The organism is Alistipes sp. ZOR0009 (assembly GCF_000798815.1).
Lineage (GTDB): Bacteria > Bacteroidota > Bacteroidia > Bacteroidales > ZOR0009 > Acetobacteroides.
Genome location: NZ_JTLD01000019.1, coordinates 1 through 54849, shown reverse-complemented (window position 1 = coordinate 54849; position 54849 = coordinate 1). Strand labels below are relative to the sequence as shown.

The 54849-nt window shown below is 42.2% G+C and carries 48 protein-coding genes and 3 tRNA genes; 31 read left to right on the top strand and 20 right to left on the bottom strand.

From position 1 onward, the window contains the following. Positions 1–488 precede the first annotated feature (488 nt). The 3 genes from L990_RS06645 to L990_RS06635 all read left to right on the top strand — a co-directional run bounded on the left by L990_RS06645 (position 489) and on the right by L990_RS06635 (position 3929). Positions 489–1151 carry a hypothetical protein gene (locus tag L990_RS06645; protein WP_231562256.1) on the top strand — a complete coding sequence of 221 codons (663 nt, stop codon included), beginning with the start codon at positions 489–491 and terminating at the stop codon, positions 1149–1151. 131 nt (positions 1152–1282) lie between these two features. Next, positions 1283–2179: an SH3 domain-containing protein gene (locus tag L990_RS20600; RefSeq protein WP_047446737.1), complete on the top strand. Its 897-nt coding sequence runs from the start codon at positions 1283–1285 to the stop codon at positions 2177–2179. Between the two features lie 331 nt (positions 2180–2510). Next, complete coding sequence (locus L990_RS06635) at positions 2511–3929, top strand: sulfatase (RefSeq protein ID WP_047446735.1); 1419 nt, start codon at positions 2511–2513, stop codon at positions 3927–3929. A 163-nt stretch (positions 3930–4092) separates the two neighbouring features. On the opposite strand, the gene L990_RS06630 is transcribed toward L990_RS06635, so the two are convergent. The 5 genes from L990_RS06630 to rpsA all read right to left on the bottom strand — a co-directional run bounded on the left by L990_RS06630 (position 4093) and on the right by rpsA (position 10464). Next, the gene (locus L990_RS06630; protein ID WP_047446733.1) at positions 4093–5508 is read right to left on the bottom strand and encodes an inorganic phosphate transporter; all 1416 of its coding nucleotides are present in this window, start codon (positions 5506–5508) and stop codon (positions 4093–4095) included. Between the two features lie 269 nt (positions 5509–5777). Next, positions 5778–7307, bottom strand: a complete 1530-nt coding sequence (gene guaA / locus L990_RS06625; protein WP_047446732.1) for a glutamine-hydrolyzing GMP synthase — start codon at positions 7305–7307, stop codon at positions 5778–5780. A 15-nt stretch (positions 7308–7322) separates the two neighbouring features. Beyond that, positions 7323–8255: a ribonuclease Z gene (locus tag L990_RS06620; RefSeq protein ID WP_047446758.1), complete on the bottom strand. Its 933-nt coding sequence runs from the start codon at positions 8253–8255 to the stop codon at positions 7323–7325. A gap of 4 nt (positions 8256–8259) precedes the next feature. Beyond that, complete coding sequence (locus L990_RS06615; protein ID WP_047446730.1) at positions 8260–8604, bottom strand: STAS domain-containing protein; 345 nt, start codon at positions 8602–8604, stop codon at positions 8260–8262. Positions 8605–8622: 18 nt separating this feature from the next. Beyond that, a complete protein-coding gene (gene rpsA, locus L990_RS06610) occupies positions 8623–10464 on the bottom strand; it encodes a 30S ribosomal protein S1 (protein WP_052180803.1) in 1842 nt (613 codons plus the stop codon). A 369-nt stretch (positions 10465–10833) separates the two neighbouring features. Here rpsA and L990_RS06605 point away from each other — a divergent pair, with 369 nt between their 5' ends. The 4 genes from L990_RS06605 (at position 10834) to L990_RS06590 (ending at position 15805) form a co-directional block, all read left to right on the top strand. Then, a complete protein-coding gene (locus tag L990_RS06605) occupies positions 10834–12159 on the top strand; it encodes a UDP-glucose dehydrogenase family protein (protein WP_047446728.1) in 1326 nt (441 codons plus the stop codon). A gap of 16 nt (positions 12160–12175) precedes the next feature. Further along, entirely contained in the window at positions 12176–13123 is a 948-nt protein-coding gene (locus L990_RS06600; RefSeq protein WP_047446725.1) for a UDP-glucuronic acid decarboxylase family protein, read from the top strand. Positions 13124–13193: 70 nt separating this feature from the next. Continuing rightward, the gene (rfbD, locus tag L990_RS06595; RefSeq protein ID WP_047446723.1) at positions 13194–14066 is read left to right on the top strand and encodes a dTDP-4-dehydrorhamnose reductase; all 873 of its coding nucleotides are present in this window, start codon (positions 13194–13196) and stop codon (positions 14064–14066) included. A gap of 2 nt (positions 14067–14068) precedes the next feature. Continuing rightward, on the top strand, positions 14069–15805 hold the full coding sequence (locus tag L990_RS06590; protein WP_047446722.1) for a phospho-sugar mutase: 1737 nt from the start codon (positions 14069–14071) through the stop codon (positions 15803–15805). A 153-nt stretch (positions 15806–15958) separates the two neighbouring features. On the opposite strand, the gene L990_RS06585 is transcribed toward L990_RS06590, so the two are convergent. After that, a tRNA-Leu gene (locus L990_RS06585) sits at positions 15959–16042 on the bottom strand. A 21-nt stretch (positions 16043–16063) separates the two neighbouring features. After that, positions 16064–16147 (bottom strand) — tRNA-Leu (locus tag L990_RS06580). A 299-nt stretch (positions 16148–16446) separates the two neighbouring features. Here L990_RS06580 and L990_RS06575 point away from each other — a divergent pair. The 4 genes from L990_RS06575 (at position 16447) to L990_RS06560 (ending at position 18623) form a co-directional block, all read left to right on the top strand. Next, a complete protein-coding gene (locus L990_RS06575; RefSeq protein ID WP_047446720.1) occupies positions 16447–17049 on the top strand; it encodes a hypothetical protein in 603 nt (200 codons plus the stop codon). 4 nt (positions 17050–17053) lie between these two features. Next, positions 17054–17431 carry a hypothetical protein gene (locus tag L990_RS06570; RefSeq protein WP_156121403.1) on the top strand — a complete coding sequence of 126 codons (378 nt, stop codon included), beginning with the start codon at positions 17054–17056 and terminating at the stop codon, positions 17429–17431. 219 nt (positions 17432–17650) lie between these two features. Continuing rightward, on the top strand, positions 17651–18043 hold the full coding sequence (locus L990_RS06565) for a 6-pyruvoyl trahydropterin synthase family protein (RefSeq protein WP_231562255.1): 393 nt from the start codon (positions 17651–17653) through the stop codon (positions 18041–18043). Continuing rightward, the gene (locus L990_RS06560) at positions 18030–18623 is read left to right on the top strand and encodes a 7-carboxy-7-deazaguanine synthase QueE (protein ID WP_047446716.1); all 594 of its coding nucleotides are present in this window, start codon (positions 18030–18032) and stop codon (positions 18621–18623) included. The genes L990_RS06565 and L990_RS06560 overlap by 14 nt, the downstream gene beginning before the upstream one ends. Positions 18624–18681: 58 nt before the next feature. On the opposite strand, the gene L990_RS06555 is transcribed toward L990_RS06560, so the two are convergent. Both L990_RS06555 and uvrA read right to left on the bottom strand, forming a co-directional pair. Beyond that, positions 18682–19227, bottom strand: coding sequence for a hypothetical protein (locus L990_RS06555; protein ID WP_047446714.1), 546 nt, complete (start codon positions 19225–19227; stop codon positions 18682–18684). Positions 19228–19254: 27 nt separating this feature from the next. Continuing rightward, positions 19255–22059 (bottom strand): excinuclease ABC subunit UvrA, encoded by a 2805-nt coding sequence (uvrA, locus tag L990_RS06550; protein WP_047446712.1) that lies wholly within the window; start codon positions 22057–22059, stop codon positions 19255–19257. Between the two features lie 188 nt (positions 22060–22247). On the opposite strand from uvrA, the gene L990_RS06545 reads away from it, so the two are divergent. Next, positions 22248–24749 (top strand): outer membrane beta-barrel family protein, encoded by a 2502-nt coding sequence (locus L990_RS06545; RefSeq protein ID WP_047446710.1) that lies wholly within the window; start codon positions 22248–22250, stop codon positions 24747–24749. A gap of 354 nt (positions 24750–25103) precedes the next feature. Here L990_RS06545 and L990_RS06540 read toward each other — a convergent pair whose 3' ends face one another. Then, positions 25104–25832 (bottom strand): DNA alkylation repair protein, encoded by a 729-nt coding sequence (locus L990_RS06540; protein WP_047446708.1) that lies wholly within the window; start codon positions 25830–25832, stop codon positions 25104–25106. A 131-nt stretch (positions 25833–25963) separates the two neighbouring features. Here L990_RS06540 and L990_RS06535 point away from each other — a divergent pair, with 131 nt between their 5' ends. Then, a complete protein-coding gene (locus L990_RS06535; protein WP_081981629.1) occupies positions 25964–28135 on the top strand; it encodes a S9 family peptidase in 2172 nt (723 codons plus the stop codon). Positions 28136–28664: 529 nt separating this feature from the next. Further along, entirely contained in the window at positions 28665–28916 is a 252-nt protein-coding gene (locus L990_RS19915; protein ID WP_156121401.1) for a hypothetical protein, read from the top strand. A 65-nt stretch (positions 28917–28981) separates the two neighbouring features. Here the strand turns inward: L990_RS19915 and L990_RS06525 are convergent, their stop codons facing one another. Next, positions 28982–29197: an RNA-binding S4 domain-containing protein gene (locus L990_RS06525; protein WP_047446703.1), complete on the bottom strand. Its 216-nt coding sequence runs from the start codon at positions 29195–29197 to the stop codon at positions 28982–28984. Positions 29198–29264: 67 nt separating this feature from the next. Further along, complete coding sequence (locus L990_RS06520) at positions 29265–30839, bottom strand: peptide MFS transporter (protein ID WP_047446701.1); 1575 nt, start codon at positions 30837–30839, stop codon at positions 29265–29267. A 220-nt stretch (positions 30840–31059) separates the two neighbouring features. Here L990_RS06520 and L990_RS06515 point away from each other — a divergent pair, with 220 nt between their 5' ends. Further along, positions 31060–32589, top strand: a complete 1530-nt coding sequence (locus L990_RS06515; protein ID WP_047446699.1) for a bifunctional ADP-dependent NAD(P)H-hydrate dehydratase/NAD(P)H-hydrate epimerase — start codon at positions 31060–31062, stop codon at positions 32587–32589. A gap of 79 nt (positions 32590–32668) precedes the next feature. Then, on the top strand, positions 32669–33763 hold the full coding sequence (locus L990_RS06510; protein WP_197057251.1) for a DUF4831 family protein: 1095 nt from the start codon (positions 32669–32671) through the stop codon (positions 33761–33763). 43 nt (positions 33764–33806) lie between these two features. Here the strand turns inward: L990_RS06510 and L990_RS06505 are convergent, their stop codons facing one another. Both L990_RS06505 and L990_RS06500 read right to left on the bottom strand, forming a co-directional pair. Next, complete coding sequence (locus L990_RS06505) at positions 33807–34139, bottom strand: DUF202 domain-containing protein (RefSeq protein WP_197057250.1); 333 nt, start codon at positions 34137–34139, stop codon at positions 33807–33809. A gap of 120 nt (positions 34140–34259) precedes the next feature. After that, on the bottom strand, positions 34260–35258 hold the full coding sequence (locus L990_RS06500; protein ID WP_081981627.1) for a glucosaminidase domain-containing protein: 999 nt from the start codon (positions 35256–35258) through the stop codon (positions 34260–34262). A 29-nt stretch (positions 35259–35287) separates the two neighbouring features. Between L990_RS06500 and cdd the strand changes: the two genes are divergently transcribed. Beyond that, positions 35288–35821, top strand: a complete 534-nt coding sequence (gene cdd, locus L990_RS06495; protein ID WP_410488762.1) for a cytidine deaminase — start codon at positions 35288–35290, stop codon at positions 35819–35821. Between the two features lie 142 nt (positions 35822–35963). On the opposite strand, the gene L990_RS06490 is transcribed toward cdd, so the two are convergent. Next, a complete protein-coding gene (locus L990_RS06490) occupies positions 35964–37409 on the bottom strand; it encodes a sodium:solute symporter (RefSeq protein ID WP_047446693.1) in 1446 nt (481 codons plus the stop codon). Between the two features lie 181 nt (positions 37410–37590). On the opposite strand from L990_RS06490, the gene L990_RS06485 reads away from it, so the two are divergent. The 6 genes from L990_RS06485 (at position 37591) to L990_RS06460 (ending at position 43925) form a co-directional block, all read left to right on the top strand. Beyond that, complete coding sequence (locus tag L990_RS06485; RefSeq protein ID WP_047446691.1) at positions 37591–38658, top strand: SEL1-like repeat protein; 1068 nt, start codon at positions 37591–37593, stop codon at positions 38656–38658. Positions 38659–38778: 120 nt separating this feature from the next. Next, positions 38779–39411, top strand: coding sequence for a recombination mediator RecR (gene recR / locus L990_RS06480; RefSeq protein WP_047446689.1), 633 nt, complete (start codon positions 38779–38781; stop codon positions 39409–39411). A 109-nt stretch (positions 39412–39520) separates the two neighbouring features. Continuing rightward, on the top strand, positions 39521–40243 hold the full coding sequence (locus L990_RS06475; protein WP_156121398.1) for a tetratricopeptide repeat protein: 723 nt from the start codon (positions 39521–39523) through the stop codon (positions 40241–40243). 324 nt (positions 40244–40567) lie between these two features. Then, positions 40568–41788: a PLP-dependent aminotransferase family protein gene (locus L990_RS06470; protein ID WP_047446685.1), complete on the top strand. Its 1221-nt coding sequence runs from the start codon at positions 40568–40570 to the stop codon at positions 41786–41788. A 181-nt stretch (positions 41789–41969) separates the two neighbouring features. Next, a complete protein-coding gene (locus L990_RS06465) occupies positions 41970–43256 on the top strand; it encodes a dihydrolipoamide acetyltransferase family protein (protein ID WP_047446744.1) in 1287 nt (428 codons plus the stop codon). Positions 43257–43364: 108 nt separating this feature from the next. Then, positions 43365–43925, top strand: coding sequence for a GNAT family N-acetyltransferase (locus L990_RS06460; RefSeq protein WP_047446683.1), 561 nt, complete (start codon positions 43365–43367; stop codon positions 43923–43925). On the opposite strand, the gene L990_RS06455 is transcribed toward L990_RS06460, so the two are convergent. Then, complete coding sequence (locus tag L990_RS06455) at positions 43922–44371, bottom strand: type I restriction enzyme HsdR N-terminal domain-containing protein (RefSeq protein WP_047446681.1); 450 nt, start codon at positions 44369–44371, stop codon at positions 43922–43924. The genes L990_RS06460 and L990_RS06455 overlap by 4 nt on opposite strands. Before the next feature lie 162 nt (positions 44372–44533). Here L990_RS06455 and L990_RS06450 point away from each other — a divergent pair, with 162 nt between their 5' ends. The 4 genes from L990_RS06450 to L990_RS06435 are packed head-to-tail and all read left to right on the top strand — an operon-like array spanning position 44534 to position 47859. Further along, positions 44534–45304, top strand: a complete 771-nt coding sequence (locus L990_RS06450; RefSeq protein WP_047446742.1) for an AMP nucleosidase — start codon at positions 44534–44536, stop codon at positions 45302–45304. 1 nt (position 45305) lies between these two features. Then, positions 45306–46370, top strand: a complete 1065-nt coding sequence (gene holA / locus L990_RS06445) for a DNA polymerase III subunit delta (RefSeq protein ID WP_052180801.1) — start codon at positions 45306–45308, stop codon at positions 46368–46370. Positions 46371–46380: 10 nt separating this feature from the next. Further along, positions 46381–47007, top strand: a complete 627-nt coding sequence (locus L990_RS06440; protein WP_047446679.1) for a rhomboid family intramembrane serine protease — start codon at positions 46381–46383, stop codon at positions 47005–47007. Between the two features lie 6 nt (positions 47008–47013). Then, the gene (locus tag L990_RS06435; protein WP_047446677.1) at positions 47014–47859 is read left to right on the top strand and encodes an aminotransferase class IV; all 846 of its coding nucleotides are present in this window, start codon (positions 47014–47016) and stop codon (positions 47857–47859) included. A gap of 145 nt (positions 47860–48004) precedes the next feature. On the opposite strand, the gene L990_RS06430 is transcribed toward L990_RS06435, so the two are convergent. From L990_RS06430 to folP, 3 genes are all read right to left on the bottom strand, one after another. Further along, positions 48005–48448 (bottom strand): hypothetical protein, encoded by a 444-nt coding sequence (locus tag L990_RS06430; protein ID WP_156121396.1) that lies wholly within the window; start codon positions 48446–48448, stop codon positions 48005–48007. Positions 48449–48576: 128 nt separating this feature from the next. Next, entirely contained in the window at positions 48577–49356 is a 780-nt protein-coding gene (gene cdaA / locus L990_RS06425) for a diadenylate cyclase CdaA (RefSeq protein ID WP_047446674.1), read from the bottom strand. A gap of 3 nt (positions 49357–49359) precedes the next feature. Further along, entirely contained in the window at positions 49360–50232 is an 873-nt protein-coding gene (folP, locus tag L990_RS06420) for a dihydropteroate synthase (protein ID WP_047446672.1), read from the bottom strand. A 94-nt stretch (positions 50233–50326) separates the two neighbouring features. On the opposite strand from folP, the gene tmk reads away from it, so the two are divergent. Then, entirely contained in the window at positions 50327–51007 is a 681-nt protein-coding gene (gene tmk / locus L990_RS06415; protein WP_047446670.1) for a dTMP kinase, read from the top strand. Positions 51008–51009: 2 nt separating this feature from the next. Next, positions 51010–52236, top strand: coding sequence for a BT_3928 family protein (locus L990_RS06410; protein WP_047446668.1), 1227 nt, complete (start codon positions 51010–51012; stop codon positions 52234–52236). Between the two features lie 57 nt (positions 52237–52293). Here the strand turns inward: L990_RS06410 and trxB are convergent, their stop codons facing one another. Continuing rightward, positions 52294–53238: a thioredoxin-disulfide reductase gene (trxB, locus tag L990_RS06405; RefSeq protein WP_047446666.1), complete on the bottom strand. Its 945-nt coding sequence runs from the start codon at positions 53236–53238 to the stop codon at positions 52294–52296. 173 nt (positions 53239–53411) lie between these two features. Here trxB and L990_RS06400 point away from each other — a divergent pair. Together L990_RS06400 and L990_RS06395 are read left to right on the top strand one after the other, a co-directional pair. Next, a tRNA-Pro gene (locus tag L990_RS06400) sits at positions 53412–53485 on the top strand. 427 nt (positions 53486–53912) lie between these two features. After that, a complete protein-coding gene (locus tag L990_RS06395) occupies positions 53913–54731 on the top strand; it encodes a PstS family phosphate ABC transporter substrate-binding protein (RefSeq protein ID WP_047446664.1) in 819 nt (272 codons plus the stop codon). Positions 54732–54849 lie beyond the last annotated feature (118 nt).

Here is a 54849-nt window from a genome sequence, read left to right as displayed (position 1 = left end):
GACCGACCACCTCAGAACCCCTCCGACCCGGTTCCGAACCACCCCAGATACGTTGCATAACCCCAACGGATACGTTGTACAACCCCGTCGGATACGTCCCGGACCACCCCGGACACGTTGTACAACCCCAACGGATACGTCCAACGACGCGTCGACCCGGTTCCGAACCCCGACCGACCACCTCAAAACCCCTCCGACCCGGTTCCGAACCACCCCAGATACGTTCTATAACCCCAACGGATACGTCCAACGGCGCGTCGACCCGGTTCTGGACCCCGATAATGCATCATTGAACCGTTACAAACCTTTGTATATGGCCATTTTTTCTACAGACAAAAAGTTCAACAACACTAAATAATGCCTATTTTAGCAAGCAATATTTATAATTGGAAACCTTAGGAACAGATTTGGTTCATCTCCAGTTTGGGAGTAGGTTTGCAAGAATAACAATTAAAAAATCTATCAATAACACAAATAATTTTGTCACCGTGAAAAGAATCTTTTACCTCCTTATTGCTATTTCATTATTTGCTTGCAATCAACCAAATAAATCAAAGAGTGAGAATGTAGAACAAACAAGTATTCCAAGTGATGTTAAGTATGAAATTATTTCAGAAGAGCCAAACGAAGCACTTAGCAAAGACAATGTTTCTATTCGGATTAACAAAACTGTTGATGAATCTGCATTAACCGAAATCGCGTACGAATTGAAATCCTCTAGAAGCCAATATGACAAACTATGGATTTTCTACTATTTACCTGAAATGGATGCAAACTCTTATGCTTGGGCAACCACTCATTTTAAGCCAGAACTCCAAGTAGAAATCAACAACCCTCCCATTAGTAAAGACAGTATCTCTAACCAAGCATCAAATACTAATGGAGAAGTAATAGGAAAATGGAGATGCGACAAAAGCCTCATGGGAGCTTCGCTTATTCTTTATAAAAACATAAAAGGAACTCTGTTAATGAAAACAACATTCACAGATGGTTCTGCTTCTGAAGAAAAAATCAAAGAGAAGAAAAAAAGTGGTATAACTAAGTATGAGTATAATAATGCTCATGGGGAATACTACATTCTTGAGAGTAACGGAAACCTAGGCTTATATGGAAAAAATGGAAAATTCGATGAAGCCGTAAAAGTAGATTAAACACACCATTACCTTAGTGTAAAACCAAACAGGAGATCATATCTTTTGTCTCCTGTTTGGATAGGTTGTATTATGTACAAAAGAACAAATTAAATCAAAATATTTTTTTAACAATATACTGAACAACTTCAATGAAAGCATATCTAATTACATTATTTCTCATAATTAGTAATATATCACAATCACAAGATCTTATTACATCAACAAATAACATTAATTTCAGAAAGGATAGTTCGACTAAATCTGAAGTAATTCAAACATTTAATAAAAACACGAGAGTAAAACTTCTAGAAAAAGGCAAGACATGGAGTAAAGTCATATATTTAAATAATACAGGATACATACATAACAAATATTTAACAACAGAAAACAAAATAATCGCTTCTAAAAATAATAAAACACCAGACTACACACTTTTATTTTTACTCTTATTTATTGCGACACTATTTCTTCCTAGATTTTTACTTCAACTCACTACTTATATTGAGAACAAGTATTCCATCCTAACACACAAGAGATTTTACGCTAAATATTTATGTCAAAAAATAACATTACCAAATAAAATAGAAAATATTATTACTTTTTTTATTGGAAAACATTTTTCTTCATATAACTCATGGGTTGTTAGATTAGTTTTTATTTCTATATTTCCACTAATTACATCAATATTAATTTACATATACAATCAAGAGCAATTTCGCCATAACGGTATGGAATTTAATAATATGTTTGACTCAACATCATTAACAATAAGTATAACAATAACGTCACTTATATATTTATTGATATTCGTAGGTATTATCATAGAATCATTAATTTATTACAAACATATTTCGATATATAGAATTCCATTGCTAATAATAGTATCAATATTATCCTTTAACATTTCAATATTAAGTTTGATTATAATTAGTTTTTACATTGTTATAAAAATCGGAATAATGATTTTGCCAATTTTACTATTTATATTATCCATCCTGAGTGCATTTAAAATAAAAATAAGAATTAATGACAATTTTGATTTATGATAATAAAAAGTAAGTTCAGTTAGTAAGTAATTACAGTTTTGAAGTAACCTTTCTAATCAAACTACACCAAAGCAAGTTCACTAACTCACCATAATCTTAATAGAGACGAGAGGCTCAATATTATGTCGAATATAAATAGCGGGCATCCCAAAAATAACCCCTATCTTGCCTGCCGAAACACCAGATTGAAGTGCGACCACCCAAATTGCGTAAAAGGCTAGACAACAACCTCCCCCTGCGAGATATTGCATCCGCAGGCGACAGGCGTACGGTAAAAGCGGGGCTACAGGCAGCGTGGTAGGCCGTTCTCGATCTTTATCCTCTAACACCAATGAAGAAAACCATTACACATTCGGCCGCAATTGCCGCGCTGATGGCCGCGGTGCCGGCACAAAGCGCCAAGGTGGCTAAGCCCACCAACTTTATCGTCATCCACCTCGACGATATGGGCTATGGCGACCTTACGCTAACGGGGGCTACGGGCTACAGCACCCCCAACCTAGACCAAATGGCCCAAAAGGGGATGTTCTTTTCCCACTACTACTCGGCACAGGCGGTATCTAGCGCCTCCCGAGCCGGATTGCTCACGGGCTGCTACCCCAACCGAGTTGGCTTTAGCGGAGCCATCGACCATACCGCCAAGATGGGAATCAGCGACCAGGAGGAGACTATTGCGCAGGTGCTAAAAAAGAGGGGCTACTCCACCGCCGCATTCGGCAAGTGGCACGTAGGCTGCCAGACGCAATTTATGCCCCTGCATAAGGGGTTCGACGAGTTCTCGGGCATCCCCTACTCGCACGACATGTGCCCATTCCACCCGGTAACGAAAAACTACTACCCGGCCCTTCCGCTATACGAGGGCGATAGCGTGGTGGCCACCAACCCCGATATCAACCAGTTTACCACCCAATTTACCGAGCGAACGGTGTCGTACATCCGCAAGCATCGATCTAAGCCGTTCTTCGTCTACCTGGCCCATCCGCTTCCGCACGTTCCGTTGGCTGTATCGGATAAGTTTAGGGGAAAATCGAAGCAGGGGCTTTACGGCGATGTGATGATGGAGATTGACTGGAGCATCGGCCAGATAATGCAAACGCTACGGGAGCTTAAGATGGAGGAAAACACGCTGGTGGTATTTACCTCAGACAACGGCCCGTGGTTTAACTACGGCAACCACGCCGGCAGCGCTGGCGGTCTGCGCGAAGGTAAGGGCACCACCTTCGAAGGCGGGCAGCGCGTTCCGTGCCTCATGTACTGGAAGGGGGTAATCCCCGAAGGACGGGTTTGCAGCAAGCTGGTTTCGGGTATCGATATCCTTCCCACCTTGGCCGCAATTGCCCAAGCGCCGCTTCCTAAGAATAAGATTGATGGGGTTAACCTCATCGAGCTCATGAAGGGCGATATGGATGCCAATCCGCGCAAAAGCTTCCTCTACTACTACCGCCGAAATAGCCTCGAAGCCGTTAGCAATGGCGATTGGAAGCTGGTATTTAAGCATCCGGGGCGTACCTACGAAGGGTTTGCACCCGGCAAGGACGGACAACCCGGCGGGGCCAATGAGAACTTTATGTTTGAAGGTGCGCTGTACGACCTGCGCCGCGATCCGGGCGAACGGTACGATGTAAAGGACGCCTACCCCGAGATTGTACGCGAGCTGGAGAAAATTGCGGCCGATGCCCGCGAGGACTTGGGCGACGACCTAACCGGAAATCCCGGGAAAAACAGAAGAGAACCGGGCAGGGTTAAGTAGCCACTCCTGCTGGTACTGTAAGCATAAATATTGGGTAGAGCGGTTATAGCGCAACGGCTCTACTCACCGATAAAATAAAAGGTCGCCCCGAAACCGAGGCGACCTTTCTATTTCTTCAGCGCGAAAGCCTAACGTTTAGCTTCCTGCTTCTAGTATCGTTTTTCTAGCCCAGCAGGTAGTATAGCCCCAAGAAGATTCCGCACGAAAGGGCTACCGTAACTGGTATGGTTACCACCCAAGCAATTAGGATGTTCTTAATAGTTTTAGCTTGCAGGTTCTTTAATCCTCCCTGCGAAACCATCGTACCCGCAATACCCGACGAAAGAACGTGGGTGGTACTTACCGGAAGCCCTAATACAGACGATAACCCAATGGTGCTCGATGCCACAATCTCGGCGCTAGCACCCTGCGCATAGGAAAGATGCGATTTGCCAATCTTCTCGCCAATAGTTACCACAATGCGCTTCCATCCGATCATGGTTCCCAAACCTAGCGCCATAGAAACCATCAGTATTACCTGCCATGGTGCATACTCGGTAAACGTCTTAAGCTCCTTTATATTCTTGCTTAACCCCTTATACTCCTTTTCGGTTAGCCCAATGGCGGCATAATCCTTATTGGCCTTAAGAATCGACTCGTACGACTTGCTCATCAGCACGATGTCCTTGCGCACGTTAAACCTTTTTTCGGCCTTAATCTCATCCTTCACCTCCGACTTCTCAATCTCGCTTCTAATATCTGCCACCTCCAGCTTAATGGCAGCTAGCTCCTTCTGGTGCTCAGGGCTAAGGGCGCTGGCATTTACCTTGGTAGTGTACAGCTCGATGGAGCGGATGTTTCCGTACATATTACTTACGCTCTTGGAGTTGTCGAGGGCAAAATAGGCAGGCGCTAGGCTGATAAGGATTATCATGATAAGCCCTACTCCCTTTTGTCCGTCGTTAGAGCCGTGGAAGTAGCTCACGCTGGTACAAGTAAGCACCAGAATGCTACGAATCCAGAACGGAGGTTTCTTATTGGGATCGGGTTCGGTAAAAAACTTCTTCTTCTTAACTACCTTTTTAAAGATAAGCATCATAAGCATGGCCAACCCAAAACCCAGCAAGGGGGAAATCAGCAATGCAAGACCGGCATCAACCACCTTCTTCCAGTTTAGGGCCACGCTACCATCCACGTTGATGAACATGAAGGCGATACCCACCCCAAATATTGATCCGAGCAGCGTATGCGAGCTCGAGCAGGGAATGCCAAAATACCAAGTCCCCAGATTCCAGAATATGGCAGTCAGTATCAGCGCAAAGACCATCGCCATATTGTGCGCTACGTTTTGATCCACGAGTATCTCGAGGGGGAGCAGGTTAATGATAGCCATAGCCACCGCCAAGCCACCAAAATATACGCCTAGGAAATTCCATATCCCCGACCAGACAACGGCCGTACGAGGCTTCAGCGATCGGGTATAAATAACCGTTGCTACCGCATTGGCGGTATCGTGAAAGCCATTGATGAACTCAAAGGCCAATGCTGCTATAATACTTACAATAAGCAGTAAGGTCATGCCATCACTCAGTCCAAACATAAATTAAAATTTTAGGATGCAAAGGTACCAAATCGGGTATGGCAAAGGTTAAGGCAGCTTTTTTAATATATTAAGATAACGTTAAGCCGAATAGACGATTAGAAAGCTTAGGGTTAACAAATCGGCTATGAAACATTAAAAGAGATGGTAGGAATCTGCTATTCTCCGCCTACAATACAATCCTAAGTAAATAAAACGGTCGCCCCGAAACCGAGGCGACCGCTTTATTTTGTTATAGAGAGGCAATTAATCGCGTCTCTCCTATCATTCTATTCCCACTCGATAGTTGCTGGTGGCTTAGAGCTGATATCGTACACTACGCGGTTAATTCCGCGCACCTTGTTGATGATATCGTTAGAGATCTTAGCCAAGAACTCGTATGGAAGGTGCGCCCAATCGGCGGTCATACCGTCGGTTGATGTTACCGCACGTAGCGCCACAACAAACTCGTAGGTACGCTCGTCGCCCATCACCCCTACCGATTGTACGGGAAGCAGCATAACGCCTGCCTGCCAAACATCCTTGTAAAGATCGGCATCGCGCAATCCTTGGATAAAGATATGGTCGGCTTCCTGAAGTAGGGCAACCTTCTCTTCGGTAACCTCGCCAAGGATACGAATCCCAAGACCTGGACCTGGGAAAGGATGGCGATCAAGGAACATTGCTGGGATTTCGAGCTGACGGCCTACACGGCGAACCTCGTCCTTAAATAGCAGGCGAAGCGGTTCCACCACCTTCATATTCATCTTCTCGGGTAGCCCTCCAACGTTGTGGTGCGACTTAATGGTAGCCGATGGGCCATTTACCGATACCGACTCAATTACATCGGGGTAGATGGTTCCCTGAGCCAGCCACTTCACGTCCTGAATCTTGTGCGCCTCCACATCGAACACCTCGATGAAGTCGCGACCAATGATCTTACGTTTTCCTTCTGGATCGGTTTCTCCCTTAAGGTCGTTCCAGAACTTATGGCGAGCATCAACTCCAATAACGTTTAGGCCAAGAATTTTGTAGGCCTCCATAACGTTCTTGAACTCGTCCTTACGGAGCAGCCCGTTATCAACAAAGATACAGGTAAGATTATCGCCTATGGCACGCTGCAGAAGTACTCCGGCTACGGTAGAGTCTACCCCACCCGAAAGCGCAAGGATAACCTTATCGTTACCCAACTTCTCGCGAAGCTCCTTAACGGTAGTTTCCACGTACGAGGCAGGCGTCCAGTCTTGGGTACATCCACAGATATTTACCACAAAGTTCTTTAGCAGCTGCGACCCTTCGGTGCTGTGATACACTTCTGGGTGAAACTGAATCCCCCAAGTTTGCTCCTCGCCTACGCGGTACCCTGCCACCTTTACATCGTTGGTGCTAGCCACAATGGTGTAGGTGTCCGGAATCGAAACGATGGTATCGCCATGCGACATCCATACCTGCGAGTGCTGGCTAATGGCGCTGAATAAAGGATCCTGATCGTCTACATGCGCTAGGTTGGCACGGCCATACTCGCGGGTGTTGGAGGCTTTTACCTCGCCACCGTAGTAGTGCGAAAGGAACTGAGCTCCGTAGCAAACACCCAAAAGAGGTACCTGTCCTTTAATGGTTGTCAAATCCGGAACTGGAGCTTTCTCATCGCGAACCGAGAATGGGCTACCCGATAAAATCACCCCCTTTACCGATGCATCGAGCGCCGGAAAATGGTTGAACGGATGGATCTCACAATACACGTTAAGCTCACGTACTCGTCGAGCAATAAGCTGGGTATACTGCGATCCAAAATCAAGAATTAAAATTTTCTCTTGCATATTGTTGTTGGATGCTTAATCCTTAAATCGTTTCAAATCAATTGAAATGGTTAGCCCTTCCTTGGCTAGCTCCGTATTAGGAAACTCCTCTTTTGCCTCGTGCAAAAATACCGAAATATCCTTATATCTGGAAGAGAAATGGCCAATTATCAGCTTTTTGACATTAGCTAACCGAGCCACCTTCCCCGCCTGCAGCGCGGTAGAGTGCCCTGTTTGTGCCGCCATCTTCTTCAGATCGTTGGTAAACGTCGCCTCGTGGTAGAGCAAATCCACATCCTTAACATATTCGGCAACCTTGTTGGAAAATGCCGTATCGGAACAGAATGCGTACGAACGGGGCTCGTACGGTAAGTAGGTTAGCTTGTCGTTGGGAATAACCTCCCCATCATCGAGTACCAAATCGGCGCCATTACGGATTTTCACCACCTGTGCCAGCGATATTCTGTACTTCTCAATCATCCACTTGTGGATGTTACGATGCGGTTCCTTTTCCCTAAAAAGATATCCAAAACACGAGATGCGGTGCTTTAACGGAAACGCTTCAACCTGCAGCCCATCATCCTCATAAATCACCTCCTTGCTTTTAACAGCCACCTCGTTAAATACAACTTTGTAGCCAAATTCGGCTCCAAAGACCTTCAGATGGTCATCCAGCACCTCCTTCAACAACCGATGTCCGTAAACATACAGGTCGTTTTTTCTACCTAAAAGATTCATGGTGGAGAGCAGTCCAAAAAGTCCAAAAAAGTGGTCGCCGTGCAGGTGGGTAATAAAAATATGGTTGATACGAATCAGCTTAAAGCGGTTTCGTCGAAGCTGCATTTGAGTTCCCTCTCCGCAGTCGATTAAAAAAAACCGCTCATGCACATTGAGCGCATGAGCGGTTGGATATCGGTCTATAGTCGGCAGAGCCGAACTTGTGCCTAAAATAGTAACGCTAAAATTCACTAACCTAGCTGTTTTGGAAGAACGATTGAACATCCTCCGGAGTTGTGGCAATGTTTAGCACCGTATCAAGCTGTGAAAGCTTAACAAGCTGCTCCACCATTTCCGTCAATCCTGTCAAAACAAAGATACCTTCCGCATTTTTGCTTAGGCGGTTAGCTACCAAAATAGCGCTCAACCCCGACGAATCGCAATACTGGCAATTGCTTAGATCAAGAACCAAGTTCTTTTCGCCGTTGCCCGCTATTACAACCAGCTCCGACTTCAATTCGGGAGCAATAGTCGTGTCCAGCTTAGAATCTAGCACCTTTATCAAGGTATATTCCGGCAACTTTTCAATATTCACATTCATCGCAATGGTGTGAGAAGATTATTCTTCGGTATTTGCTTTACCTTCCATTTCAGACTTAAGAGCAGCAAGAGCATCGATATCGCCAAGGGTGGTCTTTTCGATGTTAGTCTTCACCTTCTTTACAGCCTTGTTAGTAGCTGCAGCCTTAGCTTTCTTCTCTGCCTTTTCTTCGGTCTTCTTAGCATCTTCGAAGGTACGGCTGTGAGAAACGATGATTCTCTTAGCACCCTTGTTGAATTCGATAACCTTAAACTCAAGCTTTTCTTCAAGCTTAGCAGGTGTACCGTCTTCCTTGGTTAGATGCTTTGGAGTAGCGAAACCATCAACACCGTAAGGAAGCGCAATACGAGCACCCTTATCTTCTAGCTCAACGATTGTTCCTTCGTGAATAGAATCGGTAGTAAATACAGTTTCGAATACATCCCATGGATTTTCTTCAAGCTGCTTGTGACCTAAGCTTAAGCGGCGGTTTTCCTTGTCGATTTCAAGAACAACAACCTCGATTTCAGCACCAATTGAAGTGAATTCTGATGGATGCTTAACCTTCTTAGTCCAAGATAGGTCTGAAATGTGAATAAGTCCGTCAACACCTTCTTCGATCTCAACAAATACACCAAAGTTGGTGAAGTTGCGAACGCGAGCGGTATGCTTAGAGTTAACAGCATACTTTTCTTCGATGTTTTCCCATGGATCTTGACGTAGCTGCTTAATGCCAAGAGACATCTTACGCTCGTCGCGATCTAGAGTAAGGATAACAGCTTCTACTTCGTCGCCAACCTTTAGGAACTCCTGAGCGCTACGTAGGTGTTGCGACCAAGACATTTCAGAAACGTGGATTAGACCTTCAACGCCAGTTGCAATCTCAACGAAAGCACCGTAGTCAGCCATAACCACAACTTTTCCTTTAACCTTGTCGCCAACCTTAAGGTTAGAATCAAGAGAATCCCATGGGTGAGCAGTAAGCTGCTTAAGACCTAGAGCGATACGCTTCTTAGCGTCATCAAAGTCTAGGATAACAACGTTAAGCTTCTGATCTAGCTCAACAATTTCTTCTGGGTGGTTAACACGTCCCCAAGATAGGTCGGTGATATGGATAAGACCATCTACGCCACCAAGGTCGATGAATACACCGTAAGAAGTGATGTTCTTAACGGTTCCTTCAAGAACTTGACCCTTTTCAAGCTTAGCGATGATGTCTTTCTTTTGTTGCTCAAGTTCCTCTTCGATAAGAGCCTTGTGCGATACAACTACGTTCTTGAACTCGTGGTTGATCTTAACAACCTTGAATTCCATAGTTTTACCTACGTATACATCGTAGTCGCGAATTGGCTTAACATCGATTTGAGATCCTGGAAGGAATGCCTCAATACCGAATACATCAACGATCATACCACCACGGGTACGGCACTTGATGTAACCCTTAATAACTTCGTCCTTGTCAAGGGCTTCGTTAACACGATCCCAAGAGCGAAGTACGCGTGCTTTTTTGTGTGAAAGGTTAAGCTGACCTTTTTTGTCTTCTTGGCTTTCTACGTAAACTTCTACTACGTCGCCAACTTTAAGCTCTGGATTGTAGCGGAACTCGTTCATTGATACAACGCCATCCGACTTGTAGCCAATGTTTACCACTACTTCACGCTTGTTCATCGAAATAACGGTACCGTCAACAACTTCGTTTACAGCAACGTTAGACAATGTTTGGTCGTACTTGCTAAGGATGCTATCCTTAGAATCGTCGTACAATCCTTGTTCTGATTCGAACGCATCCCAATCAAATTGATCTACAGGAATTGAAGCGTTCTTTGATGCAAATTGCTTTGCAGTTCCTTCTTCGCGAAGGATTTCTTCGTTGTTTGTCATTTTATTCAGTTTAACAACTAATGGGTTAGACATTATGTATAGAAAACTCTTAGGGCGCGAAGTTAGGAATTCTTTCGATACAAGAGATAAATCGAGGACGTTTTTTTGCCTGTTTTGTTATTTTATTTTGAATTTATAATAAAATGACGCACCAACATTGCCCTTTGTCTTCTAAACAGATAGCCAACGCCCCTTGTATGGGAAATAGGAAAATCCAAAAGAAATTATGCTACTAGCAGCCCCCAAATGTGAGCAATGTTTTGAGATTATGCTAGGGTTACATCAAAAACAGCCATCCTTTTTTATATTTTTGAAAACTTATTTTGCAGTTGACTATTGCACTTTACTAATTCGAAAAACTACAAAACCATGAAAATATCAGTTGTTGGTACAGGCTACGTGGGACTCGTAAGTGGTACCTGCTTTGCAGAAACAGGGGTAACCGTTACCTGCGTAGATGTAAACCAAGAAAAAATCAGCCAGCTCAACAAGGGCATTATCCCTATTTACGAGCCAGGTTTGGAGGATATGGTAAAGCGTAACGTCGAAAAAGAAAGGCTGTTTTTTTCGACAAACCTTAAAGAGTCGATGGTAGGTGCCGAAGTTGTATTCATTGCGGTAGGCACTCCGCCTGATGAGGATGGCAGCGCTGATTTAAAGCACGTTTTGGCCGTTGCATCAGAGATTGGAAAGCACATAACCTCGTACATGGTTATTGTAAATAAAAGTACCGTTCCCGTAGGCACTGGCTTAAAGGTTAAGGCCGCAATCCAACAAGAACTAGACAAGAGAGGAGCTAACATCCCTTTTGATGTAGCATCCAACCCCGAATTCCTAAAAGAAGGAAACGCAATAGAAGACTTCCTAAAGCCAGACAGAATTGTCGTTGGGGTAGAAACGGAAGAGGCTCAAAAGATCATGAGCAAGCTCTATAAGCCGTTTGTGCTAAATGGGCATCCAATAATATTCATGGATTTGTTTTCGTCGGAGCTAACAAAGTATGCCGCTAACGCCATGCTTGCAACCAAGATTAGCTTTATGAACGACATCGCCAACCTTTGCGAAATAGTTGGGGCCGATGTTAACTTGGTTAGAAAAGGAGTCGGCTCCGACTCCCGAATTGGAAACAAGTTCATCTATCCTGGTGCCGGATACGGAGGAAGCTGCTTCCCAAAAGACGTTAAAGCACTAATAAAGACCGCTCAAGACAACAATCACTCGCTTGAGATTCTAAAATCGGTTGAAAATGTGAACGAAAAACAAAAGTTAGTTGTTTACAATAAAGTTCGAAGCTTCTTTAATGGTAATCTAAAAGGAAAAAAGATTGCGGTTTGGGGGCTTTCGTTTAAACCTAACACCGACGACATGCGCGAAGCTCCATCAGTAGTAATCATTGAAAGCTTACTAAAAGACGGGGCTACGGTTTCTGCTTACGATCCTGTTGCGATGAATGAGGCAAAGCATATTTTAGGAGATAAAATAGAGTACGCCACCTCGCAATACGAAGCAACAAGAAACGCTGATGCGCTAATACTAATCACTGAATGGACTGAATTCAGAATTCTTAACTATGCAGAATTAGAAAAGACAATGAATCAAAAGGTGATTTTCGATGGCCGAAATATCTACGAGCCAGAAGAGTTAAAAGAACAAGGGTATGTCTATTTCAGCATCGGAAGAAAGCCTATGAAGTAACATAAAACCTATTAGGATGAGCAGGAAAAGGATTTTAGTGACAGGTGGTGCAGGCTTTTTAGGCTCCCACCTTTGTGAGCGTTTGCTAAACGACGGTCACGATGTCATTTGCTTAGATAACTTCTTCACAGGATCAAAGGAAAATGTGGTTCACTTAATCAACAACCCCTACTTTGAGCTTGTAAGGCACGACGTCATATCTCCATTCTTTGCAGAGGTTGACGAAATATACAACCTTGCATGTCCTGCTTCTCCTATTCACTACCAATACAATCCCATTAAAACGGTTAAAACCTCTGTAATGGGAGCCATCAATATGTTAGGTTTAGCCAAACGGGTTAAAGCAAAAATACTACAAGCATCTACAAGCGAAGTGTACGGAGACCCTCAAGTTCATCCTCAGACAGAGGAGTATTGGGGCCATGTAAATCCCATTGGTCTCCGCTCCTGCTACGACGAAGGCAAGCGCTGCGCCGAAACTCTATTCGTAAACTACCGCTATCAGAATAACGTACGTATCAAAATCATACGTATATTTAACACCTATGGCCCAAGAATGAGTATTAATGACGGTCGAGTTGTCTCCAACTTTATCATGCAGGCGTTAAACAACGAGGATATCACTGTTTATGGAGATGGATCACAGACCCGCAGCTTCCAATACGTTGATGACTTAGTGGAAGGAATGATTCGAATGATGGGAACTAACGATGACATAACAGGCCCATTTAATCTTGGAAACCCTAAGGAGTTTACAATTCTTGATCTTGCGGAAAAAGTAATAAGGCTCACCGGATCCAAATCAAAAATCGTATTTAAAGAGCTCCCTTCCGATGATCCGATTCAACGACAACCTCGAATCGATCTTGCAAAACAGCACCTCAATAATTGGGAGCCAACGGTTCAACTTGAAGAAGGTTTAACTAAGACTATCGAGTATTTCACCAAGTTTAAAAACAAGTAGGCCACAACAGACCAGTCTTATTGTATAGTTAGCTTTTAATAATCAAATTTGTTCGCATAATTTTTGAGATATGAGTAAACGTATCTACGTAGTTATTGGTAGCAATGGACAGCTAGGAAGCGAAATCAAGGAGATTTCTCAAAATTTGGAAGTAGATTTCAAATTTTACGATTTCCCTAAAATAGACATAACCGATTTAGCAAAACTATCTGCCATCATAAAAAGAGATAAGCCCTCTGTAATTATAAACTGCGCTGCTTATACAGCTGTAGATAAGGCTGAATCTGAACCTGCATTAGCAGAATTAGTAAATGCAACAGGCGTTAAGAATATCGTCGAAGCAGCCAAGCTGGTCGATGCATGGCTAATTCAGGTTTCGACGGATTATGTCTTTGACGGAATGGGATATAAGCCATACAACGAAAAAGATGCAACAAATCCACAATCGGTTTATGGAGCGACTAAGCTCCAGGGAGAAATGCAAGCATGCGCCTATAGTAAAGGCATTGTCGTAAGAACAGCTTGGCTCTACTCCACATTCGGAAATAACTTTGTAAAAACGATGCTTCGCTTAGGGAAAGAACGCGAAACTCTAAATGTTGTTTTCGATCAAGTAGGAAGTCCAACATACGCTCACGATTTAGCCTCTGCCCTACTAACAATTGCAGATAAGATCACAAGCGTTAACGACACCTTTTTCTCTGGCATATATCACTACACCAATGAAGGCGTATGCAGCTGGTACGATTTTACCCGCGAAATATTCGACATGGAAAACATTGGATGTAATCTGTTTCCAATAGAATCAGCGAGCTATCCAACACCTGCCAAACGACCACACTATAGCGTTTTAAACAAAAATAAAATAAAGGCAACATTCGAAATCGCAATTCCACATTGGAAGCACAGCCTTGCAACCTGCTTAAGTAAATTAAACAAATAGATATGAATACAGTAGAGCCTCAGATTACAGAAAAGGCAACCATTTGGCTAAATGGGAACTATGACGAAGCCACCAAGCGTGAAGTAAAAAGATTGATGAGTGAAGATCCTCAAGAGTTAAAGGAATCATTCTATCAAAGTCTTGAATTTGGCACAGGTGGTCTTCGTGGAATAATGGGAGTAGGAACCAACCGTATGAATATTTATACGGTAGGTATGGCAACTCAAGGTTTAGCAAACTACATCCTAAAAACCTTCCCCAACGAACCTGTTAGCGTTGCAATTGCACACGACAGCAGAAACAACAGCCGCCTATTTGCCGAAACAACCGCTAAAATTTTTGCAGCCAACGGATTTACAGCATATCTATTCGATAGCTTACGACCAACGCCTGAACTTAGCTTTACGATTAGAGAGTTAGGATGTAAAGCAGGAGTAGTTGTAACAGCATCCCACAATCCCAAAGAATACAACGGATATAAGGTATATTGGGGTGATGGAGCCCAAATAATAGCGCCTCATGACAAAAACATCATTAACGAGGTGAATAACATCACCACAATTGATGAAATTAAGTTCAACGGAGGCAACGGAAAGGTAGAAGTTATCGGAGAACAAATTGACAGTTTGTACATTGACCGTCTCGTTGGGCTATCTCTATCGCCAGAAATTATTAAAAAGCATGCCGATTTAAAAATTGTATATACTCCAATTCATGGAACAGGAGTAAAATTAGTTCCTAAAACGCTTGAACGCTTCGGTTTTAAAAATGTAATTCACATTCCGGAACAAGACGTTGTGGACGGCAACTTCCCTACTGTAAAATCTCCAAATCCAGAAGAGACCAGCACCTTAGAAATGGCTATCGAAAAGGCCAAAATCGAGAATGCGGATTTGGTTTTGGCAACAGACCCTGACGCCGACCGTGTTGGAGTTGCAGTTAAGGTTGCAGATGGCAAATATGAACTTTTAAATGGAAATCAGACGGCTTCGCTACTTTGCTTCTACATGATTAATAAGTGGAAAGAAAAAGATCTTTTAAAAGGGAAAGAGTACATTGTAAAAACCATTGTAACAACCGACTTGCTAAAAGATATTGCTAAGGACTACAACGTCGAAGTTTTCAACGTGCTTACAGGCTTCAAATACATTGCTGATATTATAGGCAAAAATGAAGGCTCAAAGAACTTCATTATGGGTGGAGAAGAGAGTTACGGCTACTTAGCAGGCGAATTTGTCCGCGACAAGGATGCAGTTATCTCATGCGCCTTAATAGCAGAAACAGCAGCTTGGGCTAAAGAGCAAGGAAAAACCCTTTTAGAGCTACTAAAAGAAATTTACGTACGTTACGGGATTTACAAGGAGAAACTTCTATCCGTTACCAAAAAAGGGATTAGCGGACAAGAAGAGATCAAAAAAATGATGGATAACTTCCGCAGCACACCTCCTCAAACAATTGCAGGTGCTAAAGTTATGCTAGTGCACGACTACAAGGCGGGTGAAACCTACGATACCATAAGCGAACTCCGTTACACAATTGAGCTACCTAAATCGGATGTACTTCAATTTGTAACACAAGATGGAACTATTATTTCAGTTCGTCCTTCAGGTACCGAACCGAAGATCAAGTTTTACTTTGGAGTAAAAGAAGCACTCAACAATGCCGAGGATTACGAAATGGTAGACAACTTACTAAATCGTAAAATAGATAGAGTTATTGAAGACCTTGGCTTAAAATAAGCCTGCCAATATAAAAAGCGGTTCTTTAGTAGAACCGCTTTTTTATGCATCAAACTCAATATTTCTTTCTAAGAAGTTACTTATGAATAGGGCGAAAAATTTCACAAAAAAAAGAGGTTGCAAACAATTTTATATTGTTAACAACCTCTTCTGTGATCAGGATGAGACTCGAACTCACACGACCCAACGGCCACTACCCCCTCAAAGTAGCGTGTCTACCAATTCCACCACCTGACCAATTTAAACAAACATCTGTCGTACCCAGAACAGGACTCGAACCTGCACGCTATTGCTAACACTAGTCCCTGAAACTAGCGCGTCTACCAATTCCGCCATCTGGGCGTATTATCGTGAAGCGCACTGATGTTTGACGTTGCAAAAGTAGATATTTTTCGGGCATCTGCAAGAGTATTTATTAACTTTTTATTCATTTTCCAGCAAATCCTTCACAGCTAAAAAGCAGTCATCCCCCATTCTTTAATCCGACAGCAGCTTTATTTAAGATGAATATAAAATAGTTACAATTATTTTTCATGAAGTGGAAACATCCTACTATATTTGCATCTATTAACTATCCGCACAGATAATAGATCTAACCATATAGATACAACAATAAAAGGACCACAATAAAAAATCATTTTATGAAATACATTTTACTTAGCGCCACATTTGCGCTTTTAATTTTAGGGGGATGCTCAAAAGAAGCTGTTGAACCCAAAGAAGTTTTATACGACACTTTTTCCGAATGGGGAACATCCACACTTCCATCTGATTGGCAAATAATTGGAGGAGGGAGTGCTTCTCCCAAGATATCTTTTGGCAAAGCGGATATCGGAAAGGGGCTAACACTGACGTTAAACAGCAGTGCTCAGAAAGACAGTATTCGTTTTTTGCGTAATATCCCATTAGCTGCGGGAGAGCATCGAGTAACCTTCCAAATTGAAGCAGATACTCTAAAAGATGTCGTTTTTTTGCATTTTGCCAGAAGATACTACCAAATTCCAAACATGCCATATAGAACATATGAGGATAAAGGCACAAATGTTGGTATTCAATCTTTCATTATGTACGATGGCAAATTCGTAAACATACGGCACTTTAAGCAGGATAATAGAAATCTATACAATTTTACATTCCGCATAACAGGAACAACCTCTACAATGCTTGGGTTTTTGCTTAAATTCCCGTCGTCGGGTTCGACAAAGTACACCATCGATTTTATGCGAATCGAAAAAATGCCTTAGCACTTTGAAAACAGCAAATAATAAGGAGATGAGCAAGTTGAAGAGTGGCCTGCAAAATAAAATCAAGCCAGCAGCAACTATTACTATTTTATTTGCGTCTATTATCCTCCTATCATCTTGCAATAGAGAGCTAAAGCAAAGGGGAGTTCACTTTCAAGAGCATCGAGATTATGCTAGCTTAAAAAGAGTCGTAGAGCTAATTCCTATTCCAACAGATACATCTACCCTAAAAAAAATTTTAGGTAACCCCATCGATATGACAATTGACTACCGCTATATTATCGACTCCATAGGGCCAAACGGGTGCCCTGTTGGAGCGGTATTTTTGGTAGATGCCAATGGTTACGTCACCAATAAATGGCTTGACGAAATTTGCGAATAGCCCATTGTTCTAAACAACGATGAAACGAGCTTCCTCTTTAATATAAGTTCAAGAGAACAGACTTCTCCTTCTGCTTTATACTAGGAGCAACTTGAATACAGCCATTTCCTAATTATAGTTTTCAGGTCTCCAGATTTCTTGCCAAAACTCCTTTTAACTAAATAATATTCAAAAGAAATAGTATGTTTGCAGGCGTTTTTGCAAGATAAGCAACTTATCTTGTTCCTTTTAAATTACAATCCCGATTTAACGGAAGAGATGTACAGCATTTACAAAGAGTTTAATTTTTCAGCAAGTCACACGCTTAATGGGCTAGAAGAAGGCCATCCGTGCATGCGCCTACATGGACATAACTACAAAGTTTTCTTCCATTTTAAAGGCGAGCTAAATGCCAATGGCTTTATAATTGATTACCGCCAACTTCAACCAATAAAAGAATATCTTGACACCGTGTTAGACCATAGCCATCTTAACGATATTCTTAAAATACAACCTAGCGCTGAAAATATTGCCTTTTTCCTATATAGCAAATTCAAAAAACAGTTTGAGCAGCTTTACAGGGTAGATGTAAAGGAAACGGAGAAAACCATGGCGAGCTATGTTGAAGACTAAGCTCAAAATCGTTGAGATTTTCTATTCTCTCCAAGGCGAAGGTGCTAATACCGGAAAACCTTTTGTATTTATACGCCTATCGAACTGCAATCTGAATTGCTGGTTCTGCGATACAGATTGGAATAAAGGCCAAGAGTACACGCTAGAGCAACTTCTGAATGAAGTGAATCAGTATTCGTGCAAAAATATACTGTGGACTGGAGGTGAGCCAACTCTACAGCTAACAGATGAAATATTACGCTATTTTGAAGGCTACTACCATGCTATAGAAACGAACGGAACCAATGAAGTTCCATCTCTAATAGACTACATTACCGTAAGCCCCAAAGTAAAGCCCAGCGAAATAAAACCGACTCGCATCAACGAGATTAGGTACCCTATTGAATTGAATACACCTATTCCTTCTATTAAAGAACTTCCACATGCCGAAAACTACTTTTTAAGCCCTATGTTTATGGGAGCCCCACGACAACGTTTCGACATGGTGAAAGCCAATGTAGACTACTGCATCCACTATATTAAAAATCACCCAGAGTGGCGATTAAGCCTTCAAACACACAAGATTTTAAACATTCTATAATTGCATGCTACGTTACCAAATATAAAAGGAGAGGGACTTCCCTCTCCTTTTCGTATAACTAAAGCGATTCAAACTCTTTTAATACCTTTATTAACTCCATAACCATGGGCTTTTTACTCTCATCTTGAGTATCTAATCCCTTTGTTAAAGTCCCAATTGCAGACGCGATCGCTTTTGGGCTAGCATCTCCTGCCGAATTTTCGATAATGGTAAATGCGTCATAAGCTGTTAAGTAATCTGCTGTAAGTACAAGCTCCACATACAACTCTAAATCATCTGCAAAAGACAACGAGTTTTGCCATAAGGCAGCAAGGTAAGACTGTAGTTCTGCCGTTCCTCGCAAATATTTTACGCCTTGAGTTAGTAGCTTTGCTGCTTCAGGATGCTTAATATCCATAACCAACTCTAAAATAGCCTTCTTTTTTTCCTCCTCAATCTTCTCCTCTGCTAATAACTCTACAAGGTAAGGTATGATTTGGATATCACTAGAGTTACGAACCTGTTCTAGGTGATCTTTAAACTCATCACTATCAATCTTCCGTAGCTGCTGAACTAGCTCTATAATCTTCTTAATCTGCGCATCTAGCTGGATATTCTTATCCATAAATATGAATTTTTCTTTGTTTATTCTCTACTTTACATGGAGGGCAAGGAAACGTCCAGTATGCAAATCACTGCGTTTGGCAAGTTCCTCTGGCGTTCCTTCAAAAGATAAATTGCCGCCTTTTTCGCCTCCGTCAGGCCCCAGATCCACCACCCAATCAGCGCACTTAATTACATCCATATTGTGCTCGACGATGATGATGGTATGCCCATTAGATAGCAAAGCCTGAAAAGCATCCATAAGCTTACGAATATCGTGAAAATGCAGGCCTGTTGTGGGTTCATCAAATATGAACAAAAGAGGGCCACTGGTATTATCCTTCGATAGGAAAGAGGCTAACTTGATACGCTGCGCCTCTCCTCCCGAGAGCGTACTGGATGACTGTCCTAAACGGACATACCCTAACCCAACATCCTTCAAAGGCTTCAACTTTTCGGCGACCTTTTTGGTCAAATTATTCCCTTGTGCTACAAAAAAGTCAATAGCCTCGTCAACTGTCATTTCCAGTATATCGTAGATAGATTTTTCTTTATAGCGAACCTCCAATATTTCCGACTTAAAACGCTTTCCTCCGCAGCTTTCACAAACAAGGGTAACATCAGCCATAAACTGCATTTCAACCTTTATAATCCCTTCGCCTTGACATTCCTCGCAACGACCTCCATCTATATTAAACGAGAAGTGCGATGGAGTAAAGCCATTCTGCTTAGCGTACTGCTGCTCCGAAAATAGCTTGCGTATTTCGTCGTATGCTTTTATGTAGGTAACGGGATTAGAACGCGACGATTTTCCAATGGGATTTTGGTCCACCATCTCGATTCCTTTTATCGATTTGATATCTCCTGATACGCCTTGATGCTTACCAGGCTTATCGCCTGTTCCTAAAATAGCACGATTTAAGGCTGGAAATAAAATCCGACGAACCAATGTTGATTTCCCAGAACCGCTAACACCTGTTACAGCCGTCATAATGCCTAAAGGAAACTTCACCGAAATATCTTTCAGATTATTTTCTGCCGCACGCTGCACCTCGATAAAGCTGCTCGACTTACGATGAATTTTCGGTGCCTCTATTTTTTCGACACCAAGTAAGTACTTTGCCGTAAGCGACCTATCCGACTGAGAAAGGTTGGTGTGCGGGCCCTGAAAAACAACCTCACCTCCATGCTGTCCAGCCATTGGTCCAATATCTATAATCTCATCGGCAGCACGTATAATTTCCTCTTCGTGCTCTACAACCACGACAGAATTTCCCTGATCACGTAGCTGCTTTAAAACCTTAATTAAACGATGTGTATCACGAGGGTGAAGCCCAATACTAGGTTCATCCAGAATATATAGCGAGCCAACAAGACTACTTCCTAAAGAGGTTGCTAGATTGATGCGCTGCGATTCTCCTCCTGACAATGTAGAGGACAACCTATTTAAAGTCAAATAGCCCAACCCCACATCTGTCATGAACTGCAGCCGGTTGCGGATCTCTACCATAATACGTTTTGACACCTTCGTGTCGTGCTCATCCAACTCCAATGTTTGAAAGAACAAATGAAGATCTTCGATAGGCATCAACACCAAATCGCTGATGGTAACACCTCCTATCTTAACATAAGAAGCCTCGGGCTTCAGCCTAGCCCCGTTGCAAACAGGGCAAATGGTTTTGCCCATATACCTTGAGAGCATCACCCGATACTGTATTTTGTACTTTTTTTCTTCCAGATACTCAAAAAATCGGTCAATCCCAGAGAAATGGCTGTTGCCTTTCCAAAGTAATTTTTGCTGTTGAGGTGTCAAATCTTGGTAGGCTCGATGAATTGGAAAGTCAAAGTTTGCCGCATTATATACTAGCTCATCCTTCCAAACTTTCATCCCCTCCCCACGCCATGGAGCCACAGCATCCTCATAAACAGAAAGCGACTTATCTGGTATAACAAGATCCGCATCAATGCCTATGACCTTTCCATATCCTTCACACTTAGGGCATGCACCTAGGGGACTATTGAAACTAAAAAGATGAACGTTAGGCTCTTCAAATTGAATACCATCCAACTCAAAAAGGTTAGAAAAATGTTCAACAAAAGGTTCACCATCAGTTGGAAAAACTTTAAGAGCAACAATCCCACTCCCTTCGCCAAAAGCAGTTTGCACCGAATCGCCAAAACGGCTAATAGAATCTTCATCGGAGTTCGCTGCAACACGGTCGATAATCACAAATATCTCTGAAGCATCAATGCTATCAATAGCCTTGATAACATCCTCAACTCGCATGGCTTCGCCCTTAACCTCTAAACGCTGAAAGCCCTCTTTCATCAAGAGGGTAAGCTTGGCAATAACACCAGTTTGTGGGTCGAAAGTTAATGGAGCCATAATCTGCAGGCGCGTACCCTCGGGCTGGCGCAGTATAAAGTCCACCACATCGGTCACCGAGTGCGATTTTACCTCTAAACCACTTACTGGTGAGTACGTTTTTCCAATACGCGCGTACAGCAGCTTAATGTAGTCGTATATTTCGGTTGATGTTCCGACAGTAGAACGAGGATTACGCGTATTAACCTTCTGCTCGATGGCAATAGCAGGAGGAATTCCCGATATATCATCGACATCAGGCTTGTTGACACGCCCCAAAAACTGACGAGCATATGCCGACAAACTTTCTACATAACGACGCTGCCCCTCGGCAAATATCGTATCGAAAGCTAAAGTCGACTTTCCCGAGCCCGACAACCCAGTTATGACAACCAGCTTATTGCGTGGAATATCCACATCAATATTCTTAAGATTATGAACCCGAGCACCCCTTACTGAAATGCACTTTGGCTGTTTTTTATCCGACATTTTACTCCTTTAGAAGAACTTTCAAAGTTAACCAACTTTGCGGATAACCCGAAAAGCCCCCAGATGTTTACGACGTTAAATGAAGCTGCACGCCCCCTTAAACACGCCTCACAAATAAAGCTAACTTTGTAATCTTTTTTAAAAATCTGCGTCTATTAAGCATGTTAAGAATTAATCCGCTTTTATGTATGAATAAATTATTACTAGTTACATTCCTGTCTGTACTTTTTCCATTCCTTGCGAGTGCAGATTTGGGCTCTTACATCGTAGTTGGTAAGGCCATCGACTCAACTTCTAAAAAGGGAGTTCCCTTTGTTACCGTTACCGTTCAAGACGGGCACAACAAGGTTATCAAACGGGTAGCTTCCGATGGAGACGGGACCTTCGAATTTACGGTTAAAGAGCCTACCGCAGGACAGGTTATTGTTAGCGCCATCGGTTACGGCACCTCTAAAGCAAATTTTAGCATTAAAGCCAACACAAAAAAAACTAACATCGGCAATGTGCTAATGTCCGAAACGCTTGCCCAGATTGGACAGGTGGTTGTACAGGCTCAGCGCCAGCTGATAAAGGTTGAACCCGATAAAATAAGCTACAACCCCGAGGCAGATCCAGAAGCACAAACGATTAATGCACTGGACATGATGCGTAAAGTTCCTCTACTCACCGTTGATGGAGACGATAACATTAAGCTCAAAGGGGCAGGAAACTACAAAATCCTCATCAACGGGAAGGAATCGCCGCTGATGAACAACAATGCCAAAGATGTGCTTAAAGGGATGCCTGCAAGCAGCATCAAAAACATTGAGGTTATCACCAACCCCTCCTCTAAATATAGTGCTGAAGGTGTAGGTGGAATTATTAACATTGTAACCAACAAAACCAATATTTCAGGTTTTTCGGGTAACGCATCGCTCAGAGTAGACCACTTTGGCAGCGTCGGTGGCAACATTTATACAACCGCCAAAGTTGGGAAGTTGGCTTTCTCGCTTAACTACGGCTACGGTCAATGGAAACGCCCCAAGGGAACACAATACTCGAGCATCGAAAACCTTCTTGGCACCGAATTTAAATCATCGATTGCCGAAGGAGCTAGCAAAAACAACAGCAACAACCATTTTGCTAGCGGCGAATTAAGCTACGAAATAGACTCGCTAAACCTGATTAGCGGATCTTTTATGGGCTTCTTTGGCTCCAATACTGGCAACAACGACCTACTCACCTCGATGTATCTTCCCGACAATAACTCGGTAAATCAGCTGGTAACACAATACCGAAATATCAACAAAAGTAAGGGAACCTACGGCTCTATGAGCGGAAATATTGACTACCAACGCTCGTACAAAAAACCAGATAAGCTGCTAACCTTCTCCTACAAACTAGATGTTAACCCAACATCGAGCAAGTACGACAGAGAAATTGTTGGTATAAAAAATTATCTCCCCTCCAAAAACAGGTCGGAAAATACAGCAGGAACCTACGAAAACACCTTCCAAGCAGATTTTGTGAACCCCATTACCCCAAAGCATCAGTACGAAGTTGGAGTAAAGTACATTCTTCGTACCAACCCCAGCAATATCGACTACTACAACTACAACGAACAGTCTAATAGTTGGATTCCGGACAATAGCCGAAACAATGACCTAGACTACACCCAAAATATTGTTGCAGCTTATGTAGGCTACCTCCTCAAGCTAAACCAAACATCGTTCAAAGTAGGTGCCCGCTTAGAAGATTGCTATACCGACGGCTCTTACAACCAAAAAGGGAAGGACATGTCGTTTACCAACAGCCTAACGGATGTAGTTCCCTATGCAACCATTTCGTACAACATGGGCGATGCAAGCAGCCTTAAACTATCCTACACACAGCGCCTACAGCGCCCTAGTATCTGGTACCTAAACCCCTATATCGATGATGTAAATCCAATCATGATTTCTTACGGAAATCCAAACCTTAAGACCGAAAAAGTTAACTCATTCGACTTGGGATACAACTTCTTTGCCTCAAAGTATAGCTTCGACATCAGCATGTATGCTAGGCTAAACAATAATGCAATCCAAACGGTATACAAGCCACAATCATCGGGTGCCTACGAAAAGACATTCGATAATCTGGGTAAAAACAACCAGTATGGGCTCTCACTATACGGCTCAGTTAACCCACTTCCCACCTTCTCTATTAGCGCTTATGGCGATGTGGAATATGGTATGTTTGATGGATACACCCAAGACTTTACGAATGGGGTGTTAGCTCCAAAATTTGTGGAAAAAGAGGGATGGAATTACAACTTCGGGGGAAATCTTCGCTGGACCTTCCTCAAGTCATTTACCCTATCGAGTTACGGAGGATATCATTCGAAAAGAATTGAGCTATTTGAGAAAACACAACCCTTTTCCTACCATGGAATCAGCCTCCGCAAAGATTTCATGAATAAGAAGATGGCCCTAACGATATCAGCAAACAATCCGTTTAAGAAGATGCAGGTATGGGAAACAAGCTCTGTCTCTCCTACGCTAGTTACCTACAACAGAAACGAATCGGAAATGCGCACCTTCCGCCTTTCGGTAACCTACCGATTTGGGAAGATGGGACAAACCGTAAAGAAGGCTGCTCGCAGCATTAACAACGACGATGTGAAAGGCGGCGGAAACAAAGGTGGTACAACAGGCGGTGGTGGTGGAAACTAACCCAGAAGTAAATCAGATAAAGAAAAAGGCTGTACTTACGTACAGCCTTAATTTTTTTATTGCTCAACTAGTAGGTTATTTCACAAAAACCACACGCAATCCTCACTCAGCAATTGGAAATACGTTAGCCAGCTGCATTAGCCGAAATTAAGTCAAACAATTAAACAGAACTTTCGCTCTGTCTCAACCAAACCCAAATCAACAGACTTAAGAATCCAACCTGTTTCAATTGAACCCATTAAGTTGCTAGATGCTGAGAAATATTTTGTGTTTAATAACATTCAATTTCCAGTGCAAGTGTACTCTTTTTTTTCAGACCCAACAAGTCGATTCCGTGATTTTTTCTCTTAAAAATCAACTTTTATGTTTTAACGCCCTCTCCTTTGCATCTAAGTAGTATTTTCGCTCCTCATCATCCATTTTTTCAATGCTATAGCGCAACATTGTACGCGGCATAATGGCCGCATGCTGGTCTAAGAAAGCAACCAGAGCCGCTTTATTCCTTTTCCCAATCTCACGCAAGCACCAACCTGATGCCTTGTGCATTAAATCGTGCCGATGAGAAAGGAAGTGCTCGCACAGCAGCAGCGCTGTATCGTGCTCGTTTTTTCGGATAAACGCAAGCGTGGTTACCATCGCAATTCTCTGCTCCCATAGGCTTTCTGAGAGAGATAATTTAAAGAGCAAATCCTTAGGCCTGCCCTGCAGGTATCCCCCAAGTATCTCAACGCAGCTCAGATCTACTAAATCCCAGTTGTTGACATGCTTGGTGTTCTTTAGGTACAAATCTACAATGGCCTTTCGTTGCTGGGAATCCTTCGCCTTTTTGAACTGCGCCACCCAAATCAGCAAACCAGCCAAGCGGATCTCGTGAAACGGCGATTGAACAAGCAACTCCGCATCCAACGGAGAGAGCTGATGCTGGTAGGGCTTTATCGTTTGGCGTATGGTGGGCACCTTTAATCCAATAAACTGATCGCCCTCGCCATACTGCCCCTTACCCGTCTTAAAGAAGTACTCCACCTTAACTTTTACCTCCGCACTTCCTAAAGCCATAAGCATTTCTACCAATTCCTTACACATAGGAGTAACTTATTAATGTTTATGCATAAATGTAGCACAATTTTGGGGATAAAACGCGGTCTAATAGCTTGGTGCATTAGCACCATTTCCATACTTTTAGCGAAAAGAACTAACATCAAAAAACGTAACAAATGACAAAACTTAGAGCTGCAGCCGTCCTTGCCGCTGCGATGTTTTTAGGAATGTCTGGTTTTGCGCAAAAGAAGAGCGTAACGGTTGCCGACTTCACCGAGAAGGGAACCTTTAGGGCTAAATCCGTTTATGGGCTATCCTCCATGAAGGACGGAATGCACTATACCGCTCGCGAAGGCGCCAACATCCTAATGTATAGCTACCAAACTGGAAAAGTAGCCGACACCATTCTAACAGGGAAACAGCTGGCCAGCAAAAAAATTGCCATGGTTGTAGACTACTCCTTTAGCAACGACGAAAAGGAGATGCTGCTACTAACGAACTACGAGGATATCTACCGCCGCTCGTTTACGGCAGATTACTTCGTGTACAACCGAGCAACCAAGGAAATCAGCCCTCTATCAACTAACGGCAAGCAGAGCTACGCCACCTTCTCTCCCGACGGATCAAAGGTTGCCTTTGCTAGAAATAACAACGTTTACATAAAAGATTTAGCCTCTGGCGTAGAAACGCAGGTTACCGTCGACGGAAAATTCAACGAAATCATCAACGGATCGACCGACTGGGTATACGAAGAGGAGTTTGGCTTCGCCAAAGCTTTTGCCTGGTCGCCAGACAGCAAGAAGCTAGCCTACTACCGTTTCGACGAATCGAGGGTAAAGCTTTTCAACATGAATAAGTTTGAAAACCAGCTCTACCCAAGCAACTATACCTATAAGTATCCAAAGGCTGGCGAGCAAAACTCGGTAGTATCAATCTACTGCTACGATCTTGCGGCTGCCAAATCAACCAAAATGAACGTTGGCGACGAGGATAACCAGTACATTGCCCGCATAAAGTGGACTACGGACCCCAACAAGCTGGCCATGATACGCCTTAACCGCCTACAAAACCAGCTAGACATTCTGGTTGCCAACGCCGGCACAGGCGAATCATACGCCCTATACACCGAAAAAAACGACCGCTACATTGCTGAGGTTACTGACGAGTACCTCACCTTCCTTGCCAACGGCAAGCAATTTATCATAACCAGCGAAAAGGACGGATACAACCACCTGTACCTTTACGATATGAACGGTAAGCAGGTTCGCCAGCTCACCAAAGGCAGCTGGGATGTTACCGAGATAGCCGGGATAGACGAAGTGAAGGGGCTGGTGTACTACCAAGCCGCTGCCATATCGCCCATGCAGCGCGAGCTGTACGTTACCTCGCTAAACGGGAAGATTAACAAGAAGCTATCTACCCTTGCCGGCACCAACCATGCCACCTTTAGCGCAGGCTGCAAGTACTACATCAACTTCTTTAGCAGCACCTCCACTCCCACCTTCATAACCCTACACGAGGCCAGCGGCAAGCAAATACGCCTGCTCGAAGACAACTCGGCTTTGCAGGAAAAAGTCAAGGAGTACAACCTTAACCCAAAGGAATTTTTCAGCTTTACCACCCCCGAAGGCGTAGTACTTAACGGCTGGATGATTAAGCCAGTTGGCTTTAACGAGGGCACCAAGTACCCCGTATTTATGACCCAGTACAGCGGTCCCGGATCGCAGCAGGTGCTCGATTCGTGGGGATTGGGCTGGGAAAACGTGCTTGCTCAGAAAGGCTACCTGGTGGTATGTGTAGATGGCCGTGGCACCGGCGCCCGTGGCGAAGCGTTTAAGAAGCAAACCTACGGCCAGCTTGGAAAGCTGGAGGTTATAGACCAAATTAACGCCGCTAAGTATCTAGGTACCCTTCCCTACGTAGATAAAAGCCGCATCGGTATATGGGGATGGAGCTACGGCGGATTCATGTCGCTTAATGCCATTTTCCAAGGCGCCGACGTATTTAAGATGGCCATCGCCATTGCCCCAGTAACCAACTGGAGGTACTATGATAGCATCTACACCGAACGCTTTAACGGTCTACCTCAAGACAATCCTAAGGGATACGACGACAACTCGCCCATCAACCATGTTGCCGGACTTAAGGGTAAGGTGCTTATCGTACACGGCACCGCCGACGATAACGTGCACATCCAAAACAGCTACGAGCTGGTGTCGAAGCTAATCCAAGCCAACAAGCAGTACGATATGATGGTTTACCCCGACAAGAACCACAGCATTTACGGAGGAAAAACCAGAACACAGCTACACACCAAATTTGTAGAATACGTTGAGGCCAACCTGTAGTACCTCACCCAACGAGCTTTCGAGGGCTTCCTTTTAAGGAGGCCCTCTTTTTTTATCCCTACGATTTCGCCGATAAACCGAACTCATAGCCATACAGGAAGCTCCAGAAGTAAAACGAAACCTCGGTTTCGAGGCCACCTCAAAGACGACGTACAATATACCCGTTGGGGTTATATAACGTATCTGGGGTGGTCCGGGACGTATCCGTTGGGGTTGCACAACGTATCTGGGGTGGTCCGGAACGTATCCGACGGGGTTCGGAACCGGGTCAGAGGGGTTCGGAGGTGGTCGGTCGGGGTTCAGAACCGGGTCGATGCGTCGTTGGACGTATCCGTTGGGGTTGCACAACGTACCTGGGGTGGTCCGGAACGTATCCGTTGGGGTTGCACAACGTATCCGTTGGGGTTATGCAACGTATCCGACGGGGTTCAAGACCAGATCAGAGGGGTTCGGAGGTGGTCGGTCGGGGTTCGGAACCGGGTCGATGCGTCGTTGGACGTATCCGGCGGGGTTGTACAACGTATCCGGGGTGGTCCGGGACGTATCCGACGGGGTTGCACAACGTATCCGTTGGGGTTATGCAACGTATCCGACGGGGTTCGGAACCGGGTCAGAGGGGGTCGGAGGTGGTACGGAGCACCTACAAGGGTGGTCGGGAATACCTATCAGGGTGGTTCGATACACCTTCGAGGTGGTTGCTACCACCTGTATAGGTGGTCGGTTGGACCTCCGAGGTGGTACGGAGCACCTACAAGGGGACACTATCCCCCAAAGTATGTAAACTAAAAAAACCGCATGCAATGCGGCTTAGGCTTAAAACAGCGATCCAATCAAGTATCAGCACACCTACAGCACATGAATTTCGTGCTCGAGTACCTCCACCACATCGCCCACGCGTATCTTGGCGCGCTTACGGCTTTCGACGTTACCGTTCAGCTTCACAATGCCGTCTTCCACCATCACGCCTGCTTCGGCGCCATTGCTCGATATATTTACCGCCTTAATAAGCTGGGTAAGCTGTATAAAATCGCCCTTGGTGAGCTTAAATTCAATCTTCTTCATGTGTATCCTATAAAAAAATGGCCACCGTAAAGGTAGCCATTTTTATGTATTATAATCGAGTATTTTACTACGCTTGAGATGAGCTCAAGGTTACCTTTTCGAGCCACTTAACCATCGATAGCATAACCAACATCGATGCTGCTGTTGCTCCCACAAACACCAACCAGCAAGCCCAGATAGGTACTGAAGTGTAAAGGATACCACCAACAAATAGAAGCGAGTTACCTACAGCCGTTGCAGCCAACCAAGCACCTTGCATCAAACCTTGTAGGTGTGGAGGTGCAACCTTAGATACGAATGATAGTCCAAGTGGAGAGATGAACAGCTCGGCTACGGTTAGGATAAAGTAAAGGATAACCATAATCCAAGGAGTAACACGAATTGCGCTAATTTGAGCTTCCGACATAGAACCTAGCGCTTCCTTTCCAGGAAGAACGAAAGAGAAGATCATTAGGAAGATGTAGGCCATAGAGGCAATCCCCATACCGATAGCAATCTTCATTGGAGTTGACGTTTCTTTACCTCTGCTCTTCATGAAGCTAAATAGCCACATGATAAGTGGAGTAAGGGTAACAACGAAGAATGGATTAACGCTTTGGAAGATTTCCGCTCCCTTTATGCTTGTAAACCCAAGGTCGATGTTAATAACGCTCAAGTCTACATAGTCGCGCGCAAAGTAGGTTAGCGAGTAGCCATTTTGGTGGAACGAAAGCCAGAAGAAAATAACCACACCGAAAACTGCGAAAAGCGCATAGATACGTTGCTTAATTTCGTGGGCGCTCATCTGTACCTCTTCTCTCGAAATCTTGTGAGCAGCATCTTTAGCAACCGCCTTTTTAGCAGGATCTGGGAATTTGTTCTTGTTAAGCAAGAAAACAACCAACGAGATCACCATAGCAACGATAGCAGCCATGAAGGCGTACTGGAATCCGCGGTTGAAAACATCAAGGTAGCTGTTTACGAAAGCGGTAAGATCGGTTACTGGAGTCTTATCTAGAATAGCCGCGTTGGCATAGTCTTGAAGGCGAGATAGCGACTCAGGATTCATATTATTGCCATCAGCAAGGTACTTGTGGCAAAGTTCAGGAAGGCTTGCGTTGTAGTCGAAGTTGTTCACCTTCAACCACCAGTTTCTTACACCAATAGCAATCCAAGGTGCGAAGAAACCTCCAATGTTGATAAACATATAGAAGATCTGGAATCCAGAGTCTCTCTTATCGCTAAACTCCTTGTTGTCGTACATCTGACCAACAAGCGCCTGTAGGTTTCCTTTGAAAAGACCATTACCGAAAGCGATAACCAAAAGACCCAAGCAGGTCATGGTTAGGTAAAGGGCCAAACTTGGTACTGGAGTAGGCGTTGGAATCGAAATCAGGAGGTAACCAACGGCCATTAAAATAAGACCGAATAGGATTGTCCCCTTGTAGTTCTTGGTTTTGTCGGCAATAACACCACCAACAAGTGCTAGCAAGTAAATTGATGCATAAAAAGCCGAATAAATATATCCGGTAGTGGTTTCAGATAGGCCAAACTTAGCAGATATAAACAGCGTTAATATCGCCATCATAATGTAGAAGCCGAAGCGCTCCCCCATGTTCGCTAAGGCAGCAGCTATTAAACCTTTGGGCTGTCCTTTAAACATATCTATTGTTGTTTTAAATTAGTGTTAATTGTGTTTGATTGCTGGCAAAGATATTAATTCCGAAACGTTCTGCAACTTTTTATCTTCCATTTATAAAGAACTTCGAAGGATTTAATTACAGTTGTTAGCTTAAATAAATATCAGCGTTATTTTGGCAAGAATGGTCGATGGTGTGCTTTGCTTCGCTATATTTGTTAAACACAACAGTCAACCCACAGCCATGAAAATATTCCCCGCAGAGCTCATCAAGGCAATAGACCAGTACACTATTGACAACGAACCCATTTCGGCAATCGAACTAATGGAGCGCGCAGCTATAGCCATTACTAACCGCATAATGACGCTCTACCCTGACACCGCGACCGAGTTCGCCATATTTGCAGGATCGGGGAATAATGGTGGGGATGGGCTGGCAACCGCCCGCCTGCTGGCCGAATCGGGCTACAAGGTTCAGGTTTACGCCATCCAGACAACGGCCAATGAAACTGCCGAACGCAACGCCAACCTCGGACGGCTTGTTCCTTCCGACAGCCTATCGATTGAGGCATTAAGGGAAAACGAGGTGGTTCCCTACCTAAACCCCGACGTAGTGGTTGTAGATGCCCTCTTCGGATCGGGACTCAACCGCCCGCTAGATGGCTTTAACAAGCAAATTGTGGAGTACATTAACGATAGCGGATGCGTAACCATTGCCATAGACATGCCCTCGGGGCTAATGTCGGAGGATAATGCGGAGAACGATACCGACGCAACCATCAGAGCCTCGTACACCGTCACCCTACAAATGCCCAAGCTATCGCTACTCCTACCCGAGAACGATGCATTTGTGGGCGAACTGAGCATCGTTCCAATAGGACTTAGCGCAAAGGCGTTGGAGGGCTTCCCCAGCAACATGTTCTACGTAACAAGCAGCATGGCTGCCAAAATGCTCTACAAGCGCAGGCGCTTTGCCCACAAGGGAACCTTTGGGCACTGCTACCTAATTGCCGGATCGCAGCAAATGCTCGGAGCCGCCATCCTAGCCTCTAAAGCCTGCATGCGAACTGGCTCCGGATTGCTTACGACCCACATCCCCCATGGCTGCCAAACACCTATTAATATATCCATCCCCGAGGTAATCATAGAGCTCGACTCCGATAGCGAGCGATTTACCAAGCACAGCAGCGTCATGGCATTCGATGCCATTGGCGTAGGACCAGGAATCGGGGTTAACCAAACCACCATTGCTGCGCTTGCCAACCTACTTGTAGATGCCAAGCGCATGCCGCTGGTTATAGATGCTGATGGGCTAAACATCATCTCCTACAACAAGGAGCTGCTACGTGCTATTCCGAAATTTGCCATACTTACGCCTCATCCTAAAGAATTCGAAAGGCTTGCTGGGGGCTGGAATAACGACTTGGAAAAAATACAGCTGCTGCTACGCTTTGCCAAAGAGCTAAGCGTGTATGTGGTACTTAAAGGTGCCAACACCGTCATAGCTTCGCCTGACGGAAAGCTTTGGTTCGCATCTGTTGGCAATCCAGGCATGGCTACCGCAGGCAGCGGCGATGTGCTTACAGGGATAATTCTTAGCCTACTTGGACAGGGATACTCCCCTGAAGAAGCATCAATTTTGGGTGTATACCTACATGGTTCTGCTGGTGATATAGCAGCAGGCGAGATGGGACAAGAATCGCTTATCGCCTCAGACATTATCTCCAATATTGGCAATGCATTTAAATCCCTCTGGTCTATCAGAAATTCGTAACTTTGCGCTAAATCCAAACTCTAAGGCCTGCTCCTCGTTTGAGATGCAGGTTCTACGACTTTTAAATAACTTTTATCGTATGAAGAGATACATACTTATTAGCACGTTGATTTTGGGTACAAGTTGTGCCATGGCACAGAAGATGGTGAATACCACACCTGCCCAAAATCCGGAGAGCGTAAAACCTGGTGCCTACATCTACTCGCTACCACAAACAACGCTAACATTCAAGGTTAAGGTTGCACGTCTTATTTATAAAAGCGGCCCCTATGCCCAGTACGCGCAAAAGTATCTTGGTATTACAGATGTAGAACAAGGGAACAAAGATTACTATAAGATACTAAGCATTACAGGAAGCACCTACGAGGAAGCAGACGGAAGTAACGTGTACGCAGCCGATGCTCCATACGGAACAGACATGAGCTTTTTGGAGATGGCGAAACAGGGATTAATCGTTCCTACAGGCTTTGTAGTCCCTAATGTTGAAGCAACCACTCCTTCTAAAGAAGTAAACATTGCGCCTCCATTTACCGATTTAGGTGCCGATCCGAACATCTACAAGGAGAACGCCACCTTCTTCTCTGGAGTAAAAATGGACACCTCGTTCGTAAAGATTCCCGTTCAAAAGAACATGCTGGTTGAAAAAAGCGCAGAATCAAAAGCTGCCGACGCCGCCAACTTCATATTCAATCTCAGAAAACGCAGGGTCGACCTCATATCTGGTGAAATTGACAACGTATTTAATAATGGCGAGGCACTAAAGGTTGCATTAAACGAGATTGCTCGCCTCGAGAAGGAGTACCTGTCGCTATTTATCGGTAAAACCTACGTTGATACCATGAGCTACCAGCAGGAAGTTACCCCAAAGGCAGAAAATGGCAAATCAAATAGCATCCTTTGCAGATACTCTGAAAACAAAGGTATTGTTGGTGAAGGAGACCTCTCTGGTCGTCCATTAACCGTTGAAGTTGTTGCCAATAACGCAGCAAGCCAAGCGCCTCAAAACATTGCAGAGAAGGGCAAAGAGGCCGTTATTTATGCAAGATATCCCGATATCTGCACCGTAAGAATAATTGACGGAAAAGACATTCTATATACTGCAAAGATGCCTGTATCCCAATTTGGAAAGATTGTTCGTCTCCCTCTTTCATTCCCCAATACAGGAAAAAGGTAGTAGCAATAAGATTATCGTTAAAAAAGCCCCAATGGGGCTTTTTTTATGCTTTACTTTCAGTAAAATGCTTAACGAATCGTCTGTAATGCTGCTTCACCTTTTTATAGGCAATAACAAACCTCCAAATCCCAACAAAAAGAATAATAGGAGACATTGCTAACAGGATTATCCCTAGCTCCATTATCTGTGTATGCAAAGAGGTAACCTTAAGTATCGTAAAACCTGCGCTGGCAAACACTACTGCCGTACGGAAGTAAGATAAAAAAGTCCGCTCTATCGCCAAGTGCGTACGCTCTACTGCTAACACATCGGTTAAGCTTAGTTCCTCTAAAATAGCTTCCTCTACACTTCGGCTCATAAACTTAAAAGGTATCATACCAATATTTTGAAAGTAAATATATGAATTTTAGCAGCCAGAAAAAAGCCTACAGTAAAGCCGTAGCCAAAAGACTACGGCCAACCTGATGATGCTGTTTTCCATCACCTTTAATCTTGCCTACTCGCCGCTAAACAGCCGTTGCAGCCAGTTTTTCCCAGATTTATAGCTGCGGAGATATATCTTTTGTCCTGAAGTTGGCTCATCTCCCGGCTTCATCTCGTTCATCTTGTAAAGTTTCTTCAACTTTACCCCATAGTTTTGAGCAATCTGATACATCTTATCACCATCAACAGCCGTATAGAAATCGTTACCCTTAGACGCCTTGCTCCTCTTTGGTTGGATATAAATACGCTGCCCAGGTCGTATAATGGAATCGGAATTGAGCTCGTTATACTTGTAAAGCTGCCAGCGCATAATATCGTACTGTTCGGCCAGCTTATCAAATGTATCTCCCTCCTTAACTATAATAAATTTAGCTCCATTACACTCCGATACATTCCGCTGATCATAAATATCAACCACAAAAACCTCATCATCCTTACTCTTAGAACCTCGCTTTTTGCTTTTAACCGTAGTAGATGGCTTTGTTGCAAAAGAAATATCTACACCCTGATCTAAAAGGTAAAGCTGATTATCCTCAATTTGCTTAATTAGAATTTCGGCATAGCGAGGGTTGGTAGCATATCCCGCCTTCTTTAATCCGTATGCCCAGCCCTTATAATCGGTAACCTGCAAATCGAAAAGGAAAGCGTAACGCTTATTTGCTCGGAGATAGGCAGAGTGATCTTCGAACGAACCTCGAGGACTATCGTACTTTCTGAAGCACTCCTGAGGTGCATCATCATCCTGCCTAACGGAAGGACCAGTCCAATCTTTATGGCATTTAATTCCAAAGTGGTTGTTTGCCTCAATTGCCAAACGACCATTACCGTTGCCAGACTCTATCAGAGCCTGCCCCATAATAATTGATGCTGGGACTCCATTTTTTTTCATCTGCTCAATGGCAAGCCCCTTATACTTCTCAATGTACTGTTCCTTTGTCATTTTCTGTCCAAAGCCAAACGTTGCAGCGCACACCAAGAAAGTGAGTAAAGCGAGTGGTCGTAGGGTAATCATTATAAAAAATCGATTTAATAGGTGCTAAAATAGTTTCAAACACCTATTTTTACAAATCAAAACAGGAAATAACCCTACTTTTAATTCTAGCCATGGAAAAAACATTTACTGTTCACTATAAAGAACATCAAAATCAGGAGAACTTATCAGCTTCGGAAAGGGAGTTAATAAAGGAGGCGCTAGAAGCACAGCAAAAAGCGTATGCCCCGTACTCCAACTTTCAGGTAGGAGCCGCGCTACTACTTGAAGACGGAACTATTGTTACTGGAAACAACCAGGAAAATGCGGCCTACCCCTCGGGAATTTGCGCTGAACGCACAGCAATATTCTACGCACAAGCGCAGTATCCAGACAAAAAGATCAAAGCGCTAGCAGTTACCGCATCTGCAAATAGAGAGCAAACCAAGCAAGCGGTCTACCCCTGTGGATCGTGTAGACAGGTCCTCTTAGAAAGTGAAATGCGCAACGGAGAACCGTTTAAGGTAATTTGCTACGGAACGGAACAAATCGTAGAGCTTCCATCTGCAACAAGCCTTGTTCCGCTACATTTTGTGTTTAAATAGTAAAAGACGACATAAAGTAAAGCCGCTCAGCATTAATGTTGAGCGGCTTTATTTCTACTATATTATCTAAGTTTCTTTTTCGTTCTCAAATAACAGAATTGCTTACTAGCATAAATCCGAATATCCTCTGCAAATAAAAAAGTTATTTTCGCTTACTGAAGGCTAACATCCCCAAGAACATGAAAAGCCCATTAATCATTAGCAGCTCAAAGCCTATTTCGTAGCCTCCAAACCAACTTTTAGAATTAATGCTAAGAACGTAGCTGAAGGCTGGTGCTGCCAAAGCCAAAAAAGGAACCACCCTATCTCTAACTCCCAACTTAGTAAACAAACCAAAGGCATACAAACCTAACAGAGGTCCATAAGTATAGCCTGCAATGGTATAAAGCGCGCTAATGACCGCATCATTATTTATCAACCTAAAAGCTAAAATCACCAAGATCATAACCAACGAGAGTCCAAGGTGTACCTTAAAACGCATACGTTTAGTTTTGGCTGCTTCGTATTTATCAGCCTCCAAAATATCGATGGTGAAAGAGGTTGTGAGCGCAGCCAATGCCGAATCGGCACTTGAGTAGGCAGCCGCAATTATGCCAACAATAAATATTACCCCAAGCGCAGGATGAAAGTAACCTCCCGTTGCCAGCATTGGGAAAAACTTATCCGTATGCTCCGGTATGGCAATTCCATTTTTTACAGCAAACAGCGCCAGGAGTGCCCCTAGCGATAGAAACATGAGGTTGATGGGCAAAAACATGAACCCGTAGGTATACATATTCTTTTTGGCTTCCTTGAGGTTTCGGCATGCTAGGTTTTTCTGCATCATATCCTGGTCGAGCCCTGTCATTACAATGGTAGTAAATGCCCCTGCCAAAAACTGCTTCCAAAAGTAGCTGCTGCTACGCACATCGTCAAAAAACCAGACCTTAGAATAGGCACTACTACGAATTGCATCTACCATCTCTCCAAAAGAAAAATGGAGCGCATCCTTTATTAAAAACAACGACAGCACCACCGTTGTAAGCATGGCCAGAGTTTGTATCAAGTCTGTCCAAATGATTGTTTTAATACCTCCTTTAAATGTGTATAGCCAAATCAATCCGATAGTTCCGGTTACCGTAGCCCAAAAAGGGACACCCAACGGCTCAAAAACAAGCGTCTGAAGTACCATAGATACGAGGTAAAGCCTAAATGCAGCACCAATGGTGCGACTGATCAAAAAAAACGAAGCCCCCGTTTTATACGACCAGTAACCCAATCGATCGCGAAGATAGGTGTAGATTGATGTCAGATTCAGCCTGTAGTATAAAGGCAACAGCACGTTAGCTATAACAAAATAGCCTAAAAGAAAGCCTAAAACCATCTGCAGGTAGCCAAACTGCTTGGTTAACACCCAACCAGGAACAGATATAAAAGTCACACCTGAAATGGAAGTACCAATCATCCCAATGGCAATTACATACCAGGGAGATTTTTTAGTACCCCTATAAAAACTTTGACTATCAAGCTTACGGGTAGTTAGATACGAAATCAAGATCAAACCCGAAAAGTATAGGACAATAATTAGCGAAATAAAGAGTGGAGACATGTGCTAAATTTTTCGGCTACAAGCTTAGCAAAAGATACATCAACAGCCAAATTGGAAGAAAGAACAGTGAAGAAGTAGAATGCTATTTTTAAAGAACTTAAAAATTCGGAATAACAACACTTTTCGAGCAATGAAATGGCTACTTTTGGCGTTAACGGTATTACAACATTAAATAAATGCAATGCATAAACAACTAACCGTCATCTTGACAATCTCATTCATACTCTTAACTCCATTTCTATTTGCACAAAACACGAAGGACCGCGGAGAACGAGAATTCCATGCAGGGCTGCGTCAATATGTAAAGAAGGAATACACCAAAGCATTTGATTTTTTTAAGCAGGCTTCGGATTTAGGCAATGCTACAGCCGATTTATATATTGGCACAATGTACTTTAACGGATTTGGAGTTGAGAAGAATGTTCAAAAAGCATTCGATTGGTACTTAAAATCAGCCGATCAGCTTAATACTCAAGCTCAATTTCAGATCGGATTGATGTATTACGATGGCGTTTACGTTGGACAGAGTTTTGCAAAATCGGCCCAATGGATAGAGCAAGCAGCCAAATTAGGTAATCCTGACGCTCAATATTTTTACGGTTCAATGCTCGAAAATGGTCAAGGTATAGATAAAAACTACTCGAAAGCAGCAGAATACTACCAGTTTGCCAAAGCAGCGGGTAGTATTGACGCACAAGTGGCTCTTGGTCGTTTGTACTATCAGGGTTGGGGTATTGAACAGGATTACCACAAAGCATACGAGCTGCTCTCTGATGCCGCTACTAAAAACAATCCAGAAGCCTTTTTGCTGCTTAGCAAAATGTACGAAACCGGTAATGGAGTGGAAAAGAGTTCAGCAAAAGCCTTTGAACAAATACAAAAAGCAGCAAGCCAAGACTATCCTAAAGCACAATTTGAGCTAGCCATGCACTATATAAAAATTAACGACGACCGAGAAGCTTCTACATGGCTGCTAAAATCGGGAGTAAATGGATATCCCGATGCGGAATACTATATTGGACTTTCGCTTCAAAAAGGATACCTTTTCAAAAAGGATACTCCCAAAGCAATAGAGTGGTACACAAAAGCAGCCGAGCATGGACAAACAGAAGCGCAGTATAGCTTAGGGTTGATTTTCTCCGATAACAAAGAAATTCCTATCAATATCGAAATAGCAAAAAAATGGTTGGAAAAAGCCGCAAATAAAAATTACCAGCCAGCAATAGAGCGTTTAAAAGCCATCAAATAGCAAAAAAAGGTCCTAGCGATATTGCTAGGGCCTTTTTCATATCTATCCTCAAAAGAACAGCATCCCTTAGCAACTATATCAACCAATAAAATCGTTAACTTTGCGTCTCACTCATAACAAATGAACATCAACGAATACCCCTCTAAGCTTTTAGAGAATGCTGTAAGCGAGTTTGCAAAACTCCCTGGAGTAGGGAAAAAAACGGCTCTTAGGCTTGTACTGCACATGCTCAAATGGGCAACTGAAGATGTTGAACGTTTTGGGCATTCCTTTATCACCCTAAAAAACGAAATAAAACGGTGTAAAGTGTGCCACAACATCTCAGACAGCGAGACATGTGAGATTTGCTCTAATACTTCAAGAGACCGAGCTGTAGTCTGCGTTGTGGAAAATATCCGAGATGTAATGTCGATTGAAAGTACCCACCAATTCAATGGGCTTTATCACGTATTAGGTGGGTTAATATCCCCAATGGACGGCATTGGACCTGGTGATTTAACCATAAACAACCTGATAGAACGTATTTCCAATGAAGAAGTTAAAGAGGTAATTCTAGCATTGAGCACCAACATGGAGGGTGAAACAACAAACTTCTACATTTTCAGAAAAATAAAAGGGTTCAACATCCAAATATCAACAATTGCTCGAGGCGTTGGATTTGGCGATGAATTAGAGTATACCGATGAAATAACGCTCGGCCGATCTATCAAAAACCGGATGCCATTCGAAAAAACTTTTGGAGACACTCTTTAGGTTTCGTTAATTTACATATATTAGTCGAAACGAAATTTCGTTTACGAGAAGAAGGTACTGAGTTGGCTGATAACGGTTGGTAATTCTTACCACCACAAAAAAAGGGAATATGAAAAACATTCTATCGTTGCTGATAATATGCTTGTTATCAAGTTATACAGTTGCGGCACAAGAGAACATTCAATCGAAAATCAATAAGGGTAAAAATTTTCTTAAAACACAGCAATATAGCGAAGCTGCCAAAGTTTTTGAGGATATACTAAAATCCAACCCCGTTCAAAAAGACGCTCTTTCAGGCGTTGTTGCAAGCTACGCATACCTTAATCAGCTTAAAAGCGCCCAAGCCGCTGTTGATAAATCAATAGCCGTAAACCCCAATGATGCAGACATACTAATCCTAAGAGCAAAAGTTCTAGGTCTTAGAGAACAGTATGAAGAAGCCGTAAAAGAGTTTGAAAAAGCACTACCCTCCGCTTCAGACTCGCTAAAATCAACCATTCATGCCAACATTGCTTTTATGCAAAATCAAGCGTACAAGTACGAACTAGCCGCTGTTGAAGCTCAAAAATCGATTTCTTTTAATGAAAAAAATGCTGATGCTTTCATGAATTTAGGGCTTGCACAGTATGGATTAAGCCGATTTTCAGATTCTATAGACAGTTTTTCGCTAGCAATTAACTTTGCCCCCAATAATGGACAAGCCTACTACAACAGAAGTATGGCCTACTTCAAGACTAACGATAAGACAAACGGCTGCGCCGATGCCCAACGAGCCTGTAAGTATGGAAATAAAAGCGGTTGTCTACAGTACGCTACAGAGTGCCAAAAATAGGAGTAAAATACTATAGAAAAAGGTGGACGATTGTCCACCTTTTTTATTTCTAAATATCTACAAACTTTAAACTAACTTCATTTTCTCATAAAATTAACCTTAACCATCTCCTGTCCTGCTGTTTCAGATTATAAAGCAACAAAGAGTAAAAACTATTATTTAAACACTAATACAAGATTTTTACAAATAATTTACACGTTTTATTTGTTTTTAGATTTCATTTCGTAATATTGCCACGCATAAACTTATTGAATATTGCATCGCACCTAGGTAGGCAAATATTAAAATACAGTTTAAAAGCGAAAACCACAAAAAGGAAGAATTATGGTAAATGAACTAGAAAATCTACTTTCGAACAATATAAAAGGAATGAAGCGTTCTGCAATCAGAGAAATTCTAAAGCTAACGCAACGTCCTGAGATCATCTCCTTTGCAGGAGGTCTTCCCGATCCTACGCTATTCCCAACTGAAGAACTCGCCGAAGTTTCTAGTGAAGTTTTAAAAACGGAAGGTGCATTAGCGCTACAATACGGAACTACAGAAGGAGATGCGCTACTTCGTAAATTATTGGTTGAGCGCTACCAAAAGCAAGGTATCAATATAGAGGAAAAGAATCTTATAATTACAACTGCGTCACAGCAAGGGCTCGATCTTACTGCTAAGGTCTTCATAAATCCAGGTGATACCATTATTTGCGGTCTACCATCCTACCTTGGTGCTCTAAGCGCATTCCTTTCCTATGGAGCAAATCTTGAAGGTATTGAGTTAGACCAATACGGTATGCGAAGCGATTTACTAGAAGAAAAGGTTGTTGAGCTCGCAAACAAAGGAATACATCCAAAATTCATCTACACCATACCCGATTTTCAAAACCCAACTGGAATAACCATGCCAGAATGGCGCAGGTTGGAAATCATCGCTGTTGCTGAGAAGTACAATCTTATAATACTTGAAGATTGTCCTTACCGCGATGTAAGATTCGAGGGTGCTGCCCAAAAAACGATGCTAGAGCTAGATAAATCGCAACGAATTATTCATTTAGGAACCTTCTCAAAGGTATTTGTTCCCGGTTTTAGAATTGGATGGGCAATTGCGAGTGAAGAGATCTTGGATAAAATAGTTGTCGCGAAACAAGCCACAGACCTTTGTACCCCTGCTTTTGTACAACGAATTTCTGCTCGTTTTATAGAGAAAGGTCTTTTTGATAAAAACCTAAGTGTTATCATCAACGCCTACAAAGCAAAGCAACAGCATTTTATCAAGTGCCTAAAAGAATATATGCCAAGCGAAGTAAGCTGGATTAACCCAGAAGGTGGTCTATTCATATTCCTTACATTACCTGAGTTCATTGATACAACAGAACTTTTCCAAACTGCAATAGAGGAAAAAGTGGCCTATGTTCCAGGATCAACCTTCTACTATAACGGTGAAGGAAGAAATACAATGAGACTAAACTTCTCGTTCATGAGTCTCGAAAAAAACGAGGAAGGGATCAAACGTTTGGCTACTGCAATAAAAAAAGAGATTGCAGCAAAAACTAAATAGTCAACACCTAACTTGGCTTGTTACATTTTATCTATATACAACAAACTGCTACACAAATCGGAGAAAGTCTACTAAGGTAGGCTTTCTTTTTTTATGTCAGATTATAGGCCAAAGCAATCATTTAGCTTCAAACAAAAAGAGTTTCTTGCTGTTTATGCATCAGAATAAAAATATTTTTGGCATGAAGTTCATCGAAATAAAGCTGCCTGCAATGGGCGAAGGTATTACAGATGCAACCATAACGAAATGGTTAGTTAAAGAAGGCGATACAGTAGATATAGATACACCCATCGTTGAGGTAGCCACAGACAAGGTCGATTCGGAAATACCATCACCTGTAGAAGGTAAAGTAGCCAAAAGGCTACTCAACGAAGGAGATATACCCAAAGTGGGACAAGTATTAGCTGTTGTTGAGATAGAAGGAGAGGAACAAGAAACAGATACCCCAAAAGAACAACCTAAAGAACAACCTACCTCCTCCAGCGTCGAGCAATCAACAACATCCCAACCAGTAAACGAGGTTACCACCAACCACATTGCTACGCATCTAAAAAACGGCGCGTTTGTACCTCCCCTTGTCCGCAAAATAGCACAAGAGGAAGGCCTTACACAGCATCAACTGGAATCTATTAAAGGTTCTGGAATAGAAGGGAAACTCACCAAAACAGATATTCTATCATACCTAAACAGTAGCAATAAAGTTGAAGTCCAACTAGCGGAATCTGCAACTCCATCAACGACCCTCAATCCGAAGGCTGAGAACGGCGTTGAAATTATAGAGATGGATCGCTTAAGAAGACTTACGGCCAACCATATGACTCTATCCAAACAAACCTCAGCTCATGTAACCTCATTTATAGAGGTAGATATGACCAATATAGTACATTGGAGAGAGCGAAATAAAGGAAAATTTGAAAAACAAAATGGTGAAAAGCTCACATACACACCCTTCTTTTTTAGCGCGGTGGTCGATGCAATAAAAAATTATCCTATTCTTAATAGCTCCGTCATAAACGATCAAATACACATCAAAAAAGACCTCAATCTAGGAATGGCGACAGCTTTACCGAACGACAATCTTATTGTCCCTGTAATAAAGAATGCTGACCGACTTAATCTTGCAGGCTTAGCCTTCGCCGTTAACGACTTGGCCCGACGCGCCCGTTCTTTTAAGCTACAACCTAACGAAGTTCAAGGAGGCACATTTACAATAACGAACCTAGGAGCCTTCGACAACCTTGCCGGCACGCCAATCATAAACCAACCACAAGTGGCAATACTCGCCGTAGGATCTATAAAAAAACGTCCTGTAGTGATCGAAAGCCCATTAGGCGATACAATTGGAATACGTCACATTACAATATTGTCACTTTCATACGACCATCGTATAATTGATGGGGCTTTAGGGGGCGCATTCTTAAAACAAATAGCAACCAACCTTCAAACATTCGCACCATCCGACTTGTAATCGCAATCAAAAGAATAAAAAGGGTTAAAGGTATATCTTTAGCCCTTTTTTATAGGGCTATTCCCTTTTATCAAATAAATAAATAAATTTGGTTGATAAACAGCAGTCATGATAAAACTAGAAAACGAGCAAGTAAAACTAAGAGCTCCAGAACTGGAGGATGTCGACCTTCTTTATGCTTGGGAAAATAACATGGAAGTTTGGAGAGTGAGCAATACGCTATCACCTTTTTCAAAGCACTCCTTAATGCGGTACATTCAAAATTACCAGCTAGACATATACCAAACCAAGCAGCTTCGTTTAATAATTGAAGCCAAGGATCAATCGTCTCTCATGAACTACCCTGTTGGCATAATCGACCTTTTCGATTATGACCCCTTTCATCAGCGCGCAGGAGTCGGAATTCTTATTCACAACACCGAAGATAGAGGAAAAGGTTATGCATCAGAAGCATTACAACTTCTCACAAAGTATGCATTCGAATACCTGCATGTGCACCAACTTTTTTGTAACATTGCAGACAACAACGAACCTAGCCTAAGATTATTCTCCAGGCATGAATTCGAAATTATTGGTCTTAAAAAAGACTGGATTAGAACAAAAAACGGGTGGCTTGGAGAGTATACTCTTCAAAAGATAAACCCTCTTGCGCTGATTTCGAAATGCTAAAGCATTTCGAATGGAGGAATCTCCTGTAGAAAGGAGTACGAACCGTCTAGCTTATTAATTTGGCAACAGTAGTGAACCATACCGTTAGTAACAACAAGGTAACTAACATTGAGAACCATGTTATACCGAGCCAGCTGATCGAATACCTTCTGATCAATTTTAACGGTACTTGCCTTACACTCTATCGCCATAGCAGGCTTACCTATACGGTCGTAAACAACAATATCTGAGCGCTTTGAAAGTCCATTGTACTTTAACGAAGTTTCCACACCTATCAACGAGGCTGGAACATGGAGTTCGTTCAAAAGGAATTGAATAAAATGCTGACGAACCCACTCTTCGGGGGTTAGCACGACAAATCGCTTCCGGATGGAATCAAAGATTTCCTTCTTAATTCCATTTCTTCGAACATTCAAATCGCAGGTTGGCAAATTCAACATCTCCATATCAAACCAATAAACTTTTATGCAAGTTAAGGCAGTTACTTTTAAATGTCAACTTATGCTAACAAAAAATGGCGATTATAAACATCTTAAATTGCCATCTAAAGATAAAAATTTCTTTTAACCCATAATTTTTCACTAAATTCAACCGAAACGATTATGAACATGAAAACAAAACAAGAAATTGTACGTGACTGGCTGGAACGCTATACAGGTCAGAAAATTGAAGATTTTGGGCACCACATACTCCTCACAAACTTCAACCGATACGTTCGCATTTTTTGTGAGATAATGAACACACAAATCGTTGATCCTGCGGCTAACATGCTCACGGCAACTGCCGATGGTATAACGATTATTAACTTCGGAATGGGAAGTCCGAATGCCGCTCTTATAATGGACCTTCTGAGCGCTATACATCCTAGCGCAGTGCTGTTTTTAGGAAAATGTGGCGGACTAAAAAAGAAGAATGAGCTCGGCGATCTAATTCTTCCAATCGCAGCTATTCGAAATGATGGAACCTCAGACTCCTACATGCCCCCTGAAATTCCAGCCCTTCCGGCATTTAACCTTCAACGCTCCGTATCGTCAACTATTCGAAATCATCAAAAAGACTATTGGACAGGAACCGTATACACCACAAACCGAAGAGTCTGGGAACATGACGAGGAATTTAAGGAGTACTTGGCAAAAACACGTGCAATGGCTATAGATATGGAAACAGCAACTATCTTTACGGTCGGATTTGCCAATGAAATACCAAGTGGTGCCCTACTTCTGGTATCCGATCAACCCATGATTTCATCGGGCATAAAAACGAAGGAAAGCGACAGGATTGTCACTGAAAATTTTGTTCGACAACACGTTACTATTGGAATAGATTCCCTTAAAGAACTTATAAATGGAGGGAAATCTGTAAAGCATTTAAGATTCTAAAATGGCAAAAAAACCAAAAGCAAAAGATATTATCGCTGATTATCAGCGAATTTTAAATGACGTAAAAGCACGAAAATTTAAACCCATTTACCTCTTAATGGGCGATGAACCTGTATTTATTGATAAAATAGCCAATGCACTTGCTAATGACGTACTTTCGGAATCTGAAAAGGCGTTTAATTTAACCATTTTATATGGCAAAGATACCAAGGTAGACGCAGCAATTACAGCCTGCCGCCGATTTCCTATGATGTCTGATTATCAAGTTATAATAATTAGAGAAGCTCAAGACTTATCAAACATAAACCAGCTTGAGGTTTACTTTAAATCCCCACTAAAATCTACCATATTAGTTATTTGCCTAAAGGGCAAAACAATGGATAAACGTTCAGTTGCGTATAAGGAAGTTGTAAAACAAGCGGAAGTCTTTGAAACCTATACCTTCTACGACAACGAAATTCCAGAGTGGATTAATTTAGAGGCGAAATCAAAAGGGATTACAATTCAAGATAAGGCAGCAATCCTACTATCGGAATTCTTAGGCAATGACCTCAGCAAGATAAGCCATGAAATAGAGAAGTTAAAGACGGTTATTCCATCAGATAGAAAGCAAATTACGGTAGATGATATAGAGCGAAATGTAGGTATTAGCAAGGATTATAATGTTTTTGAGCTATGTAACGCCATTGGCAAAAGAGATTTTGTTAAATCGTATAAAATAGCCGATTACTTTGCAAAATCGCCCAAAGATCATCCTTTTATTGTCACAATAGGGCAGCTATATACTTTTTTTTCGAAGGTATTAAAGCTCCAAATGCTCAACTTTAACGCCAAAAAGCCTGGTGGAAAAATTGCATCTGAAGCGGAAAAGCTAGCAAAACTAGGGATAAGCAGCTCCTTTTTTCTAAAGGACTATGAGGAGGTTGCAAAAAAATACTCACCTCCTCAGTCTGTGAAAATTATTGAATATCTTCGCGAGTACGACCTCAAAAGTAAAGGTATTGGAAGCAACAACCAAAGTGAAGAGGATCTTCTAAAAGAGCTAATCTTTAAAATAATGCATTAAGAGCAGAGTCATGATAACAATCATCATTATCGCAGTAACAGTTGGAATATCAGCCATAGCGTTTAATAACCAACAAATTTTAGAGAAATTGCTACTCTCGCCCTACAGGATTACGCACCAAAAGGAATACTTTCGTATAATAACCCATGGTTTTGTTCATGCGGATTGGATGCACCTTCTTATAAACATGTTTGTGTTGTGGTCATTTGGGAATGCCCTGCAACTATGGTTTAACCAACTTGCAATTGTAAACCTTATCTCTTCACCTGTCTTGCACATTCTCATTATTTACTTAGGAGGTATTATAATCTCCTCATTAAGTTCAATAGTGAAAAACAAAAATAACTACTACTATAAATCAGTAGGGGCATCAGGGGCTGTATCTGCCATCGTTTTTGCCTCGATATTTTTCGATCCATGGCAATCGCTTTACCTTTTTGCAATAATCCCAATCCCCGGAATTCTTTTTGGAGCGGCTTATCTTTGGTATTCTCACTACATGAGCAAAAAAGGAGGCGACAACATCAATCACGATGCACACTTCTACGGAGCTCTATTTGGTCTTGTATACCCCGTTCTTATTGATCCTAGTTTAGTAACACATTTTTTTAGTCAACTAATTTCATTCGGAAGATAACTATATATGGAGCAATTCGTTTGCTACAACGGCGAAATAATCAGTGAAAAAGATTTTAGCATAGCACCCAACAATAGAGGGTTTTACTTCGGCGACTCTCTCTTCGAAAGCATGCATGCTCACTCTACGGAAATTCCTCTTTTTAGCCTCCATTTTGATCGGTTAATTCAAGGAATGGAAGTGCTTGGCTACGAACAGCCAGCAACTTTCACATCGACACTTATAAAATCGGGGATTGTAAAACTTTTAAACCGCAACAAGCAGTTTAAAAGCACCAGAGTTCGGCTTACTGTTTTCCGAAATCCTGGCGGACTATACCTACCTAGCAATGACAGCATAAGCTACCTTGTACAAACAACAAATCTTGATTTTGATAAATTAGCACATAGGCTACCAAGTATGATTGTTGATGTATTCCCCAATCAAATAAAGTGTGCGGGCGAAATCTCTCCATTTAAGACTGGGAATGCACTCCTTTACGTAATGGCTGCACGATATGCAAAATTGAATCGCCTACACGATTGCATTCTAATAAATCAGCACGGAAGATACGTGGAACTTTCATCGTCAAATCTATTTGGCCTTAAAGGAGATACACTTGTTACGCCACCACTTCAAGAGGGATGTGTTGCAGGTGTAATGAGAAACTATATCATAAACAGGCTTGCTCCAAGCATAGGACTTAAAACGGAGTTAAAACCTATATCTCAAAAAGAATTCTTAGAATTTGACGAAGTTTTCTCGACAAATGCTGTATCTGGAATTAGAAATATTGTAGGGATTGGCACAAAACGTTTTTACAGCACGCGCTATAGAAAAATGCAGTCTGCCCTAGAGGAAATGCTCTTCTAATTAAAAAAATTAGCACAAGCAAGAACTCCACAAAAAACTCTAGCCCATCACCTTCTGCCTCCTTAAATCCGAATAAGTGACCTTATAAAAAAGCCATTTGCACCTTTATTTAAAGGTACAAATGGCAAATATTTTACGCAATTCACTAAAATTTGGAACCAAGTCCAAGATCTAGCGCAACCTTTTCCATGGCACCTTTATCTAACTTGCAGTACGATGTCGCAATGATAAACGTCGCATTCAGTTTAGGCGAATAAATGTACATGGTAGATGACGATGATCCACTCACAAAAACGGTTTTTGATCCCTTAAAATCATAAGGTTCGGAGCCATCATACCCCTTTACACTTTTGTAAGATTCAAACTTTGTTCCAGAAGCCACCCGAACACCAATCATCTTATTCAGCTGCATAAATGATGCGCTGTAATCCCCTCCATCCAATTCAGAATCCACAAAAGTGTAGCCATTTACAACAGATTGTTTCATCCAAGACCTAAACTCCTCATAGTTTAACTTCAAGGAAGTCTGAGCCATTAATGCTGATGAGGAGGCTAGCAGAATTGCTACTAAAGCCCATATCCGTTTCATAGCATTTTAGGTTTAAATACATCGGCAATATAGCCATCATTTATAATTTAACAAAAAGATTATTGTCAATGATGCCATACTGTTAAACAAGTATTTCAAAAACCATGCCTAACATTATGCGTAAATCGCTAATGAAAAGCCTGTTCAAGAATTCCCTTCAGCTCCGTAGAAGAAATGCCTCGCTTTATTTCACCTCTTTCGACAAAGGATATTTTCCCGGTTTCTTCAGAAACGACCACAACGGCAGCGTCTGTATGCTCGGTAATGCCCATAGCAGCACGATGACGCATCCCGAAATAGGCAGGAACCTCCAACCTTTCTGTAGCAGGTAAAACGCAACGAGCAGCAACAATTCGGCCATTGTGTATAATCATGGCTCCATCATGCAATGGCGTATTTTTAAAGAAGATAGTTTCAATTAAACGGCCATCAATTGCAGCATCAATTGCATCGCCCGTATCAACATATATTTGTAAATTGGACCGACGCCCCAGAACTATTAATGCGCCAGTTTTAGACTCTGAAAGGTTTCTGCAAGCCCGTACCAACGCCTCTATATCTGCTTGAACCGTGGTTGCATCAACCTTATCGGAGAAGAACCGCTCAATGGAAAGCTTGCTGTTTGACAAGTATCGAGTTCCTATATAGAGTAGAAATTTTCGAACTTCTTGCTGGAATACAATTATGAGAGCAAGAGCTCCAACTCCTATAATTTGCCCCAGAATTGTACTTAGCATCTCCATATTAAGAGCTCTAACTACCAGCCAAATAAGATAAAGTAGAAAGATACCTATAAATATATTTATAGCAGCAGTTCCTCTTATCAACATATAAATTTGAAAAAATAGGAATGCAACTAGCAGTATATCTATAACATCAACCAATGTGATATGAATAAAGCTAAACATCGGCTAGGAAATGTAAGATTGATTAAGTTTATCCACCAACTGCACAACTTCAACCGCTTCTTTAACGTCGTGAACACGCAGAATTGAAGCCCCTTTCATCAATGCAACTGTATTAAGCGCTGTTGTTCCATTTAAAGCATTTTCAGGAGATGTTCCCAAGAACTTATAAATCATCGATTTTCTCGAAAATCCAACCAGCAAAGGCAATCCGAATATTTTAAAATCATCCAAAATATTTAATAGCTGGTAGTTATTCTCTATAGTTTTTCCAAAACCAAAACCTGGATCAATAATAATATCATTCACCCCAAGCGAATGAAGATAGTTTATCTTACGAGAAAAATAGGTGAAAATTTCATTTCGAATATCGCTATAAACGGGATTATCCTGCATATTTTCAGGACGTCCCTTCATGTGCATTGCAATGTATGGCAACTTAAATTCAGCAACAGTTTCAAACATTCGGCTGTCCATTTCGCCGGCAGAAATGTCATTAACGATAACAGAACCACAATGGAGACAAACACTTTTCACGACCTCTGCACGAAAAGTATCTAAAGAGATGGGAATCTGTGGATATCTCTTTTTAATCATATAAACCGCCTCGGTTACCCTCCGAATCTCCTCTTCTGTAGAAACATTTTCGGCATTCGGCCTAGAAGAGTAACCTCCAACATCAATAATGGCGCCACCCTGACTGATAATTTCATCGGCACGAGCCAAGATCGCATCGCTACCAGCCACTCGACTCCCCTCGTAAAAGGAGTCAGGAGTGACATTTAAAATCCCCATAACCACTGGAGAACTGAGATTTATTAAATTCCCGTCCAAACAAATGGTTCTCTTTTGAGTTAAAAGGCCTAATCCCTTGTCCATTTTTTATAAATTGCGTTCTTTTAAACAAAAGTACTAACAATAGTTGGTAAGCTCAACAGAAATTGATTTTTGTAAAAACGTAATAGAATAACCAATGAGTTTTATTGTGCTTGAAGGCCTTGATGGAGCAGGAAAATCGACGCAAGTTAGGATGCTACAAGAATACTTCGAAAAACAAGGGAAGAAAACCCAATTTTTACATTTTCCTAGAACTGACGATAGCATTTTTGGAGACCTTATTGCCAAATTTTTGAGAGGAGACCTAGGTGCCGTAGATAACGTCAACCCTTACCTCGTTGCGCTTATCTATGCTTGTGACAGGAATGATGCAAAAAAAACAATTCAAGCATGGCTAGATGAAAAAACCGTAGTTATTGCAGACCGATTTGTAGCCTCTAACATCGCTTTTCAGTGCGCTAAAATACAAGATGAGACAGAAAGAAAAGTCTTACGAAATTGGATCATGGATCTTGAATTTAGCTACTACAAGCTACCAAAACCTACCGTAAACTTATTCTTGGATGTTCCCTTTAGCTTCACAAAAAAGAAGCTGACAGAACAACGCGAAGGTGATGACAGAGAATATCTCCAAGGTAAAAATGACATTCACGAAAACGACTTAACGCTACAAGAACGGGTTCGTGAAGTTTACCTTTGGCAATGTAGCATCGACAAATTTATGCAACGCATAGAGTGCGAGTCGGAGGAGAAAGCAATGCTTTCCCCACAAGCAATTCATGACAAGGTAATTCAAATTGTACAACAATACATATAATCATGAACGTCCTTAATCACTTAAGCAGATTTTTACTGGGAGCCCTTTTCATATTTTCAGGGTTTGTTAAATCTGTAGATCCCTTAGGAACCACCTATAAAATTTTCGATTACTTCAAGGCTGGTGGTGCCATTATTCCAGAAAATGTAGCCTTATTCTTAGCAATTACGCTTTGTGCTGCCGAACTATTTATTGGACTAGCATTAGTGCTTAACATTAAAATCAAGGTGGTATCGTGGTTTTCGCTTGCATTTATGGCAGTATTCACCATAATAACGCTCGTACTTGCGCTAACCAACAAGGTGGCCGATTGCGGTTGCTTTGGAGACGCATTTAAGCTCACCAACTGGCAAACATTCTATAAAAATCTTATAATACTCCCTTTTGCAATACTAGTATTTTGGCAACGTAACCGATTTAAAGAGAACATTGCACCAGTTGCAGCTTGGGCAATGTTTATTCTACTATTAGGAGGATCTGTTGCTTTTAATATTTACAACCTACGCCATTTACCTCTTATCAACTATCGCCCCTATATGGTAGGACAAAATATCTGGTCGGCGATGCAAATTCCACCAAATGCACCTGCCGATGAGTATGACATCAGGCTTATTTACGAAAAAAATGGCGTAAAGAAGGAATTTAACGAGCATAATCTCCCTTGGCAAGATACCACTTGGGTATTTGTTGAACAGAAAACAACATTAATAAAAAAAGGGTACACCCCTCCTATTCACGATTTCTCCATTCTATCGCCAACTGAAGGTGATATTACCAAAAGTATTCTTAAGAAAAAAGGAGCTGTTGCACTACTTATTGCACCTAATCTCAGCAACGCAAACATAATTAATGCTCAAAAAGCGAACGCCATTTACAATGTTTGTAAGAAGCAGAATATTCCGTTTATAATGCTTAGCTCATCAACCGGAAAGCAAGTAGATATTTATCGCTCGCAAACTGGCGCCCAATATCCTGTTTATGCTTCTGACGAAACAGCACTTAAAACAGCAATGCGCTCTAACATTGGACTCATGCTACTTTACAATGGAACAATCATCGGAATATGGAGTGGATGCGACCTGCCTGAAGACAATGCGTTTAAAGGAGATATACTTGGAAAGCAGCTGCATAAAATGGAATATTCCCAAAACAAAAAGGATGTAATGCAACTTATTGGAGGCATTCTTTTGATTGGGCTATTGCTCCTGCTATCAAGATGTAGATATTAAAAGTAAAACGCCCTAAATGCCAATGCATTTAGGGCGTTTTTTATGAGATTCTCAAATCTATGCCTTCACCATATTAAAAAATCGTTCAGCATCAAGAGCTGCAATGCATCCCGATCCTGCTGCTGTAATAGCCTGACGGTAATGAGGATCTTTCACATCCCCAGCGGCAAATACTCCCTCAATATTTGTTTTAGAAGTTCCTGCTTCCGTTTTAATATATCCAACTTCATCCAACTCTAACTGTCCATTAAGAAATCCGGTATTAGGTTGATGTCCAATTGCCACAAAGAATCCTGTAATATCAACTTTTCTCTCCTCACCCTTATCGCTAACCAGAAGGACTCCGTTAACACCAGACATATCGCCCAGCACCTCCTTTGTTTGGTGACCAAAAAGGACCTCGATGTTAGGCGTATTAAATACTTTTTGCTGCATCGCCTTAGATGCACGTAATTCATGACGACGTACAACCAAGTATACCTTGCGACAGATTGTAGACAAGTAAGATGCTTCTTCAGCAGCAGTATCACCACCTCCTACAACAACCACATCTTGCCCCTTATAGAAAAATCCATCACAGGTAGCACATGCAGACACTCCCTGTCCCCTGAATTTTTGCTCTGAATCCAGCCCTAGATACTTTGCTGTTGCCCCAGTGGCAATAATTAATGTATCAGCTTCAACAACTTTACTTTCATCAATAGTAACCTTGAATGGACGCTGAGAAAGATCAGCAGAAGTAGCATACCCAAAACGGATATCAGTATTGAAACGTAATGCTTGATTCTTTAAATCCTCCATAAGTTGTGGGCCTACCACTCCTTGCGGATATCCTGGAAAATTATCAACCTCTGTAGTCGTAGTAAGCTGTCCTCCTGGCTCCATCCCCTCATACAATACTGGCGACATATTGGCACGCGCAGCATAAATTGCAGCCGTATAGCCAGCTGGTCCACTACCTAAAATAAGACATTTTACTCTTTCATTAACGTGTTCGCTCATAGCTTTAGTTTCAGTTTAATTTGAGGTACAAATATAGCCTATACCATCAATATATCAATTACAAAGCGGATTGTTATGCATCATTATAAAAAGTGATAGATATCAAAATCCATTTTTTAAGCGCCAAATATTTGTATCCCCACAAAAAAATACTACATTTGCATCCGCAATCACGGGGTGTAGCTCAGTTGGTTAGAGTTCTCGTCTGGGGGGCGAGAGGTCGGACGTTCGAGTCGTCTCACCCCGACTGATAAAATCGTTACAAAACGATAAAAAAGGCAACTTTAAAAAGTTGCCTTTTTTGTTTGGATATCAAGTTACACCTAAAACTTTCTTTACTAATAGATGCAATTGGGTCACCTACCTTTTCAAAAGGCAGTACCAACTTCGCCCTTGCTTAATATTAAGTCTAAGTTAAGCCTCTTAACATCTAATTCACCTTCGTAAGATGCAATTAACAATTAATTAACCCCCCATTAAGCCACTGCTTACACGTATCTTGTTTTTTTGTGAATATAAAGATTTGGAGATTTAAATGCCAAATATCCAATCCGAAGCTTATTCCAATGGCTAGTTCAGACTTTACCCGTGCTAGTAAATTGCAAATACAGAAACATAAAAGAGGATTTGCTGTTTAAATTTTGGAAAGCATTGTAACGCAAAATAACTCATATATGAATAAGACTATTATCCTTGCAGCGGCAGCTCTCTTGGTTTGGACAGAATCATCTGGACAAACCATAAAGATAAAGGGAAGCGATACTACCCTTCCGCTTACCCAAAAAGAGGCTGAGATTTTTATGAAAACGAATAAGAGCGCAAGAGTCTCCGTTACAGGAGGTGGTAGTGGTGTTGGCGTTGCAGCTCTAATTGATGGCTCTACCGACATCGCCATGTCTTCTCGTCCACTAAAAATGGATGAACGGATGAAGTTAAAAGCAGCAAAAGTAACCTATAAGCAGGTTGTGATCGCCAATGATGCCCTTTCTGTAATTGTAAATCCAACTAACAAAATATCAAAACTTACACGCCAACAGCTGGAAGATATATTTACTGGTAAAATCAACAACTGGAAACAGGTTGGTGGCACCGATCTTAGAATTGTGGCTTACTCACGCGAGTCGAGTTCTGGCACCTACGAGTTTTTCAAAGACCATGTAATGAAAAAGAAAAACTTCGCAAACAACGTGCTTAGCATGTCGGCGACAGGAGCCGTAATGCAATCGGTTAGCCAAACGAAAGGTGCCATAGGGTATGTTGGAGTTGCTTATCTAGAAAAGAAGGTAAAGCCATTAGCTGTTTCGTTTGATGGTAAAACCTTTATACAACCCACCGTGGCCAATGCAACAAGCGGAAAATATCCTATTACCCGACCTCTGTTCTACTTCTACAATGTAAAAAGTGAAAAGGTAGTTGCTCCATTCATCAACTTCATTCTTTCGCCGCGCGGACAGCAAATCGTCAAGATGGATGGATATATTCCATTGAAATAGAATCCTACTCGAATTAGAATTGTAATACATACACAGTGAAAAGTAACTTTAAAAGATTTATAGAAAAATTTGTAGAGGGAATTCTCTTTATGAGTGGCACCATTACCACCATTACGGT

Excerpts from the sequence above, each read along its gene's own strand:
- L990_RS20600 (WP_047446737.1), top strand. The coding sequence starts at position 1,283 with ATGAAAGCATATCTAATTACATTATTTCTCATAATTAGTAATATATCA.
- L990_RS06635 (WP_047446735.1), top strand. The coding sequence starts at position 2,511 with ATGAAGAAAACCATTACACATTCGGCCGCAATTGCCGCGCTGATGGCC.
- L990_RS06630 (WP_047446733.1), bottom strand. The coding sequence starts at position 5,508 with ATGTTTGGACTGAGTGATGGCATGACCTTACTGCTTATTGTAAGTATT.
- guaA (WP_047446732.1), bottom strand. The coding sequence starts at position 7,307 with ATGCAAGAGAAAATTTTAATTCTTGATTTTGGATCGCAGTATACCCAG.
- L990_RS06615 (WP_047446730.1), bottom strand. The coding sequence starts at position 8,604 with ATGAATGTGAATATTGAAAAGTTGCCGGAATATACCTTGATAAAGGTG.
- rpsA (WP_052180803.1), bottom strand. The coding sequence starts at position 10,464 with ATGACAAACAACGAAGAAATCCTTCGCGAAGAAGGAACTGCAAAGCAA.
- L990_RS06605 (WP_047446728.1), top strand. The coding sequence starts at position 10,834 with ATGAAAATATCAGTTGTTGGTACAGGCTACGTGGGACTCGTAAGTGGT.
- L990_RS06600 (WP_047446725.1), top strand. The coding sequence starts at position 12,176 with ATGAGCAGGAAAAGGATTTTAGTGACAGGTGGTGCAGGCTTTTTAGGC.
- rfbD (WP_047446723.1), top strand. The coding sequence starts at position 13,194 with ATGAGTAAACGTATCTACGTAGTTATTGGTAGCAATGGACAGCTAGGA.
- L990_RS06590 (WP_047446722.1), top strand. The coding sequence starts at position 14,069 with ATGAATACAGTAGAGCCTCAGATTACAGAAAAGGCAACCATTTGGCTA.
- L990_RS06575 (WP_047446720.1), top strand. The coding sequence starts at position 16,447 with ATGAAATACATTTTACTTAGCGCCACATTTGCGCTTTTAATTTTAGGG.
- L990_RS06560 (WP_047446716.1), top strand. The coding sequence starts at position 18,030 with ATGTTGAAGACTAAGCTCAAAATCGTTGAGATTTTCTATTCTCTCCAA.
- L990_RS06555 (WP_047446714.1), bottom strand. The coding sequence starts at position 19,227 with ATGGATAAGAATATCCAGCTAGATGCGCAGATTAAGAAGATTATAGAG.
- uvrA (WP_047446712.1), bottom strand. The coding sequence starts at position 22,059 with ATGTCGGATAAAAAACAGCCAAAGTGCATTTCAGTAAGGGGTGCTCGG.
- L990_RS06545 (WP_047446710.1), top strand. The coding sequence starts at position 22,248 with ATGAATAAATTATTACTAGTTACATTCCTGTCTGTACTTTTTCCATTC.
- L990_RS06540 (WP_047446708.1), bottom strand. The coding sequence starts at position 25,832 with ATGTGTAAGGAATTGGTAGAAATGCTTATGGCTTTAGGAAGTGCGGAG.
- L990_RS06535 (WP_081981629.1), top strand. The coding sequence starts at position 25,964 with ATGACAAAACTTAGAGCTGCAGCCGTCCTTGCCGCTGCGATGTTTTTA.
- L990_RS06525 (WP_047446703.1), bottom strand. The coding sequence starts at position 29,197 with ATGAAGAAGATTGAATTTAAGCTCACCAAGGGCGATTTTATACAGCTT.
- L990_RS06520 (WP_047446701.1), bottom strand. The coding sequence starts at position 30,839 with ATGTTTAAAGGACAGCCCAAAGGTTTAATAGCTGCTGCCTTAGCGAAC.
- L990_RS06515 (WP_047446699.1), top strand. The coding sequence starts at position 31,060 with ATGAAAATATTCCCCGCAGAGCTCATCAAGGCAATAGACCAGTACACT.
- L990_RS06510 (WP_197057251.1), top strand. The coding sequence starts at position 32,669 with ATGAAGAGATACATACTTATTAGCACGTTGATTTTGGGTACAAGTTGT.
- L990_RS06505 (WP_197057250.1), bottom strand. The coding sequence starts at position 34,139 with ATGATACCTTTTAAGTTTATGAGCCGAAGTGTAGAGGAAGCTATTTTA.
- L990_RS06500 (WP_081981627.1), bottom strand. The coding sequence starts at position 35,258 with ATGATTACCCTACGACCACTCGCTTTACTCACTTTCTTGGTGTGCGCT.
- L990_RS06490 (WP_047446693.1), bottom strand. The coding sequence starts at position 37,409 with ATGTCTCCACTCTTTATTTCGCTAATTATTGTCCTATACTTTTCGGGT.
- L990_RS06485 (WP_047446691.1), top strand. The coding sequence starts at position 37,591 with ATGCATAAACAACTAACCGTCATCTTGACAATCTCATTCATACTCTTA.
- recR (WP_047446689.1), top strand. The coding sequence starts at position 38,779 with ATGAACATCAACGAATACCCCTCTAAGCTTTTAGAGAATGCTGTAAGC.
- L990_RS06475 (WP_156121398.1), top strand. The coding sequence starts at position 39,521 with ATGAAAAACATTCTATCGTTGCTGATAATATGCTTGTTATCAAGTTAT.
- L990_RS06470 (WP_047446685.1), top strand. The coding sequence starts at position 40,568 with ATGGTAAATGAACTAGAAAATCTACTTTCGAACAATATAAAAGGAATG.
- L990_RS06465 (WP_047446744.1), top strand. The coding sequence starts at position 41,970 with ATGAAGTTCATCGAAATAAAGCTGCCTGCAATGGGCGAAGGTATTACA.
- L990_RS06460 (WP_047446683.1), top strand. The coding sequence starts at position 43,365 with ATGATAAAACTAGAAAACGAGCAAGTAAAACTAAGAGCTCCAGAACTG.
- L990_RS06455 (WP_047446681.1), bottom strand. The coding sequence starts at position 44,371 with ATGGAGATGTTGAATTTGCCAACCTGCGATTTGAATGTTCGAAGAAAT.
- L990_RS06450 (WP_047446742.1), top strand. The coding sequence starts at position 44,534 with ATGAAAACAAAACAAGAAATTGTACGTGACTGGCTGGAACGCTATACA.
- holA (WP_052180801.1), top strand. The coding sequence starts at position 45,306 with ATGGCAAAAAAACCAAAAGCAAAAGATATTATCGCTGATTATCAGCGA.
- L990_RS06440 (WP_047446679.1), top strand. The coding sequence starts at position 46,381 with ATGATAACAATCATCATTATCGCAGTAACAGTTGGAATATCAGCCATA.
- L990_RS06435 (WP_047446677.1), top strand. The coding sequence starts at position 47,014 with ATGGAGCAATTCGTTTGCTACAACGGCGAAATAATCAGTGAAAAAGAT.
- L990_RS06430 (WP_156121396.1), bottom strand. The coding sequence starts at position 48,448 with ATGAAACGGATATGGGCTTTAGTAGCAATTCTGCTAGCCTCCTCATCA.
- cdaA (WP_047446674.1), bottom strand. The coding sequence starts at position 49,356 with ATGTTTAGCTTTATTCATATCACATTGGTTGATGTTATAGATATACTG.
- folP (WP_047446672.1), bottom strand. The coding sequence starts at position 50,232 with ATGGACAAGGGATTAGGCCTTTTAACTCAAAAGAGAACCATTTGTTTG.
- tmk (WP_047446670.1), top strand. The coding sequence starts at position 50,327 with ATGAGTTTTATTGTGCTTGAAGGCCTTGATGGAGCAGGAAAATCGACG.
- L990_RS06410 (WP_047446668.1), top strand. The coding sequence starts at position 51,010 with ATGAACGTCCTTAATCACTTAAGCAGATTTTTACTGGGAGCCCTTTTC.
- trxB (WP_047446666.1), bottom strand. The coding sequence starts at position 53,238 with ATGAGCGAACACGTTAATGAAAGAGTAAAATGTCTTATTTTAGGTAGT.
- L990_RS06395 (WP_047446664.1), top strand. The coding sequence starts at position 53,913 with ATGAATAAGACTATTATCCTTGCAGCGGCAGCTCTCTTGGTTTGGACA.